The organism is Streptomyces sp. NPDC057099, assembly GCF_042671245.1.
Lineage (GTDB): Bacteria > Actinomycetota > Actinomycetes > Streptomycetales > Streptomycetaceae > Streptomyces > Streptomyces purpurascens.
In genome coordinates, this window is record NZ_JBHUTX010000004.1 from 56152 (window position 1) to 112904 (window position 56753).

Here is a 56753-nt window from a genome sequence, read left to right on the forward strand (position 1 = left end):
CTGGACCGTGGTGAGGTAGACGCCGCCGTTGATGGACGCGGGGGCGGTGGTGGAGTTGGGGTTGGCGGCGATCTCCAGGAACGTCTTGAAGCGCGGGTCGTACTTCAGCTTCGGGGACTTCAGGGCCGCGAGCGTCGAGGGGACGTTGTGGATGGCGTTGGAGAAGTTCACCACCGCGTCCGTGTCCGTGGTCATGTACTTCACCAGCTCCCAGGCGGCGTTCTGCTTCTTGCTGGTCGCCGCGATGCCCGCGATGGTGCCGGTGATGTAGCCCTTGCCGTACTGGTCGGCCTGGTCGTCGGGGACGGGCAGCGGGGCCACGCCGATGTCGAACTTCGGCTTGGTGTCCAGGGCCATGCCGAGGCGCCACTCGCCGTCGAGCTGCATGGCGACCTGGCCGGTGTGGAAGGGGTGCTTGGGGCCCCACTCGTCGCCGAGCTTGGAGCGGTAGGTCTCCAGCTTGCGGTAGCCGCCGAGTTCGTCGACCAGCTTCTTCTGGACCGTGAACGCGGCCTCGAACGCCGGGTCCTTGCCGACGTTCGACTTGCCGTTCTTGTCGAAGTACGTGGGGGAGAACTGGCCGAGGTAGTGCTCGGTGGTGGTCTCCCAGCCGTGGTAGTTCGGCATGAAACCGAGCTGCTCGTAGGTGTCGCCCTGGGTGATCGTCAGCTTCTTGGCGACCCGCTCGAATTCCGACCAGGTCTTCGGCGGGCTGGTGATGCCGGCCTTCTCGAACGCCGTCTTGTTGTAGTAGAGGCCGTACGCGTCGCCGAGGAGGGGGACGGCGCAGCGGTCTCCGTCGAACTGGGTGTACTCGTTCATCGCCTTCGGGAAGGTCTTCTCCGGGTCGACGCCGGACTTCTCGAAGAACGGGTTGAGGTCCACCAGGGCGCCGGAGGAACAGAACTTTCCGACGCTGTTCGTGGTGAAGGACGAGATCACGTCCGGTGCCTTGTCGCCGCCGGTGCGCAGGGCCTGGTTGATCTTGTCGTCGGTCATGTTGCCGACGACGTTGACGTGGATGTTGGGGTGCGCCTTCTCGAAGCCGTCGACCAGGGACTGGACGGCCTTCACCTCGCCCGGCGCGCTCCAGGCGTGCCAGAAGTTGATGGTCGTCTCCTTCGAGGCGTCGTCGCTCGCGGCGGAATCCGACTGGCCGGTGCACGCGGTGGCGAGGAGGGCGAGGGAGGCGGAGGCGGCGAGCGCGAGGGCTGTTTTTCTGGATATTCCGGGCATGGCGGAGCTCCCTGAGGCACGGGGGAAGAGAGGGAAGGAGGGAAAAGCGGGGGGGTGGGGTCAGCGGGAGGTGTCGAAGACCTCGTCGCGCGTCGACGCGAGCGCGCTTTCCAGCGCGCCGCGCAGCACGGGATGTTCACGGACGTCGCCCACGACCAGGCGGGGGCGTGACGCGGCCAGCTCTTCCAGCTCGGCTTGGACGAGGGCGCGCAGTGGCTCGCCGCCCGCGGTGAGGGACGCGCCGCTCAGCACGACGAGCTCGGGGTCGAGGACCGAGACGAGGGAGGCCAGACCGGTGGCAAGCCGGGTCGCGTAGGTCCGGAGGAGGTGGCGGTGGGGTTCGTCGTCGGCCTCCGCCGGCCCGGGCGCCAGGCGTGCGGTGGCCTCGGTTCGCGCCGCCGCCCGGGCCACCAGTTCCGCCGCGGCCTCGGCGTACGGCCCCTGCGGGACGTCCTCGATGCCGAGTTCACGGGCCAGCCGGGGGACGGCCTGGGAGCCGGCCAGCTCCTGGTAGCCGCCGCTGTTGGCCTTGGTGACCTGGCGGACCAGAGGGGTGCCCGGCACCGGCAGGAAGCCGACCTCGCCGGCGCCGCCGCTCCAGCCGCGGTGCAGCCGGCCGCCGAGGACCAGGGCGGCGCCCAGGCCCTCCTGGTTCCACAGCAGCACGAAGTCCGCGTGGCCCCGGGCCGCGCCGAGCCGCTGTTCGGCGAGCGCGACCAGGTTGACGTCGTTCTCGTACTCGAACGGCATCGGCAGGGCGGCGGCGAGCTCGTCCAGGAGGGTGGGGGAGTGCCAGCCGGGGAGGTGGGAGGCGTAGCGCAGACGGCCCGTGGTGGGGTCGAAGGCGCCGGGGGTGCCGATCACGAGACGGTGGATGTCGGCCCGGGCGAGGCCCGCCGCCTTCACCGCGCCGTCCAGGGCGTCGGTGACCTGCTGGACGACCGGGGTGCCGGTGCGCCTGCCGGGGGTGGGCAGTTCGTGCCGGCCGACCGTGCGGCCGGTGATGTCGGAGACCGCGGCGAGTATCCGCTGCGGGGTGACGTCGAGTCCGGCGGCGTATCCGGCGGCCGGGTTGACCTCGTAGAGCTGGGCGTTCGGGCCCGGCCGGCCTTCGGTGGTGCCGGTGGCCAGGACGAGGCCCGCCGCCTCCAGACGGGCCAGCAGCTGCGAGGCGGTCGGCTTGGACAGGCCGGTGAGCTTGCCGATCCGCGTACGGGACAGCTGCCCGTGCTCCAGCAGCAGGTCGAGGGCGGCCCGGTCGTTCATGGCGCGCAGGACGCGTGGGGTGCCCGGCGTGCCGGCGGTTCCTGCCATGCGTGTCCACACCTGCCCTTCGGCTGCTCAGCTTTTCAGTGATCACGGGGAGAAGTCCATCGAGACCCGTCGACCACCGCCGCGGCTACTGTTAGGAAAGTTTCCTATCGGTGGAGAGGAAGCTAGACCCGGCACCTTCGGGAGTCAAGAGGGCATGAAGAAAGGGCGGCACCCGGCCGAGCCGGATGCCGCCCCTTCGGGAGGCTGCTACTTCGTGGTGCTCGTCGGCGCCGATGGCGCGAGCGGGGACGCCGCCGCCGACTGCGGGGACGTGGCGTTCGCGTAGACCGACGGGGCCGCCATCCCCGCCGTCGGGTCGGCGAGCTGCTCCTCGGCCGGGGCCGTGGCGCCGCCGACGATCCGGATGCCCGCCGCGTCGAAGGCCCGCTTGATGCGCCAGCGCAGCTCGCGCTCCACGGTCAGGGACTTGCCGGGCATCGTCTTGGCCGAGACGCGCACGACCATGGAGTCCAGCAGGACGCTGTCCAGGCCGAGCACCTCGATCGGGCCCCACAGCAGCTCGTTCCAGGGCTCCTCGGCGCCCATCTTCTCGGCGACCTCGTCGAGCGTGGCCTTGACCTTGTCCAGGTCCTCACCGGAGTGGACCGTGACGTCGACGTTGGCGGTGGCCCAGCCCTGGGAGAGGTTCCCGATGCGCTTGACCTCGCCGTTGCGGACGTACCAGATCTCGCCGCCGTCGCCGCGCAGCTTGGTCACGCGCAGGCCCACCTCGATCACCTCGCCGGAGGCGACGCCCGCGTCGATCGTGTCGCCGACGCCGTACTGGTCCTCCAGGATCATGAAGACGCCGGACAGGAAGTCCGTGACCAGGTTGCGGGCGCCGAAACCGATCGCCACACCGGCGACACCGGCCGAGGCCAGCAGCGGGGCGAGGTTGATCTGGAAGGTGCCCAGGATCATCAGCGCGGCCGTGCCGATGATCAGGAACGACGCCACCGAGCGCAGCACCGAGCCGATGGCCTGCGAACGCTGCCGACGGCGCTCGACGTTGACCAGCAGCCCGCCGATCGCGCCGCCGTCCAGGGACGGGACGTTGCGGTTCATGCGGTCGATCAGCTTGGTGATCGCCCGCCGCACGACGACCCTCAGCACCACCGCTATCACCACGATGAGCAGCACCCGCAGGCCGATCGCGAGCCATGTCGACCAGTTCTGCTCGATCCAGCCGGCGGCGTTCGTCGCGCTCTCGTGGGCGTCCTGCAGCGAGGGCACTCTCGGGCTCTGCGTATCCGAGGGGGTCGGCGACGGCGTAGGGTCGGCGGCCATCAGAACGGCGTCCGCGGGGGACAGGGACACGGCGGGTACCTCCAGGTGCAGCGGTCTGCCCCGGTGGGGTGGTTCGGGGGTCTTCGGGGGGTCAAGGTCACGACTGGGTCACCGAAGGGGCAGAACCACCACACTAACGGGGCATTGTGTGTTCTCCCGCGGAATGTGTGAAGGAGAGACCGTGCTCACCTGGGCTTGAACAGGTCATGCTCGGGGGGATGAATCAGATGTGGTCGAAAACACTCCCAGCCCGTTACCGGGACATGGTGGCGCTTCCACCAGGCATGAGGAGAGACTGACTACGAATCGTCCCGGCGCGAGCCACGCGCCGCCGGCGTCCAAGGAGGCATCCGTGCCGCATGTCCTGGTCCTCAACGCGTCGTACGAGCCGCTAGGTGTCGTACCGCTCCGCCGCGCGCTCGTCCTCGTCCTCGAGAACAAGGCCGTATGCCTCGAGGAGTCCGGCGCCTTTCTGCACAGCGCGACCGTCACAGTCCCCGCACCCAGCGTGGTCCGGCTCAAGCGATTCGTCCGGGTTCCCTATCGGGGGCCCGTTCCACTGACCCGCCGGGCGCTGTTCGCCCGTGACGGGGGCCGGTGCATGTACTGCGGTGGCGTCGCAACCAGCGTCGACCACGTCATCCCGCGCAGCCGCGGGGGCAAACACGTCTGGGACAACGTGGTGGCGTCCTGCCGCCGCTGCAACCACGTGAAGGCCGACCGACATCTGTTCGAGATCGGCTGGCGGCTGCGCCACAAACCCGCCCCGCCCTCCGGCCTCGCCTGGCGCATCATCGGGACCGGTCACAGGGATCCGCGCTGGATGCCCTACTTGCAGCCGTACGGCGCGGAGGACGCCATGGCCCGGATCGACGGCATTCCTGCCTGACGACGATCCGGGCTTTCGTATTGCCGCGTCGTGCGGCACCGGCAGGCCCGGGGAACCCCCGTTCCCCCGGGCCGGCCTGTCATGAGGTGCGCTTACGCGTACCGCAGCTCCCCCGGGCGCACCGTGCGGCGCAGCAGGGGCAGTGAGGTCGCCGCGGCCAGCAGGCAGGCGGCGTAGACGGCGAGGGGCACCAGGGCGGTCGCCCAGGGCAGCGGACGGTCCGAGAGCAGGGCGTACCAGGTGCCGATGGCCAGGCCGCCGAGACCCGCGAGCAGCACCGCGGGGGCCAGCGGCAGCGCGGTCTCCAGCAGCAGGGCCCGGCCCAGCACCGTGCGCGGAACTCCGGCGGCGGACTGTGCGGCGAGGCCCCGGCGGCGGGTGGCCAGGGACTCGGCGGTGCCGACGGCCAGTCCGGACAGGGTGATCGCGAAGGCGACCGCGATGGCGGCGCCGGTGAGGTCGAGGCCGGTGGTGTAGTAGGTCACGGACTCGGCGAGGTCCTTCCTGGTGCGCACCACGTCCCCGAGCACCTGCCGGATGCCCAGGAAGCCGGTACCGACGACCGTCACCAGCAGCACCGCCGCGTGGGTACGGGCGGCCGACCAGGGGTCGTCGCGCAGCCGCTCGGCGGCGATCAGCGTCGCCGCCGACCGGGCCCGGGCCGAGAGGAGCCGTCCGGCCGCCTTCGCGGCCGCCCCGGAGAATCACACGGCGCCCGCGCCGACCGCGAGGACCGCGCACGCCATCATCAGCGGCGGTCCGCCGTTCGGCCGGTTGGCGGCGGGCGTGGCGGTGGTGGTCACGGCCAGCAGCGCCAGCGCCGCGACGAGCAGCATGCCGCCCAGGAACAGCAGCCCCGGCCCTCGTCCGGAGCGCGGTCCGAACCGGCGCACCCAGCCGAGCGGCGAGGCCACCACCCGGCGCAGCGCCAGCGCGCCCGCCGTCGCGCCCAGCAGCGGTACGGCGACGGCGACCAGGGCGATCCCCGCCCAGGCCAGGGCGGTCGGCCGGTCCCACAGGCGCAGCAGGAGCAGCACCGAGAAGACGGTGGCGACGGCCGAGCCCAGCAGACAGGCGAGCCCGGTCTCCAGCGCGGCGATCCGCCGCACCTGCCAGGGCGTCGCCCCGGCCAGCCGCAGCCCTGCCAGCCGCCGGTCGCGGTGCACCGCCCCGATCCGGGCGCACTGCCCGAGGAACCCGAGCACCGGCACGAGCAGGAGCAGCAGGCTGACGATCACACCGGAGCGGGTGCCGGGCTGGTCCAGCAGTCCGGCGGCGTAGCCCACCTTGTGTTGGCCCCGCAGTGAGGCCAGGGCTACGGCGGTGAGGGCGAAGCCCGTCGCGAGCGCCGCGCCCGCCGCCGTCAGGGTCACCCGCCACCACTCGCCGCGGTCGGAGCCGCGGGTGAGTTCCCAGGCGAGGCGCACATCGGCACGCAGGGAGTGAAAGGAGCGCAGGAAGCGCGAGGGGCGCGAAGACTGTGGGGAGTTCACGCCGCCACTCCCGCCGTCGCCACGCTGCCGTCCAGCAGCTGCACTTCCCGGTCCGCGTAGGCCGCCACCTGGGCGTCGTGGGTGATCAGCAGGACCGCCGTGCCCGACTCGCGGGCCGTGTGCGCCAGGGCCGTCATGACCTGCTCGCCCGCCAGTGAGTCCAGCGCGCCCGTCGGTTCGTCGGCGAAGACCACCTTCGGGCCGGTGACCAGGGCCCGGGCCAGTGCGGCCCGCTGGGCCTGGCCGCCGCTCAGCTCGCCGGGCCGCAGGTCCTGCTGACCGCGCACCCCGAACCGCTCCAGCCACTCACCCGCCCGGGCCCGCGCCCGGGCGCGGTCGGTGCCGGCCAGCAGCAGCGGCAGGGCGACGTTGTCCAGGACCGTCAGCTCGGGGATGAGCTGCCCGAACTGGAACACCACGCCGAACTCGGTGCGGCGCAGCTCGCTCAGCCGCTTCTCGGGCAGGTCGTCGAGGCGCTGTCCGTCGTACGTCACCGAGCCCTCGTCCGGGCGGACGATCCCGGCGAGGCAGTGCAGCAGCGTGGACTTCCCGCTGCCGCTCGCGCCGGTCACGGCGAGGATCTCGCCGGGGAGCAGTTCGACCGACGCGCCGCGCAGGGCGGGTGTCCTGCCGTGCGCCTTGGTGAGGCCACGGGCCGTGAGGAGAGGCACGGGTCTGCTCATGATGCGTCGACCTCCGCGGTCAGGGTGGTGAGCCGGGCCGCCGTGGTGGTCATCCAGCGGAGGTCGGCGTCGAGGTGGTTGACGGCGTAGTCCGCCGAGAGCACGGTCGCCAGGTCCGCGCCCTTGGCGGCCTTGAGCGCCGTCAGTTCCCGCATCCGCTCCATGTGGGCGGCGCGCTGCGCGCTCAGATACCCGGCCGGGTCGCCGCCCGAGAGGATCGCGACGACGACCTTGGCGAAGATCTCGTTCGCCACGAAGGGGGCGGGTGGTGCGATCTCCCCGGCCCAGCGGGCCAGTTCGCCGGCCCCCTCGTCCGTCGCGCGGTACATCGTCCGTTCCGGGCCGCCGTCCGAGTCGGTGCCCTCGACCTCGGCGAGGCCGTCCCGGACGAGGCGCTGGAGGGTCGTGTAGACCTGCCCGTAGGCCAGCGGGCGGGCCTGCGGGAAGCGGTCGTCGTGGCGTCGCTTGAGGTCGTAGCCATGGCTCGGACCCGAGGCGAGCAGGCCCAGCAGGATGTGGCGGGTGCTCATGCCGATCATTATGTACTGAGTACATGTACTGAGTGAATAGTGATCGCCGAAAAGGCCGAAATGATCGCGTGCCGCGTGTGCGCGGCCGCTCACTCCGTGATGGCGTACGCCTCGGCCGACCACAGCGAATACCCGAACCGCGTGGCCCGCTTCTCGCCCTGTACCCGTACGAACCGCACGTCCCGCTCGTCCATGCGGACGCTCTCCCGGCCGCCCCGGCTGTCCCGGACCGTCGCCGCGGTGCGCCAGCGGCGGCCGTCCGCCGACACCTGGACGCGGTACGCCGAGGGGTGGGCGTCCTGCCAGCGCAGCGCGACCTGGCCGAGCCGCGCCGGGCGGGGGAGCTCGACCTGCCACCAGGCGCCGTCGTCGGCCGGGGACGACCAGCGTGTGTCCGGGTCGCCGTCGTTCGCCGCCGACGCCGGGAAGTCGGGCGTCTCGTCGGCCGAGGAACGCGCCGTGCCGGTGCGGGCCAGGTCGGGGCCGCCGGTGGGCGGGTAGGCGTGGACGGTGAGCGTGCGGGTCGCTCCCGCGAAGCCCAGCCGGATGTCGTACGACCGGATCGGGGTGCCGCGCTCGACGGTCACCTCGACCGGGACCTCCACGGTCGAGCCGCGCTTCACGGTCTGCTCGCCCTTCGGCACCCGGACCCGCACGCCCTCGGGCGCCTCGACGGTGAGCCTGCCCCGGGCGTCGGCGGGCCGCAGCGAGCCCAGCCCGGCCGTCAGCCGCAAGGCCCGCCCGGTCTCCGCGTCCACCTCGTCGCGCTCCAGCTCCAGCGAGGTGGCGGGGGAGTCCGTGAACCAGGGGACGAGGTGACGCACCCGGGCCGGAGCGGGGCCGACGACGCGGACGGCGTCCACGGGCGAGTCGACGACCCGCGCGTCGCCGGCGCCCGAATCGACCGGCGCCTCGCGTGAACCGGCCCGGCCGTCGGGGTCCTGGCTCTGAGCCCGCGCGTCGCCGGCGTCCGAACCGCTCCGCGCCTCGCCCGAACCGCCTCGCCTGTCGGCGTCCTGGCCTTGAGCCTGCGCGTCGCCCGCGCCAGAGCCGGCCCGCCTGTCGGCGTCCTGGCCTTGAGCCTGCGCGTCGCCCGCGCCAGAGCCGGCCCGCCTGTCGGCGTCCCGGCCCTGAGCCCCTGCCTCGCCCGCGCCCGGAACGTCACCCCCGTCGGCGCCCTGGTCGCCCCGTGCCCGCACCCGTACCTCCGTCGCCCCCGACCCCGACAGTCGGCCGATCGGCTGCCAGCCCTGGCCGGGGACGTGTGCCTCGACCGTGCCTTCCGTGCCGGGGTCGGTGAGGACCGTCACGGTGGTCAGCGGGCGGGGGCGGGAGAAGCGCAGGGTGCGGTCGTCCGACGGGGCGCCGGGGTTGCGGGGCGGCTCGTGGTCGATGCCCGCCCAGGACGCGTACGCCTTCTGCGCCCGCTGCAGGAAGGGGTCAAGGACGTCCGTGCCGACCTCGACCCGGGCCTGCTCGAGCCCGGCCCGCAGGGCGCCCAGCCTGCGGTACGCCGTCCAGGCCGCCGCCGTGTCCCCGGCGCGCTGCGCGTCCAGCATGTCGAGCGCGGCCGTGCCCGCCTCGCCGTAGCCGGCCAACTGCTCGGACCAGGGGGCGACCTCGGAGGCGAGGGCGGTGTCCGAGAGCCGCCGGGGCAGCTCGCGCAGCACGGTGAAGGCCTCGCGCAGCCGCCGCGCGGCGTCACCGCCCGGGGCACGGTCCCGCCAGTACGCCTCGGTCAGCGGGCGCAGATACGCCGACTCCTCGTCGTCCAGCACCGACGACGCGTCGTTCCCGGCGAGCGCCGCCAGGGCCTGTTCGCGGAGCCGGTCCCCGCCCGCCAGGTCGGCGATCGCGGCGCGCCAGGACTCCCCGGGGCTGTAGGAACGCGGGTTCCACGCGTAGTCGGCGGCGGTGAACAGCGGGATGCGGGACGCCTCCGGCTGCTGCATCGCGTTGGCGAGCAGGGCGGCGGAGCCGGTCGCGACGGCCGGCTCCCGGCCCTGGTAGGGGCCGAGGAAGATACGGCCGGGGTCGTAGTCGTTGACCGGGTAGTTGTCCATCGTGACCAGCGGGTGCCCGAGCGCCTCCCGCGCGCCGGCCAGTTCCCTGCCCGTGATGGTGCGGGGCACCACCCCGACGCCCGTCCACGCCACCTCGACGGCCTTGTCCAGCTCGCTCGCCAGGGCCCGCCGGTAGTCGGTCGTGCCGTCCTCGTAGTACTCCGTCGGCATCAGCGACAGACCGGCGGCGCCGGGGTGCCGCTCCGCGAGGTGCCGGGCGACCGCGTTCGCCACCCGGGACTGCGCCTCGGCCGCCGCCCGCGGGCCGGAGCCGAACCGGTCGGCGTCCGCCTCGCAGTGCCACTCGCTGTAGCTGACGTCCTGGAACTGGAGCTGGAAGGCCCGGAAGCCCAGCGCCCACATCGCGTCGAGCTTGCGCGTCAGCGCCCGCACGTCGGCGTCCGAGGCGAAGCACATCGCCTGGCCCGGGGCCACCGCCCAGCCGAGCTTCACGTGGTTGCCGCGGGCCCGCTCGGCCAGCTCCCGGAACGCGGCCCGCTGCTTCGCCGGGTACGGCTCACGCCAGCGGGCCTGCCGGTAGAGATCGTCGCCCGGGGCGTACAGGTAACGGTTCTGCTTGGTGCGCCCCATGAAGCCGACCTGCGCCATCCGCTGCCGGTGCGTCCACGCGGTGCCGTAGAAACCCTCGGTGATGCCGCGTACGGCGGTGCCGGGCCAGTCGCGTACGACGGCCGCCGCGATCGTGCCGTCGGGACGCAGCAGCTGCCGCAGCGTCTGCACGGCGTGGAACAGCCCGTCCTCGCCGACCCCGGTGAGGGAGACGCCGCCTTGGCCGACGGACAGCTCGTAGCCCCCGGAGGGCAGGGCACGGCGGTCGTTCCGGCGGACGGGCTCCGTCCCCGTCCGCACGACCAGGGCGCCGGGCGCGGCGGAGTCCGTGACGCGGCGGGCCCCGGCCTGGCGCAGCAGCGCGCGCAGGGCCTCGACGGCGTAGGGGTCCGCCGACGGGTCCGTGAGCAGCGCGACCTCGTCGGTGACCTCGACCGGGGCGCCGTTCGCGCGCAGCGACTGCGGGCGCGGCCAGACGGAGGGGTCGGCTCCGGCCGTGTCGGGCGTCGGTGTCGCGGCCTTGCCGGGGGCGGGCGGAGCCGCCACCGCGGCGGGCGGGGCGCCGAGGCTTCCGGCGACGACGGCGACCGCGAGGGCGACTGCCCGCTTTCCACGCCGCAGTCCCACAGGCCCCCTCCAGATGTGTCCGACGGATGTCCGACAGATGCGTCGACCGGGACGACGAGCCCACCACCCGCTTGGTGAAGGTGTCAACGAGAGTGGCCGTTGTGGCCGATTTGCCGGGATCTTGACAGAGTGGAGGGGAGTGGAATGTGAGCAGGAGCACGATGTTCGGGCTGGGACGTCTGTCATCGCGTCGACTGGGTAGGGCTGCGATAACCCGTCGAAAGTTGAACACGACAAGCTCGACTAGGAGGCCCCCGTGGCTGCGATGACTTTCCTTCCGCTCCCGGCCCCGTCCAAACCCGTGGCGGACACGTCCGCCGACCTCGACCCCCACTATGACGATCCGCGCTACGAAGACCCCCACTACTGCGTCTTCAGCTCCGAGAACACCTGCGCCGAGCCCCCGCTCACCAGCGAGCCGCCGCTCCCTGACGCCGAGCCCCTCACCAGCGAGCCGCCGCTCGCCGAATCCGCCCCGCTGACCAGCGAGCCCTCCGCCTTCATCCCGGACTTCCCAGGTATCTAGGGCCTGCCGTTCGGATCACGCCGCAGACGCGGGGTCTGGCACGCACATCTGCCACGTTGTCGTCGGTCGCCGACTCCCCCACGCTCGGCTCCGCTCGCGCGGGAGGGACCCCCATCGCGTCGACTCCCTCCTCCGCCTCGCAGCTGCACGCACCAGACCCCGCTCACCGGCGCTGACGAGAAACCGCCAGTTCCCTGCGACCTGATCCAAACGACAGACCCTAGGGGCCCAGATGACCGCACCGCGGCCGGCCGAACCGCCCTCCGTGGACCTGTCCCGCCTCGCCGTGCTGCACGGCGTAGCGACCTCTTACAGCCCGTCCCCGGACCGTACGGTCGCGGCCTCGGCCACCGCGGTCACCCTGACCCTGGCCGCTCTCGGCGTGGACGCGAGCACGCCCGGCGCCGTCCGCGCCGCGCTCGCCGCCCGGGAGCGGGAACAGGGAGCACGACTGCTGCCGCCCACGGTGGTCGGATGGGGCGTGAGCCCCCCGGCCGCCCTGGCCGCGCTCCCCGAGGGCACCCTGCTGCGCATCGAGGCCGAGCAGGGCGAGACGCGCGACTCGGCCGAGCGGCTCCCGCCCGGCGTCCACCGGCTGACCGCCACGGCCCCCGACGGCCGCACCGCGGACGCCCACCTGATCATCGCCCCGGACCGGCTGCCCACGCCGCCCGGACGCTCGTACGGACTGCTCGTCCAGCTCTACTCGCTCCTCTCCCGCCGCTCCTGGGGCATGGGCGACCTCGGTGACCTCGCCGAACTGGCCGGCTGGGCCGGGAGGTCGCTCGGCGCCGGGTTCGTCCAGGTCAACCCGCTGCACGCGGCCGTGCCCGGAGCCCCCACCGACCCCTCCCCGTACCGCCCCTCCTCGCGCCGCTTCCCCGACCCCGTGCACCTGCGGATCGAGGACATCCCCGAGTCCGCGTACGTCGAGGACCCCCAGCGGCTGCGCGCGCTGCTGGAGAGATCCGGACGGCTGCGCGAAGCGGTGCTGGAGAAGGGCGCGCTGATCGACCGGGACGCCGTGTGGGAGCTCAAGCGGGAGGCGCTCGGGCTGGTGTGCGAGGTGCCGCTCGGCCCCGGCCGACGCGCCGCCTACCGCGACTTCCTCGCCGCGCAGGGCCGCGCCCTGGAGGACCACGCCACCTGGTGCGCGCTCGCCGAGGTGCACGGCCCGGACTGGCATCGCTGGCCGACCGGCCTGCGCGACCCCCGCTCGGCCGACACCGACCGTGCCCGGGGCGGCCTCATGGACCGGGTGGAGTTCTGGTCCCGGCTCGCCTGGCTCACCGACACCCAGCTCACCGCGGCACAGCGCGCGGGCCGCGAGGCCGGCATGCCGGTCGGGATCGTGCACGACCTCGCGGTCGGCGTGCACCCCGTCGGCGCCGACGCCTGGGCCCAGCAGGATTACTTCGCCGCCGGCATGTCGGTGGGCGCGCCCCCGGACGCCTTCAACGCGCGCGGCCAGGACTGGAGCCTGCCGCCCTGGCGCCCCGACCGCCTCGCCGAATCGGGCTACGCCCCCTTCCGCGAGCTGCTCCGCGCCCTGTTCCGCTACGCCGGAGCCCTGCGCATCGACCATGTCATGGGCCTGTTCCGCCTGTGGTGGGTCCCCCAGGGCCATCCGCCCACCGAGGGCACCTACGTCCGCTACGACGCCGAGGCCATGCTCGCCGTCCTCGTCCTGGAGGCCTCCCGGGCCGGGGCGCCGGTGATCGGCGAGGACCTGGGCACGGTGGAGCCCGGCGTCCGCGAGGCGCTGCGCGAGCGCGGGGTGCTGGGCACGTCCGTGCTCTGGTTCGAACGCGACTGGGAGGGCGACGGCCTCCCCCTGCCCCCCGATGGCTGGCGCGCCGACTGCCTGGCCACCGCCACCACCCACGACCTGCCCTCCACGGCCGCCCGCCTCACCGGCGAGCACGTCGAACTCCGCGACAGCCTCGGCCTGCTCGCCCGCCCGCTCGACGAGGAGCGCGCCGAGGCCGCCGCCGACACCGGCGAATGGCTGTCCCTGCTCGCCCGCCTCGGCCTGCTGCACGGCACCGGCGGCGGCACCGACACCTCCTCGGAGGAGGCCGAGATCCAGGCCGTCCACCGCTTCCTGCTGCGCACCCCGGCCCGCATGGTCGGCGTCTGGCTCCCGGACGGGGTCGGCGACCGCCGCCCGCAGAACCTCCCGGGCACCTGGGACCAGTACCCGAACTGGCGGCTCCCGATCGCGGACGCGGGGGGACGCCCCGTGACGCTGGAGGAACTGGCGGCGTCGCCCCGACTGCGTGCCCTCATCGACGTGTTGCGGGAACCGTCCGGCCCGTCCGGCGGCTGAGGGCGACTCTTACGGCACCCCGGGCGCGCGGCCCCGAGGGGCGTTGGATACTTTTGACACCGTGGACAAGAAGAACGCCCTGCGCGCCGGCGCCCTGGCAGCCGGTACGACGCTCATGATGCTGCTCATGTCGTCCCCCGCCTCCGCGGTCAGCCGCGACGACGGTGACGACCCCGGCCCGGGCCTGAGCGTCATCGAGACGCTGGGCCTCTTCGTCGTGGCCCCCATCGTGCTGTACCTGGTCATCCACGCGCTGGTGGTGGTCGGGGACAAGTCGCACAAGAAGAAGGACACGACGAGCTCCAACATCGACACCAAGGCGCAGGCCAAGGCCGACGCCAAGGCCTGATCAGGGGCATCGTGGAGGGGCGGTCCTCACCGCCCGGCCGACCCCTCCGTCCCCGCCAGCAGTTCCCTCAGCAGGCCGGCCAGTTGGCCGGCCTGTTTCTCGTCGAGGGCGGACAGGGCCTCCGTCTGGACGGCCAGTCCCGCGACGGCCGCCTCGTCGATGAGGCGCAGCCCCTCCTCCGTGAGCGTCACCTGAAGCCCCCGCCGGTCGTGCGGATCGGGGGAGCGGCGCAGCAGCCCGGCCCGCTCCAGCTTGTCCAGGCGCCCGGTCATCCCGCCCGTGGTGAGCATCAGCGTCTCCGACAGCCGGCGCGGTGAGAGCGTGTAGGGCTCGCCGGAGCGGCGCAGGGTCGCCAGGACGTCGAACTCGCCGCGGGAGACCCCGAACCGTCCGTAGGTGTCGTCCAGGCGGTCGGTCATCGCGCGGGCGAGCCGGTAGACCCGGCCGAAGACCTCCATCGCCCGGGTGTCGAGCTCGGGGCGGACCGTCGCCCACTGGTCGATGATGGCGTCGACGGGGTCCCTGCGCTGCTCGGGGCGTTCGTTCATGGCACGAGTATCGGCCGCCGCTCGGTCACCCGCAAGAAAGTAGCTTGACGGAAAGTAGCTTAAGGCTAAGCTACTTTCTATCGACCTACTTCGAAGGGTGCCTCCCATGGCCTCCTCCCGTCCCGCGCTCATCGTCCTCACCGCCCTCGCCCCCGTCTCCTGGGGCACGACCTACGCCGTCACCACCGAGTTCCTCCCGGCCGACCGCCCCCTGTTCACCGGGCTGATGCGCGCCCTGCCCGCCGGACTGCTGCTGCTCGCCCTCGCCCGGGTGCTGCCGCGCGGCGCCTGGTGGTGGAAGGCGGCGGTGCTCGGCGCGCTGAACATCGGCGCCTTCTTCCCGCTGCTGTTCCTCTCGGCGTACCGGCTGCCCGGCGGCATGGCGGCGGTCGTCGGCTCGGCCGGGCCGCTCTTCGTGGCCGGCCTCGCCGCGCTGCTGCTCGGGCAGCGGCCGACCCCGCGCACGCTGCTGACCGGGGCCGTGGCCGCGTTCGGCGTCAGCCTCGTCGTCCTGCGCGCGGCCGGGGCACTGGACGCGCTCGGCCTGCTCGCGGCCCTCGCCGCCACCGTCTCCATGTCCGCCGGAACCGTCCTCACCCAGCGGTGGGGGCGCCCCTCCGGCGTCGGCCCGCTCGCCCTCACCGCCTGGCAGCTGACCGCGGGAGGCCTCCTCATCGCACCGCTCGCCCTCTTGGCCGAGGGCGCCCCGCCGGCACTGGACGCCCGGGCGGCCGGCGGCTACCTCTACCTCGCCGTCGCCAACACGGCAGTCGCCTACTGGCTGTGGTTCCGCGGCATCGGCCGCCTCACCGCCACCCAGGTCACCTTCCTCGGCCCGCTCTCCCCGCTGACCGCGGCCGTCATCGGCTGGGCGGCACTCGGACAGACGCTGACGCCCGTGCAACTGGTGGGCATGGGGCTGGCGTTCGGGGCGACGGTGGCGGGGCAGATCGGGGCCCGGCCGACGGCGCCGCGGCGGCAAAGGGTCTTGAAGCGAGGGCCGGCGGAGGGCTGGCCGGTGCGACTGAGGGAGACCGCGGCCGGCCGGGCGCCCGCTCCGGGAACAGCGTCCGGTGACGCGGCTGCCCGCTCGTCACGCCGTCTCAGCCGGGGAGCGGTGCGAGCCGACGGGTGACGGCGCCCCATCCGGGCGGACCGTGAACCTTTCTCCGTCTCCCGGGCAAGTACGGGTGAACACCGACCCGCCCGCCCACGACACCCCACGGACCGTCCATGACTGATGCACCGTGTCGCCCCTCACCGCGGGACGGCGCCCCCGGAGGCGATACCGCGGACGGCGACGCCGCTCTGATCGCGGCGTCCATCGAGGAACCCGAGCTCTTCGCCGTGTTCTTCGACCGGCACGCGCCCGCCATCCACCGGTACGTCGCCCGGCGGCTGGGGCAGGACGCGGCCGACGACGTCACAGCGGAGACGTTTCTGACGGCCTTCCGGATACGCGAGCGGTTCGACGCGGAGCGGGCCGGTGTACGTCCCTGGCTGCACGGGATCGCCGCCAAGCAGATCAGCCGGCACCGCCGCGAGGAGGTCAGGGCCCTGAAGATCCTGGCCCGCACTGGCACCGACCCGGTCGCCGAGAGCTGGACCGACTCCGCGGACGACCGCCTCGCCGCACAGGCCGCGTCCCGGCCGCTGGCCGAGGCCCTGGCCAGGCTGTCAGTGGGGGATCGGCACGTCCTGCTGCTGTTCGCCTGGGCCGACTTCACCTACCAGGAGATAGCCCAGGCCCTCGACATCCCCGTGGGAACCGTACGGTCCCGGCTCAACCGGGCCCGCAGGAAGCTGCGCGCCGTGACCGAGGCGCACGGTCCGGTCCTCGAACCCCGTGTACACGAAGGTGACCCCGCATGAACGAGCTGACCGCGCTCCGTGAACTGCGCGCCGACGCCCCGCTGCCCGACAGCGATCGCCTCGCCCCCGCTCGGGTCCGGCTCACCGAGGTGTTCCGGGAGGAAACCCCGGGCGGCGTGTGGCAGGCCCTCCCGCGTCGCCGGATCGTCCTGGTGGGCGTCGCGGCGACCGCGGCCCTCTCCGTGACCGGCGGCATCGTCGCGACCCTCCCCGGTGACGCCCCCGCCGGCCGTCGGCTCCTGTCGGCGCGGGCCTCCGCCGCCGCCCTCGAACTGGCCGCGGCGACCGTGGAGAAGACACCGGTCGTCGAACCCGGGCCGAAGCAGTGGGTGTACGTAAAGACCACGGTCTTCTTCGAGGGCGAACCGCAGAACTCGGAGTCGTGGACCCGCTGGGACGGCACCGGCCACGCCCGACTGCCCGGCATTCCTCCGTCGGGCCCCGTCTCGGACTTCGACCCGAACGAGCTTCAGGTCTGGTACGGGCCCAACCAGGAGGAGAAATGGAAGAAGGAGGGCTACGACGACCGGTCCCAGCGGCAGTTCTGGCGCTTCCTCGTCACCCTGCCAGGCGACGACCCGGACCGCATGATGCGGCGCATCCGTGAGGAGCACGCCATCGGCGACATCGAGGGCGAGACACCCGCGGAACGCGACTGGCGGGAGATCCACGTCCTCTACCGTTCCGTGCTCATCCCGTCCAACGTCCAGGCGGGGCTGTTCCGGGCACTGGCGAAGATCCCGGACGCCCGCGTGACGAAGGGCGTCAAGGATTCCCTCGGCCGTGCGGCGATCAGCGTCAGCGTCCACTACGCCGAGCGCACTGCGTCGGGCGCCCAGGGCACACAGGAGATCCTCTTCGACCCGAAGACCTACGCCTACCTCGGCGAGGCCGAACACGTCGCGCCGATCGAGCCGCCCAAGGGGCAGACGCTGCCCAGCCCCTCCGGACGCGGCTCCGACACGATGGTCATCGCCCGCGCCGCCTGGGGCGTGGTGAACAAGCCCGGCGCACGCCCCTAGCGGGGGCATTGCGGGGAACGGGCGCCCGGCACGGGGGTGCGGGCGTCCGGCGCACGGAAAGGGGCGCCCGGCAGACCGCCGGGCGCCCCTGAGTCGTGACGGCTGCCTACTGGCCGGCCGCCGCGTCCGCCTGCTGGGCCCGCAGGGCGCGCTCCACGCCCGCGCGGGACTCCGAGACCAGGCGTCGCAGGGCCGCGTTCGGGGCGGCGGCGGTCAGCCAGGCGTCGGTCTTGTCCAGGGTCTCCTGGGAGACCTGGACGGTCGGGTAGAGGCCGACGGCGATCTGCTGGGCCATCTCATGGGAGCGGGACTCCCAGATGTCCTTGACCACCTCGAAGTACCGGTCCGCGTACGGGGCGAGCACCTCACGCTGGTCGGTCTGGACGAAACCGCCGATGACCGCCTCCTGCACGGCGTTCGGCAGCTTGTCGGAGTCGATGACCGACGCCCACGCCTCCGCCTTGGCCTCCTCGGTCGGGCGGGAGGCCCGGGCGGTGGCGGCGTGCCGTTCACCGGCGGCCGTACGGTCACGGTCGTACTCGTTCGCGATCTCCGCCTCGTCGAACCGGCCGACCGCCGCGAGCCGCTGCACGAACGACCACCGCAGCTCCGTGTCGACGACCAGGCCCTCGATGGTCTGCGAGCCGTCCAGCAGCGCGTCCAGCACGTCCAGCTGCTCCGGCGTGCGGGCCGTCGCGGCGAACGCGCGCGCCCACGCCAGCTGGTGGTCGCTGCCCGGCGCCGCCGCCCGCAGATGGGCCAGCGTCGCGTCGGTCCAGCGGGCCAGCAGCGCCTCGCGGGCGGCCGGGTCGGCGTACAGGTCGATCGCCAGCTTCACCTGGCGGTGCAGCGACTGCACCACGCCGATGTCCGACTCCTTGCCGATGCCGGACAGCACCAGGGCCAGGTAGTCGCGCGCCGCGAGTTCGGCGTCACGGGTCATGTCCCAGGCCGACGCCCAGCACAGGGCACGCGGCAGGGAGGACTGGAAGTCGCCGAGGTGCTCCGTGACGACGGCCAGGGACTGCTCGTCCAGGCGGACCTTCGCGTACGACAGGTCGTCGTCGTTGAGCAGGATCACGGCCGGGCGGCGCTTGCCCACCAGCTGCGGTACGGCCGTCAGCTCGCCGTCCACGTCCAGCTCGATGCGCTCCTCGCGGACCAGCTTGCCGCTCTCGTCGTCCAGTTCGTACAGGCCGACGGCGATGCGGTGCGGCCGCAGGGTCGGCTCGCCCTTGGCGCCCGTGGGCAGGGCCGGGGCCTCCTGGCGGATGGCGAAGGACGTGACGACGCCGTCGGCATCCGTCTCGATCCGAGGGCGCAGGACGTTGATGCCGGCCGTCTCCAGCCACGCCTTCGACCAGGCCTTCAGGTCACGCCCCGACGTCTCCTCCAGGGCGCCCAGCAGGTCGGACAGGCGCGTGTTGCCGAACGCGTGCGCCTTGAAGTAGGACTGCACGCCCCGGAAGAACTCGTCCTCGCCGACGTACGCGACGAGCTGCTTCAGAACGGAAGCCCCCTTCGCGTACGTGATGCCGTCGAAGTTGACGAGCACGTCGTCCAGGTCGTTGATCTCGGCCATGATCGGGTGCGTCGACGGCAGCTGGTCCTGGCGGTACGCCCACGTCTTCATGGAGTTGGCGAACGTGGTCCAGGAGTGCGGCCAGCGCGACTCGGGGTGGGCCGACTGGCAGGCGATCGACGTGTACGTGGCGAACGACTCGTTCAGCCACAGGTCGTTCCACCACTCCATCGTCACGAGGTCGCCGAACCACATGTGGGCCAGCTCGTGAAGGATGGTCTCCGCGCGCACCTCGTACGCCGCGTCCGTCACCTTCGACCGGAACACGTACTGGTCGCGGATGGTCACCGCGCCCGCGTTCTCCATCGCGCCCGCGTTGAACTCCGGCACGAACAGCTGGTCGTACTTCTCGAACGGGTACGTGTAGTCGAACTTCTCCTGGAACCACTCGAAGCCCTGCCGGGTCACCTCGAAGATGGCGTCCGAGTCGAGGTACTCGGCGAGCGAGGGACGGCAGTAGATGCCGAGCGGGACGGACTGGCCGTCCTTCTCGTACACGCTGTGCACGGAGTGGTACGGGCCGACGATCAGCGCCGTGATGTACGACGAGATGCGCGGGGTCGGCGCGAACGTCCAGACGCTGTCCTGGGGCTCCGGAGTGGGGGAGTTGGAGATGACCGTCCAGCCCTCCGGCGCCCTCACGGTGAACTGGAAGGTCGCCTTGAGGTCCGGCTGCTCGAAGCTCGCGAACACCCGGCGGGCGTCCGGAACCTCGAACTGGGTGTAGAGGTAGGCCTGGTCGTCGACCGGGTCGACGAACCGGTGCAGGCCCTCGCCGGTGTTGGTGTACGCGCAGTCGGCGACCACCCGGAGGATGTTGCGGCCCTGGAGCAGCTCGGGCAGGGCGATCCGGGAGTCCGCGAAGACCTCGGCGGGGTCGAGGGAGTCCCCGTTCAGGGTCACCTCGTGCACGGCCGGGGCGACGAGGTCGATGAACGACCCGGCACCGTTCTCGGCGGTCACATCGAAGCGCACCGTGGTCACGGACCGGTAGGTGCCGCCCTCCTGCGCGCCGGAGAGATCGAGTTCGATCTCGTACGAGTCAACGGCGAGCAGCTGCGCCCGCTGCTGCGCCTCTTCGCGGGTCAGGTTTGTGCCAGGCACGCGGTCATCTCCTCGTTATGGGTGGGTTGCGCCATCTTTCCACGGCAGCTTCGCATCGGGCGACGACCTGGGCGTCTCCTAGGGATACCCCTCGGGATGCTCCTCGGGCGGCGAGGGTGTGGGCGAACTCCCGTACCGCCGCCGTCTCCCCGTCCCGGTGCCGCACCAAACCGTCGGGAGTACCCGCGAGGGGAGGGCGACGTCCGGAATCCGCCGGTGCTAAGGGCCACGCGCGAGCGAGCCTGATGAGCATGACGACGACGAACCACAGCGCACTGCCCATCGCCCCGCGCGCCCTCAAGGACCTCCGCACGACGGACGACGCGGGCCGCCCCACCACCCCGTTCACCGACACCGAGGGCGGAGCACCGCTCCGCTGCTGCCTGCGCCGCGCCGAACCGGGGGAACGCATCGCCCTGGTCTCCTACGCCCCGCTGCGCCGCTGGGCGTCGGAGCGTGACGTCGACCCGGGCGCCTACGACGAACAGGGCCCGGTCTTCATCCACGCCGAGGAGTGCGGAGGGCCGGACACCGACGCCCTGCCCTTCGCCAACAGCCACCGCACGGTCCGCCGCTACTCCGCCGAGGGCCGCATCCAGGGCGGCCGGCTGGTCGAGGACCCCGCCGCCCTCGACGAGGCCCTCACGGAAGCGCTCGACGACCCGGCCGTGGAACTCGTCCACGTCCGGGCCGTCGAGTACGGGTGCTTCCTCTACGAGGTCCGCAGGGAGGGTGCGGTGCGCGGGGACTAGCCCTTCAGCTCCGCCGCCACCAGCTCCGCGATCTGGATCGCGTTCAGGGCCGCGCCCTTGCGGAGGTTGTCGTTGGAGAGGAACAGGGCCAGGCCGTTGTCCACCGTCTCGTCACGGCGGATGCGGCCGACGTAGGACGGGTCCTGGCCGGCGGCCTGGAGGGGGGTGGGGATGTCGGTGACGACGACGCCCGGGGCGTCCGCCAGCAGCTCCGTCGCCCGCTCGGGGGAGATCGGCCGGGCGAAGCGGGCGTTGACCTGGAGGGAGTGGCCCGAGAAGACCGGGACGCGCACGCAGGTGCCGGAGACCTTCAGGTCGGGGATCTCCAGGATCTTGCGGGACTCGTTGCGGAGCTTCTGCTCCTCGTCGGTCTCGTTCAGGCCGTCGTCGACGATGTTGCCCGCGAGGGGCAGCACGTTGAAGGCGATGGGGCGCTTGTAGACGCCCGGCTCGGGGAAGTCGACCGCCGCGCCGTCATGGGTGAGCTGGTCGGCGTCGGCGACGACCTTCTGCGTCTGGCCGTGCAGCTCGGCCACGCCCGCGAGACCGGAGCCGGAGACCGCCTGGTACGTGGCGACGACCAGGGCCTCCAGGCCCGCCTCGTCGTGCAGCGGACGCAGGACCGGCATCGCGGCCATCGTCGTGCAGTTCGGGTTGGCGATGATGCCCTTGGGGCGGTCCTTGATCGCGTGCGGGTTCACCTCGGAGACGACCAGGGGCACCTCGGGGTGCTTGCGCCACGCGGAGGAGTTGTCGATCACGACGGGGCCCTGGGAAGCGACCTTCTCGGCCAGCGCCTTGGAGGTGGCACCGCCCGCGGAGAACAGCACGATGTCCAGGCCGGTGTAGTCGGCGGTCGCCGCGTCCTCCACCGTCACGCCGTCCAGCTCCGAGCCCGCCGAGCGGGCCGAGGCGAAGAGGCGCAGCTCGGTGACGGGGAAGTTCCGCTCCTTGAGGATCCTGCGCATGACCGTGCCGACCTGTCCGGTGGCTCCGACGATTCCGACCCTCACGGTGACTCCCTCTCCTGCGTCTCTTCACATGCTCGTTGCTTGGCCGAGGCTTTTCCATCATGCGGCCGACCACGGCCCATCTGTCCACTTCTTTCCCCGCGCCGTCCGGTGAGTGGGACGAGGTGTCCCGCTCCTCGGTTGCGGACCTGCGGTGTCAACCGCTCTGAGCTGGAGAAATTCGTTCGACAGGGGTCGTGCGCCGCAAGCTCACCTGCCCCTCCCTCACTCCGCCACACGGGAGTGTGACGTATACCTCTGCCGTTACCTCGGCCGTCCTGCCGGAAATCCCTCGGAGACGGCCGAACGTTCCGGGCCGGACCGGCGTCGTAGGAGAAACACGGCGAGGGGGTGGCTTGTGCTGCTGCGTGGAAGGGCCCGGCGCGGCCGGGGGACGCACGCCGGCGACGATCCGCAGAGCGAGGCTGATCCGCTGGACGCGGCGCAGGAACGCCGGGTGCGGGCGGTGCTCGCGCTGGGCGGGGTGCCGCAGGCGGATCTGCCGGACGGGGTGCAGCAGGTCCGGCTACGGCTGCTGGAGCGGGCCGCGAGCGGACGGGAGGCGCCGCGGGACGTCTCGGCGTGGGCGGCGGTCGTCGCTTCCAACCTGGCCATGGACTGGCACCGGGCCAAGCGCCGCCAGGAGCGGCTCGGGGAGCGGCTGGCCGCCCTGCGTCAGCCGACGGCCCACCCCTCCGGCGAGGACACCAGCGTGCTGTCCGCCGCCGTCGCCCAGGGCCTGGACGAGCTGCCCGACGCCCAGCGTCAGGTCGTCGTCCTGCGCTTCTACGCCGATCTGCCCGTGCGGTCCATCGCCGAGCAGCTCGGCGTCCCGGAGGGCACGGTCAAGAGCAGGTTGCACACGGCGGTACGGGCTCTGCGCGCCCGCCTGCACGAGGACGAGGTGGTGTGACGTGACCGCCCGGAACGACAACAACGAGAACGACGCCGTCCGGCGTGACGGCAGTGACGGCTGTGGCGGTGCCGAGTACGACGGCATGGACGCGCTGATGGCCGCGATCCTCGGCGACCCCGTACCGGAGGCCGCCCGCCGGGACACCGACTACCTGGCCGCCCACCGCGCGGCCGCGACCGACGTCGCCCTGCTGCGGGAGCAGCTCACGCTGCTGGGGGACGCGCTGGCGCACGGCGACGAGGCCCGGGTCGAGGATCGGGGGGAAGCGGCAGATCCGGCGGGGCGAACCGTGGCGGCAGGGCCGACAGCAGGCCCGCGGGGTGCCGCGCACGGCGCCGGGCCGGGGGCGCCCGCCGACTCGGCGGTGAGGGTGCTGCCTGTCAGGGCGCGGCGTGGCCGTCCCCGGCCCGTCTCCATCGCCCTGCGCGGTCTCGTCGCCGCTGCCGCCGCCACGGTCGTCGTGGGCATGGGGTGGCTTGTCGTGCAGGGCGGGGCCGGGAGCGGGGGCGACTCGGAGGGGAGTTCGGCCGCCGATACCGCGGCGGGTACGCAGCACGGCAGCGAGGACGCCAAGCTCAGTGCCGCCGGCTATCTCGCCTGCGCCCGGATCGTCGTCGAGGGCACCGTCGCCGAGGTCGAACCCGTCCCCGGCACCGGACAGGACCGCGTCACCCTCGACGTGGAGCGCTCCTACAAGCCCGCCGAGGGCCAGAAGAGGGTCGTGTTCCCGATGAGCGAGGAGGTCGACCCCCGGCTGCGGCCGGGCGATCACGTCCTCATCGGGATCACGGGCGGGCAGGCCGAACCGGACCACTGGAGCGTCGGAGAGAAGGAGATCGCCCACGACCGGGCCTGGATCACCGCCGCCCTGCCCGATTCGCGCACGACCCCCTGCCCGTAGAGGCACATGAAGAAGGGCGGGCGCCCATCCGGACGCCCGCCCACAGAGACTGTCGGCCTGAGTTACGGCACGACCTTCTCGATCTTCACGCTGCCCAGGCCCGCGACCGTGCCGCGCGCGTTGACCAGCTGGACCTGCCCGAAGAACTCACGCCCCTCGGGAGCGGCCGCCGCGGCGGTGACGCTGCCCGAGACCGTGGCCGACGCGCCCGTGCCGAGCTTCACCGGCGCCGAGCCGTCGACGCCGACGGTGCCGAGGGACGGGGAGAAGAACACGTCCTGGTAGTCGTAGGCGGTGGTGCCGGCCGGCACCGAGTAGCCGACGACCTCGACCGTGTACTTGCCCGCGGCCGGGGAGGGGACGGAGACCGACTCCTCCGAGTCGCCGTCGGCGGAGCTGCCGACCTGCGTGCCGGCGGCGTTGTAGACCGCGAGGTCCAGGTCCGCGGCCGTGTCCGAGACACCGCCGATGGCGACGTCCAGGGACTTCGCGCCCGCGGGCACCTCGACCGTGGTGGTCTGCGTCTCACCCTGCTTGATCGACGGACGGGTCGTCTTCGCCGAGCCGAGCGGGCCGCCCACCAGCTTGCCGTCGAGCGCGGCGAAGCCGTTCGTCACCTTCCAGGAGGCGGCGGCCGGGGTGCCGACCTTCGCCTCGGGCACGGTCACGGTCTCCGGGTCGAAGGCCGCGCCGAGCACGGCGACATCCAGCTTGTACGGGTTGTCCAGCAGCGGCGACGTACGGCGCGACTCGACCTCGATCTCCCACACGCCCGGCTGCGGGTTCGCGTACGAACGCAGGTCGGGGCGGCAGGTGTTGGCCGGGTTGGCGTAGTTCGGGTAGCAGTTGATCGTCGACGTCGGGTCGGACGGGACGCCGTACGGGTGGATGGAGATGAACCGGGTCTGGCTCTTGTCCTTCAGCCCGCTCATCGCGACCTCGAGCGTCTTCGCGCCCTCGGGCACGGTGACGTAGTAGTGCTGCGAGCTGTTGCGCTGCACCGAACCGGACGCGGAGTACGTGTACTTCAGCGGCTCGGCGGCGACGACCGTGTTCAGGACCTGCTTGTCGATGCCCTCGGTCTTCGGGTCGTCGACCTCGAGGATCGCGCTCTTGATACCGGCGGACTTCGGCGCGGCCTGGACCTTGACGGTCACCGGCTGGTTCAGCGGCAGCTTCACCTCGTCGGAGCCGACGACGCGGAACGTGCCGCCCGCGTTGTTCTCGAAGTGCAGCTCGTGCCGGATCGCCTTGTCGGCGCCGGACGTACGCGTGACGGTGACCTCGTAGGTCTTCTTCTGGCCGGCCTTCAGGCCGCCCTCACGGTCGTAGAGGCCCGTGCCGAAGCCCGGGGTCTTCAGGAACTGGTCGATCGCGGTGTCGACCGGCGCCTTCACCGTGTAGGCGTGCGAGGTGGCGTCGTCGCGGATCGAGTCCCAGGCGTCCTCGATGTTCATGAGGCCCGCGCCCTCCTCGTACGCCTGCACACCCTTGATGTGGTCGGCGGTCGAGGTGAGGGCCGTGCGCAGGGTCGCCGGCGTGAGGTCGATCTTCTTCTGCTTCGCGGCCGACAGCAGCAGCGCGGCGGCGCCGGCGGCCTGCGGGGAGGCCATCGAGGTGCCCTGGAGCATGCCGTAGCCGGCCGGCAGGGTGTAGCCCGCCTCGGCGACCGGGGCGCCCGGCATCCAGGTCTGGATGGTGTTGATCGCGGCACCCGGGGCGATCAGGGTCGGCGTGAAGCCGCCGTCCTCACGCGGGCCGCGCGAGGAGAACGGCATCAGCGCGTACTTCTTCTCCACGACCGAGCCGTAGTTGGCGGCCCAGGTCTCCTTGGAGACGGACGCGCCGACCGAGATGACCTTCTCGGCCAGGGCCGGGTCGCCGATGGTGTTGGTGCCGGGGCCGGAGTTGCCCGCGGAGATCACCAGCTGGACGCCGTACTCGTCGATCAGGCGCGTGTACAGCTCGGCGCGCGCGTTGTTGCCGTCGTTCAGCGCCGGCAGACCGCCGATGGACATGTTGACGATGTCGACGCCGCGCTTGGTGACGAGGTCGATCATGCCCTCGGTGAGCGCGACGTTGGTGCAGCCGCCCGACCAGGTGCAGGCGCGCGAGGAGACCAGCTTGGCGCCCGGAGCCGCGCCGTCCATCGTGCCGCCGAACAGGCCGTTCGCGGCGGTGATGCCGGCGACGTGCGTGCCGTGCTCGGACTCGATGACGCCGATGTTGACGAAGTCGGCCTTCGCGCCGGACGCGGTGACGACGTCCTTGCGGATCTCGACGACGAACGGCTGCCGCTCGGCGATGTCGGTCTTCGGGTCGTCGGTGCCGAAGTACCCGACCTGGAAGCCGTCCTTGTACGGCTTCATCGCGGTGTCGTCACCGAAGTCGTTGTTGTTGTTCAGGTCGACGCGGACCGTGCCGGACGCGGCGTCGTACAGCACGCCCCAGGCGTCGGTGGTGTCCCCGTCCCGGTTGGCGTCGCCCGCCGCGTCGCCGCCGGTCGTGTACGACTCCAGGAAGGTGCTGACCTTGAAGGAGCCCGCCGGGGCCGTCCAGGTCTTCCCGCCGTAGGTGAAGCTGGGCCCGGAGACGGAGGCGGTCATCGGGCGCCAGGTGCGGTCGCCGTCGACGACCGGGTCGGTCGCGGTGACCCAGTCGACGATCTTCCGCTCGCCGGTGGTGGTCTTCTGCAGCGCCGGGTGGCCGAGGTCCACACCGGAGTCCAGGATGCCGATGGTGATGCCGCGGCCGTCGGCCTTCGGGTGGTCCTCGACGAAGTCGACCGCGCCCGTCTCGAAGGACGGGTTGTACGGGTTCTCCGCCGGGGTCTTCTTCCCGGGCGCCGGGTACGTCCCCTTCGCGGCCTTGGCGCCCTTGGCGGCGTCCGCGCTCGGCGTCGGGTCGTCCAGCGGGATCTCCTCGCGCAGGTCGATGCCGTGCACGGAGGAGAGCTTGGCGGCGGCGGCGATGGCCGAGTCCGCCCGGGAGGTCGGGACGGTGGCGCGGACGTAGCCCAGCTTGTCGTCGGCCCGGCCCACCGTGCCGCCCTTGACCGCGTCCAGCTGCCCGGCGACCTGCTCGGTCTTGCCCGGCGCGGTGGCGATCATCATCGTGACGGTCTTGTCGCCGTCGGCCTTGGCCTCCGCGAGGAGGTCCGCGTCGTCCGAACCGAGCTTGTCGGGCGCGGACTTGACGTCCGGGTCGGCGGGGGCGGAGGCGCCCGGGCCGTCGGCGGCGAAGGCCAGGGGGATCGGCCCGGCCGCGGAGAGCGCGGCGACGAGACCGGCGGCCACGGCTATCCGGGCCACACGTCTCGGGCCCGATATCGGGTCTCGCTGGGGGGTGAGGGTCATCGGCATCCCTTGTTGGTAAAGGAACGAGCGGGAACGACCAGGACCGATCGACCCTGGTCGCAACGGTCCGAACGCGAGCCCGGACGATCGCACAGCTTTGCGTAAAGGCACGCTCTTTGGGGACTGTTGACCGAAACGAGATGGATGTATGGGGAAAACCCGCGATGCGTTTTGCGGGCATCAGTCCTGAAGACGGCGAAATCGGTTAACGTCCCTGAGTGCGAGAGAAGTTGAGGGTGGCGGCCTACGCCGTATGCGTCCGTGACGGACAGATCCTGCTCGCCTGCTCACCCGCCCAGGACGGCACCCCCGAGTGGGTCATGCCGGGCGGCGGCATGGAGCACGGCGAGGATCCCTACGACACCGTGCGACGGGAGGTGGAGGAGGAGACCGGGTACCGGATAGAAGTGACCGGACTGCTCGGCGTGGACTCCTCCCACCGCGTGTTCGACGACGGCTCCGGAAGCCCCGTCGACCATCACGGCGTCCGGTTCGTCTACGAGGGCCGCATCACCGGCGGCGAACTCCGCAACGAGGTGGGCGGCTCCACCGACCTCGCCGCCTGGCAGGACCTGGACGCGGTGCCCGGACTGGTCCGCATCGGGCTGGTCGACACGGCCCTGCGACTGTGGCGGGAGCGCCCGGCCGACGGCCGGCTCAACGGCGTCCCGGAATAGGTGCAGTACCGTTCCTAGAGACTGAGTGGGAGTGAGTCCTGTTGCCAGGACTGTTGCTCAGCCGCGTGCTCCGAACGGTGCTGGGCACGCTGGTCGCCCGCTTTCGCTCCGCGTCCGGGCGGCACGATTCGTGATCGTGGTCCGGGAATGCGGGGGCGGGGTTCCTCACGCCGTCGGGTCTCCGGTCGGGCCTGGGCGGTCCGATGCCCCGCACGATCACTCTGGTCGTGTGGGGGCGGTGCCGTCCGTCGCCGGACCGGGTGCCCGAGGGCGCGTCGTCCGATCGCCACGGCTGCCGCGTCGTGGCGAGTGGGTGTGCGGTTGGGTGTGGTCAGGGGCTGCTGCCAGTGCTGGGCACCCCATCGGGAGGTGTAGGCCGGGTCCACCGCGACGATCGCGATGCCCTGTTCGGCGGCCATCGCGACCAAACGGGCCGTCAGCTTGGCGGTGGGGAAGCGGGAGATCAGACGGCGGAAGCGTTTTTTGCGGCCGTGCTTCTCCCGCGTCCTGCCGTCGCTGAAGTCGAGGTCTTCGATCGCGATCGCCGCGGCTCCGCAGCGGTGGGTGTGGTGCAGCAGCCGGGTGAGGGCGTGGCGGATCTGGGCGTCCCGGTGCGATGCGGTGCCGGACAGGTCGTAGATGTAGCGCTGAGGTTCGCCGACGGGGTTGCCGTCGATGTCGAGGTGCCAGGCGGCGAGGTGGTCGTCGTTCATGTCGACCGCCACCACCCCCTGCGCGAGGGCCGCGTCCATCGGCAGGATTGGGGCGGCTGCGCGCTGCCAGGAGGCGGTGACATACCAGCGGCCGCGCGCGACGTCGTGGTGAATGCGGTAGGCCACCCCCCGGTTTGTGCTGACCCGGTCCGCCCATTCCTCGCCGCGATGCCTGAACACCACCGCGGCGTTCAGTGCGTACCGGTTGCGCGGGGCGTTGGCTAGATGGCCAAGGGCGGCCGGGAGTCTGATAGAGACCTGCCCGCTGGCGGTGATGCGGATGGTCTCGTTGCCGAAGCGTTTGCCGGACTCCCCGTCGGCGGCCAGGAACATCCGAGCCGCCTGCCAGCGCTCCCGCCAGGCCGTCTCGTTCAGCCCGGCCTGGTCCAGGTGGTGGCGCAAATGGGCCAGTCTCTTGCCGCCGCGCACCGCACGCACCCGGCCCGCCGCCCAGTCCGTCTCCACGGCGGTCAGGCGGCCCTTCAGCGTGTGCAGCCGGCGGGCCTTGGCATGCCACTCCGCCCGCGAGCCGTAACCGCGCACCAGTCTCGCCCGCTTGTCCGCCCTGGCGTCCAGCGGACGCGCCAGCCGAGCCTCGATCGAGACGATTTGCCCACGCAGCGACACGATCTCGGCTGCCTGGCAGCGCCGGGCCAGTGACCACCGGTCATTGGTGGCCTTGGTGATGCTGCCTGCCCACCGCGCTGAGGTAAGACCGGTCAACTCCCGCTTTCGAGCGGCCCACGCCGCCGAGTCGTGCGCCAACCCCTGCCCGCAGCGCCCAGCCAGGTCGCGAGACGCCAGCGCGCCGAGAAATGCACCGACCTCGGCCAGCACCGCAGCATCAGTCTTCGAGACCCGCAGCCGTGCCCGGATCGCCACCCCTGAGGGGCCGGGCACCACGAAAGACGCCGCTACTTCCCGCAACCCGCCCAAGCCGTCCCCCCGGGCCCCGCATCGAACATCCCCTTACCCACCCAACGAACCCCACCCGTGAAGGTCACGCATTCGATGGGCAAACCACTGTTCATTTCCGCCGAAGCCCGTCGACGCGCTCCGGGTCGACCACACCAGTCACTCACTCGTACATGCCAATGCGCACTCACGCTCACCGGTGTGGAAACAGCTCTGAACCCCGGAAGATGAACACCGAGTGACCGACTCCGGGCCGTTCCCGGAGCGGTCGTCGACGCGCGGGGTAGTCCAAGATCCACGTACGGTGATCGGCGCTGCCCGTTGCCGTCGCGTTTACGCGCAGGTCATTCCCGATGCCAACGATCCAGTGTGAGCGGGGTGTTCGTTCGACGAACGCCCCGCGACCACTGCCGACGCGTTCGTACTCGGGGAGAGAAGCGCATGTCGCGCACACGCTCAGTCGCAGGATCCGGCCAGGGCATCCACCGTCGTTCCGTCCTCGCCGCCGGCGGCGCGGTCGCCCTCTCCGCGGGCGTCGGCTACGCCCTGCGGCCCAGCGACAGCCAGGCCGCCACGGCCAAGGAGGCGACCGAGGCCGTCGCGGCCTCCTCGCGCCAGGCACCGGCCGCGCCGCTGGCCCCCTACACCAAGGGCACCACCCTCGCCTCCGTCGCCACCCCGCGCGGCAGTTCCGGCTACCGGCGCCTCGGCGACGGAGCCGGCTGGCAGCGGGTCGTGCGCTCCGACCTGGCCGCGCCCAAGTCCGGCCGTACCGGGCGGCGTACTCCGCTCGCGGCGTTCGTGCAGCTCACCGACCTGCACATCATCGACGCCCAGCACCCGCTGCGCCTGGAGTACCTCCGCTCGGCCGACATCCACGCCTGGCGGCCGCACGAGGCGCTGACCGTGCAGGGCGCCATCGCGCTGGTGGAGCGGATCAATGCGCTCCGAGGCGCCCCCGTCACCGGCGCCCCGCTGCACTTCGCCATGACCACCGGCGACAACACGGACAACAACGCCAAGTCCGAGCTGGACTGGTTCCTGAAGATCATGAGCGGTGGGCGCATCACGCCCAACACCGGGAACCCGCGCCAGTACGAGGGCGTCCAGAACAGCGGCCTCAAGCAGTACTGGCAGCCGGACGCCGCGGTCCGCGACAGCGACAAGCAGGTCGGCTTCCCGCAGCTCGACGGCTTCCTGAAGGCCGCCGTCCGCGAGGTCCGCAGCCCCGGCCTCAACCTGCCCTGGTACTCCACGGTCGGCAACCACGACTCCCTGCCGATGGGCTGCTACGCCTCGCACGGCGACTCCTACCTCACCGAACTCGCCGTCGGCGGCAAGAAGCTGATGGACGTGTCCGCGGCCGAGGCGCAGCAGCTCCAGGCGCAGATCAAGAAGGCCCGGGACCCCGAGGGCGTCCGCTACCACGACTTCCTCAAGTCCCACGCCCGCTCCATGCGCTCGGTCACCCCGGACGAGAGCCGCGCCCCCTTCACCTCCGCCGAGTACCTCCAGGCACACCTGGACCCGGCCCACCGCGGTGTCGGCCCGGCCGGCCACGGCTACTCCTCCGCCAATCTGGACGCCGGTACCCAGTACTACGCCTTCCGCATCTCCGACGACGTCATCGGCATCAGCCTGGACACCACCGACGCGGGCGGCCACTACGAGGGCTCCCTCGGCACGACCCAGATGAAGTGGCTCGAGAAGACCCTGCGGGAGAACAAGGACTCCCACGCGGTGATCTTCAGCCATCACACCAGCAAGACGATGACGAACCTCCGCAGCGACCCGGCCAGGCCCGACGAGCGCCGCCACGACGGCCAGGAGGTCCTCGCCCTCCTCGGCGGCCACCGCAACGTGCTCGCCTGGGTGAACGGCCACATCCACAAGAACGTCATCACCCCGCACTCGATGTCCGGCGGCGGCTCCTTCTGGGAGATCTCCACCGCCTCCCACGTCGACTTCCCCCAGCTGGCCCGGGTCATCGAGCTGACCGACAACAAGGACGGCACGATCTCGCTGTTCACCACGCTGGTGGAGTCCTCGGCCCCGCACCGCACGGACTTCTCCGACCTCTCCCAGACCGGCCTGGCGGCCCTCTACCGCGAGTTGTCCCTGAACGCCCCCGGCGCGAACGCGACCCTCGGCGGCGACCCGGAGGACCGCAACACCGAACTGGTGCTGAAGAAGGGCTGATTGCCGCTCAACCGTCCGGGCCCGGTCAACCCGGGCCCCCGGCGGCCCAGTCCCACCCCCTGACACAGCTCGATGTGACAGGGGGAAACGGGGACATGAAGAGACATCTGCGTACGGCCCTGACGGCGGCGACGGCCGTGGCGCTGACGGCGGCGCTGGCCGCCCCGGCGCTCGCCGCTCCGTCCGACGGGGGGCATGACGCGACGCGGCAGGCGGTACGGGCCGCGGTCGCCGACGGCGTGCCGGGCGTGACCATGACCGTGCGGCGGGGGCACGGCACCTGGGCGGCCACGGCCGGCGTCGGCAACCTCAAGACGGGCAAGCCGCGTTCGACGGCGGACCACTACCGCGTCGGCAGCATCACGAAGACGTTCGTCGCGACCGTCCTCCTGCAACTGGAGGCGGAGGGGAAGCTCTCGCTCGACGACACGGTGGAGAAGTGGCTGCCGGGCCTGGTCCGCGGCAACGGCCACGACGGCCGGAAGGTCACCCTGCGGCGGCTCCTGAACCACACCAGCCGCATCTACGACTACCTGGACGACACGGGTTTCCAGCAGAAGTACATGACCGCGGACGGCTTCATGAAGCACCGTTTCGACGAGGCGACCCCCGAGGAACTGCTCGCCTTCGCCATGGCGAACGAGCCGTATCCCGAGTCGGACGAGCCGTTCAACTACTCCAACACCAACTACGTCCTGGCCGCCCGGGTGATCGAGAAGGCCACCGGCGGCGACGACTACGGCGACGAGATCGAGCGCCGGATCATCGCCCCGCTGCACCTGACCTCGACCTCGGTCCCCACCACCCGGGTCACCCTGCCACGGCCCAGCAGCCGCACCTACTCCAAGCTGGTCAAGCCGGACGTGGGCGGCCCGACGTACGACGTCACGGAACTGAACCCGCGCCTGGCCTACGGCTCCGGCCAGATGGTCTCCAGCTCGGCCGACCTGACCCGCTTCTACTCGGCCCTGCTCCGGGGCAGGCTGCTCCCGCCCGAGCAGCTGAAGGAGATGAAGACCACGGTCCCCTCCAGCCGGGACACCAGCCGCTACGGCCTGGGGCTCGTCGACCGCGAGCTGAGCTGCGGCGTCCACGTCTGGGGCAACGACGGCGGCATCTTCGGTTCGAACTCGGACGCGGTGACGACCGACGACGGCCGGCACTCCCTGGCCGTCAACTTCAACGGCGACTGGTCGGGCAGCACTGACGCGATCATCGAGGCGGAGTTCTGCGCCGGCCGCGGCGCGCTGCCGGTTGCGCAGCAGGCGACCCGGATGGTGCCCGGGCCGGTGGGGTCGTAGATGCGGCGTCGCGCCTCCGCTCGCGGGCCGTCAGCCCCTGGCGCCATGCTCAGTCGGGTGGGGCGCCTGTGTCGATGATCCGATACCCCACGCCGGGTGTGGTGGCGATGACCGGGGGGTCGCCGAGTTTGCGTCGCAGGCGGCTGATGGTCACCGTGACGGTGTTGGTGAACGGGTCGGCGTGTTCGTCCCATACCTGTTCGAGGAGGTCCTCCGCGCTGAGAAAGGCGGGGCTCGCGTTGAGGAGGGCTTCGAGTACCGCGAATTCCTTGACGGAGAGGTCGAGTTGGTGACCGTCGCGGCTGGCGGTGCGGCGCATCGGGTCGAGTTCGATGCCCGCAGTGCGCAGGGTGCGGGACCGGGCGGCGGGGCGGCGGCGGGCCAGGGCGCGGATGCGCAGGACGAGTTCGGGAAAGTGGAAGGGCTTGGCGAGGTAGTCGTCGGCGCCCAGGGTCAGGCCGCTGACACGGTCCCCGGGTGAAACGGCGGCGGTCAGCATGAGGACCATCACGCGGTCGTCCCGCTCGGTGATCATCTGGCAGAGGGTGTCGCCGTGGATGCCTGGCAGGTCGCGGTCGAGCACGACGACGTCGTACGCGTTGACGTCCAGCTTGGCCGCGGCGTCGAGCCCGTCGTGGGCCACGTCCACGGCCATGCCCTGGTCGCGCAGTCCCTCGACGATGACTTCGGCGAGGGGGCGGGCGTCCTCGACCACCAGGACTCTCAACGCGCCACGCCCGTCTCTGTGTCGGGGGCTTCCGCCGTAGCCCTGCCATCCGTGCGGGGGAGGGCGACGGTGACGCGCAGGCCGCCGTCGGGGCGGGCGCGCAGCTCCAGGGTGCCGTGGTGGGCCCGAGTGATGGCCGCGACGATGGAGAGGCCGAGGCCGCCGCCCTGGCCGGTGCCGGTCCGGTCGGCGCCAAAGCGGCGGAAGGGCCGCGCGAGGTCCGCCACCCGACGCTGGTCGAGGACCGGTCCGCTGGACTCGACGACGAGGGACACCGCGCCTGCGTCGTCTCCTTCGGCCCGTACCGCGACACCGATCCAGCCTCCGGTGCCGTTGTGCGCGATCGCGTTGTCGACCAGGTTGTCGGCCACGCGGCGCAGCAGCGTCTGGCTGCCCCACACCCACGCGGAGTCGTCGATCCGGTTCTCACGCACGGTCAGGCCCTTGGCCGCGATGTCCTTTGCCCGTCCGGTGAGGGCGGTCAGCGCGAGTTGGCCGAGGGCGAGGCGCGCCGAGTCGGTGAACTCGCCGTGCTGGGTGCGAGCCAGGACCAGGAAACTCTCCAGCAGCCGGTCCATCTGGTCGAGTTCGGTGCGCATCCGGGCGCCCAGCGTGGCCGTGGTCTCGGGTACGGGGCCCGGCTTGGCGAGGGCCACGTCCAGGGAGGCCCGCATCGTGGTGAGCGGGGTGCGCAGTTCGTGGGAGGCGTTGGCGACGAAGAGGCGCTGGGCGTCGAAGGAGTGCTCCAGGCGGCCGAGGAGGTCGTCGATGGTGTCGGCGAGGTCCTTCACCTCGTCGCCGGGGCCGTCGATGGCCAGGCGTTCGTGCAGGCTGTCGGCGGTGATCCGGCGGGTGGCCGCTGTCATCACGCGCAGCGGGCGTAGCACCCGGCCGGCGACGAACCAGCCGAGGCCGACCGAGATCACCGCCATGACGCCGAGAGCGCTGGCGGAGCCGATCAGGATCTGCCGGGACTGGGTGTCGTGCTCCTGGGCCAGCTGCTGCTTCAGCTCGCCGATGCGGCCCTGGGCCTGTGCCGCCGTGGCGGGCTGATCGGTGCCGCCATCGGGGGCGGCCTGGCTGGAGCGCGATCCGCCGGATGCCACCACGGCCGCGATGGCCAGCAGCGCCGTTCCCGACAGCAGGAACAGAGTCACGTACAAGGCGGTGAAGCGGGTGCGGGCAGTGCCACGGCGCAGGCCGAGCCGGGCGGTCAGGCCCGCGAGCCGTCGGGGCCGACCCCATTTCGTCCGCATGCTCCCCTCCCGTCGGCGCATCAGGACATGTACCAGGCCAGCCTAGGTCGCGGCGCCTAACAGCGAGATGACAGTGGCCGTTCGGCCCCTGTAACTCGCTCCGTCACAGGGTGGGGCCCATGAGCGATGAGAGTACGAAGGCGACGATCGAGGTCATCGGTCTGCGTAAACGCTTCGGGCCACAGCTGGCGCTAAACGGGATGACGTTCACCGTGCGGCCCGGACGGGTGACCGGCTTCGTCGGCCCGAACGGCGCGGGCAAGTCCACCACCATGCGCGTGATCCTTGGCCTTGACGCGGCTGAGGAGGGAAAGGCCCTGGTCGACGGGGTGCCGTACCGCACCCTGCGTCGCCCGCTTCGGCATCTGGGGGCACTGCTCGACGCCTCCGCGCTGCAGCCGAGCCGCACCGCCCGTAACCACCTGCTGTGGCTGGCCCACTCACAGGGCGTGCCGGCCCGGCGCGTGGACGAGGTCATCGAACAGGCCGGCCTGGGCACGGCGGCCCGGCGCAAGGCCGGCGGCTTCTCGCTGGGCATGCGCCAGCGCCTGGGGATCGCGGCGGCGCTGCTCGGTGACCCGCCGGTCGTCATGCTGGACGAGCCGTTCAACGGCCTCGACCCCGACGGCATCCTGTGGATGCGCGGCTTCCTGTCGTCGCTGGCCCGGCAGGGCCGCGCCGTTCTGGTCTCCAGTCACCTGATGAGCGAACTCCAAGACACCGCGGACCATCTCGTGGTGATCGGCCGCGGTCGGGTCGTCGCGGACACCGGCGTGTCCGAGCTGCTCGCCGAGGCATCCGGCGGCCGGGTCACCCTGCGTACCTCCGCGCCTGCCCGCGCCGCCCAGGCCCTGCACGGCGCGGGCGCCACCGTTCTCGCCACCGGCCCCGACACCCTCGGCGTCACGGGCCTGCCCGACGAGGAGATCGTGGCCCTGCTCGCCCGGAACGGGGTGCCGTTCTCCCAGGTGTCCACGCACCGGGCGACGCTCGAAGAGGCGTACATGGAGCTCACCCGGGACGCGGTGGAGTACCGGGGCATCCCGGCGAGGGAGGCCACGCGATGACCGTCACCCTCACCCCTCGCCCCCCGGCCACGAGGCGCGCTGAGCGGAGTGGGTTCCTCAGGACGCTGCACGCCGAGTGGACGAAGTTCCGTACGGTACGCGGCTGGGTCCTCGCCATGGCGGGGGCGCTCCTGGTGACGATCGTGGTCGGCCTGCTCGGCACGGCCGCCCCCGCCCCCGGCGGTCGCGGCGCCGACTCCGCCTCGTATCCGAAGGGCCCCGGCGGCGAGGCCGTCAACGACAGCTTCTACTTCATCCACAAGACACTCACCGGCGACGGCGCCCTCACTGTTCCCCTGCTGTCGCTGACTGGTGTGGCCGACACCGGGACCGGCAAGACGGCCCAGGGCGCCCAGCCTTGGGCGAAGGCCGGGATCATCGTGAAGGAAAGCCTCACCCAGGGATCCCCGTACGCGGCGGTCATGGCCACCGGCGGCCACGGCGTACGCATGCAGTACGACTACACGCACGACACGGCGGGCCCTTCCGGCAAGGTCTCCCAGGAGTCCCCGCGCTGGCTGCGCCTGGTCCGCTCCGGTGACAGTCTCACCGGTTCCACCTCCACCGACGGCTCCCACTGGACCAAGGCCGGCCATGCGAAGCTGCCGGGGCTTGCGCGCACCGTGCAGGCCGGGCTCTTCGCGACGTCACCGCAGGCGAAGCAGGACACGGCGGCGGGCACGGGCTTCAGTCCCGCCGTGGCCACCGGCGCCTTCGGCCGCCCCGCCCTCACGGGCGACTGGTCCCAGGGGGCGTGGAGCGGCACACAGGTGGGCGGCGACGCGGGCACCTCCGGCAGCTACACGAACACCACCGAGGGCGGCTTCACCCGGACCGACGGCGGCGGGTTCACCGTGACCGGGGCCGGTGACATCGCACCGGTCGTCGGCGGGCCCGTCATGGGCGTCGGCTTCTCCGTCGAGAACTTCCTCGTCGGCACCTTCGCCGGACTGATCGTGGTGATCACCGTGGGCACGGTGTTCATCACCGGCGAGTACCGGCGCGGTCTGCTGCGTACGACCATGGCGGCAACTCCCCTGCGGGGCCGGGTGCTTGGCGCCAAGGCGCTGGTGGCCGGGGGCGTCGCGTTCGCCATGAGCCTGGTGGCCGCCGCGATCACCGTTCCCATCGGGGAACACAGCGCGCGTGGCAGGGGCTTCCATGTCTTCCCCGCCACGTCGGCGACCGAAGTGCGCGTCATGGCCGGCACCGGCCTGCTCTGCGCGGCCGCCGCCGTGCTCGCCCTCGGCGTCGGTGCCCTGCTGCGGCGCAGCGGCACGGCAGTCGCCCTGGTCACCGCGTCGATCGTGCTGCCCTTCCTGCTTGCCACCTCCGGCGTACTGCCCCCGGCCGTCTCGGAGTGGCTGCTGCGGGTGACCCCGGCTGCGGGCTTCGCCATCCAGCAGACCCTGCCGCGGTACGCGCAGGTGCTCAGCGTGTACGAGCCGTCGACCGGCTACTACCCGCTGGCGCCATGGGCCGGCCTCGCCGTGCTGTGCGGATACGCCGCGCTCGTCTTCGGTCTGGCCGTGGTGCGGCTGCGCGGGAGGGACGTATGAGTCTCCTGAGCGGTGCACGACTCACGAGTACTGCGGACGGCGCGTGGCGAGGGGACTTCGGCCGCGCCCTGCACGCGGAGTGGACGAAGCTGCGCACCACAGGGGACATGGGCAGGTTGCTCCTGCTCGCCGTCGCACTGACCGTGGCCATCGGCTGCGGCACTGCCAAGGCCGTGAAGTGCCCGGACGCGGGGTGCGGCCAGGACGCCGTCAAGCTCGCCCTGACCGGCGTCACCGTCGGGCAGGCGGTCATCGCCGTCCTCGCGGTGCTGGCCGTCAGCGGCGAGTACGGCACCGGCATGATCCGCACCACGTTCACGGCGGTGCCGAACCGGCTCACCGTCCTCACCGCCAAGGCGACGGTTCTCACCACGGTCGTCATGGCCTCCGGGACGGTCGCCGTCCTGGCCTCCCTCCTCGTCGGCCGCTACATCCTGCCCGGCAACGGATTCACCGAGGCGCACGGCTATGCCCCGCTGTCCCTGGGCGACGGCCCGACCCTGCGCGCGGCCGTGGGCTCGGTCCTCTACCTCGTCCTGATCGCCCTGATCGGCCTCGGCGTGGCGACGGCGGTACGGGAGGCGGCGACCGCCATCGGGATCGTGCTCGGGCTGCTCTACCTCTTCCCGGTCGTCACCCAGGTGGTCAACGACCCGGAGTGGCAGCGCCACCTCCAGCAGATCTCGCCCATGACCGCCGGACTCGCGGTCCAAGCCACCGTCCATCTGCACGAGCTGCCCATCGGCCCATGGGCCGGCCTGAGCGTGCTCGCCACGTGGGCCGCAGCCGCGCTGCTGGTCGGCAGCCTGCTGCTGCACAGGCGCGACGCGTAGCCGCATCGGGCCGGGCACCATGGTTCTGCGCCAAGTAGCCGCCGCTACGGCTTCTCCTCCCGGCCGACGTGGGTGAGGAATGCCGTCCACGCGGCCGGGGCGAGGAGCAGGGCGGGGCCGGTGGGGGATTTGGAGTCGCGGATGGCTATGGAGGGGGTGGGGGAGGGGGAGAGGTGGGCGGCTTCCAGGCAGTTCTGGCCGGGGTCGCTGTATGAAGACTTGAACCAGGCATCGGCGGGGGCGAGTTCGGTTGCGATGGGGTGAGTGGTCATGGGCCTACAGCTCTCGTTCTAGTCGGTGCAGGAAGTCCGGCGTGTCCTCGGGCGGCAGCGCCGATGCTGTCATGGCGTCGAACCTTCGGTGGAAACGGTCGACTTCACGTGGCTTGTCCGCGGTGGACACGGAACCCCACGCGCTGTCGGTCTGCACACGTGGCGGCAGCTCGTCCCCGAAGTCGAGGATGGCGAAGTCATTGGTCGAGCGATAGCTCCGGCGGAACGGCAGGACCTGAATCGTGACGTGATCCCAGCCGGCCAGCTTCTCGATCTTCGCGTACTGCTCATGCATCACCTCCGCGCCTCCCACCGGATACCGCAGCGCGGCCTCTCCGAGGATGACGTGCAGCTTGACCGGGTTCTCGCGGGTGAGCACCTGCTGTCGCTTCATCCGCAGCTCCACACTGCTGCGGATGAACTCCGACGTGTACTCCTCGACCGGCTTGTGCAACTCGTGGGTGGCGAGGGCGTACGCCTCGGTCTGCAGCAGGCCGTAGACCACGGTCGGGTGATAGGCCTTCATGGCACGAGCCTCGGGCTCCAGCCCGACGAACCCCGGCATGCCCGCAGGCATGAGCCCTCGGTACTGCGTGAGCCAGTCCTGCTGGTTGGACTCCTTGTTGAGGCTGATCAGCGACTCGACGACCTCCTCATCGGTGACGCCGTACTTGTCCAGCAGCTTGCGCAGATCGCCGACGTTGCGGAAGTTCAGTGAGCCCGACTCGATCCGTTGCAACGAGGCCTCGGAGATCCGCAGTCCGACGACCGCCTGCCTGCGGGTGAACCCGCCGCCCCGGTCGCCCAGACCACAGTTCTCCCGTAACTGACGCAGCTGCAAGCCGAGTTCCAGCCGCTGCGCTGTGCGCCCGCGTTTGGCCGCCATGTGCACCGCCCCTACGATCCAACACGTTGTGCTCGTATCCGTGTGCAGAGTGTGACACCCCCTGTTGGTCCCGCGCAGCCGGTTGTGCAGAACTGGGCATAGTCCAATTTTCTGCCGCCTGATTAATCAGCTGCGTTTCGATTGAAGTCGAAAGGCGAGGCCCGCCACCGTAAAGGGGCAGCTCAAGCGAAAGGGACTCCCATGCCCCACCCCCACACCCCTGCCCTCCTCACCCACGACTGGTCCATGGGCTACCCCATGACCCTCCGCAGCGTCCGACTGGCCCGGCTGCACAACGCGGTACTGCACGGCAGGGTCGTGGGACACGAACTGTGGTTGCGACAAGCCGTGCTGGAGGACGGCCGGCTGTCCATCGAGGTCTCGGACCCGGTACGGGCGTTTCCGGAGGTCAGGGAGTGGGCGGGAGGAGAGACCGGCCGGGGTCTGCTGGTGGTGTCCCGGATCGCCGAGGAACTGGACTGGTTCCTGCGCGAGGAGGTCGGCAAGACGGTACGGGCACGCCTCGCGGCCGGTACGTGACACAACTGTCGGGGCCGCCCGCTTCTTTGCCAGTGTCGTGCTGCGGCGAGCCGAGTAAAGGGCGCTGCGCGTCGCCTGCGGCGATCGGCCTCCGGCCGCCCCTTGACTCACCTCGCCGCAGCACGGGAGAGAAGCGAGCGAACGGCCCGGAAAGGCGGGTGGCCGAGCCCTGTGTGCGGTCATCGGCCCGTTGGCTTGCCGGACGGCGTGGGCGTACGCGCCCGCGTCTCGCAAGCACGCCGGGTGGGCTCGGCGGCGATCGGAGCGTCTGGGCGCTTACGGAGGGTGTTGGCCCAGGCAGGCCGAGGTGCTGGTGGCCGAAGGGCTCCGATCGGCCATCTATGAGGCATCCGGTTGGTGAGATACCCGCTCACGTTTCGAGAAGTAGGCAGGAGCTTCATACCTCGGCTGCCCGGCTCCGAACCCCTAGTGAGGCAGAGGAGAAGTCGGCACCCGAGGGGGTTTTCTCATGGCGGGACAGCAGCTCCAGGAGGTGGTCAGGGGCTCCGTTGTCGCCGAGCGGTTCGCCGCGTTGCTGGCGGAGGTCGCTCACCTGGACGAGGTGCGGATCGACAGCGACTTCTTCGATGATCTCGGTGCCGACTCCCTGGTGATGGCGCACTTCTGCGCACGGGTGAGGAACCGGCCGGAGCTGCCGGCGGTGTCGATGCGCGATGTCTACCGGCATCCGACCGCCGGCGGACTGGCGGCCGCCCTGGTCGACAGCACCCCGCCGCCACGACCCGAATCCGAGGCGCGCAGCCCATCGGGACTGCCCGCGGCGCCGGTACCGGCACCGGCGCCGCCGACCGGCCGCCCGCACCGGGTGCTTTGCGGGGCACTCCAGCTGCTGGCCTTCCTCGGCTATGCCTTCCTCCTCGCGGCCGTCACCGCACAGGGCTACGAATGGATCGCCGCGCAGGAGCACCTGCTCGACGCCTATCTACGGAGCGTCGTCTTCGGCGCCGCGCTGTTCGTCGTGCTGTGTGCCCTGCCCGTGGTCGCCAAGTGGGTGCTGATCGGCCGGTTCACGCCACGGCGGTTCCGCGTCTGGAGCCTCACCTACTTCCGGTTCTGGCTGGTCAAGACGCTGATCAGGTCGAGCCCCCTGGTCCTGTTCGCCGGTTCGCCGCTCTACCCGCTCTATCTGAGGGTCCTGGGTGCGCGGATCGGCAAGGGGGTGACGATCCTGTCGCGCAGCGCCCCCGTCTGCACCGATCTGCTGTCTGTCGGTGACGGCACGCTCGTCCGCAAGGACGCGCTGCTCAGTTGCTACCGCGCGGTCGACGGTGTGATCGAGACGGGGCCGGTCACCCTGGGCCGGGGTGCGGTCGTGAGTGAGGTGACGGTGCTGGACATCGGGTCCCGGCTGGGGGAGGGGTCCCGGCTCGCGCACGCGTCCTCCTTGCACACCGGGCAGACGGTCCCCGACGGTGAGCACTGGCACGGCTCTCCGGCCCAGCCCGCGGACGGGGCCTTCCCGGAGGTGGAGCCCGCCCGGTGCGGCACCCCGCGGCGAGCGACGCACGGCGTTCTGATACTGCTCACGGCGCTGCTGGTGTATCTGCCGCTGGCCGTGGGCTGCCTGGACGTGCTGCTCTCCCGGATGCTGGAGGGATCCGCCGTACTGAAGGGCGGGGCGACGGTGCTCTATGTCGACCTGCTGATCGTCACGGTCGTCGTCTTCTTCGGCGGGGTGCTCGCCGCGCTGGTGGTCCTGGCCACCGTTCCCCGGCTGCTGGGTAGCTTCGTCCGGCCCGGCCGGACGTACCCGCTCTTCGGCTTCCGCCACACCGTGCACCGCACGATCGTCCTGATGACGAACAGGAAGTCCCTGACCCGGCTGTTCGGCGACAGCACCTGCATCGTCCACTACCTGCGCTGGATCGGCTATCGCCTCTCCCCGGTCGAGCAGACCGGCTCCAACTTCGGCACCCAGGTCAAGCACGAGAGCCCCTTCTTGAGCGCGGTGGGCACCGGGACCATGGTCGCCGACGGGTTGTCCTTGATGAACGCCGAGTACTCCAGTACGTCGTTCCGGCTGTCGCGGACCGCGATCGGGGCGCACAACTTCCTCGGGAACCGGATCGCCTATCCGGTGGGCGGTCGGACCGGCGACAACTGCCTGCTGGGTACGAAGGTGGCGATTCCCGTCAGCGGGCCGCTCCGGCACGATGTCGGACTGCTCGGCTCGCCCTGCTTCGAGATCCCGCGGTCGGTGGCGCGGGACAGCACCTTCGACGCACTCAAGGAGGGCAACGGTCTCGGCCGCCGTCTTGCCGCCAAGAACCGGCACAACGCCGTCACCATGGCCTGGCACCTGCTGACGGGATGGCTGTTCTTCTTCTGTGTGGTTCTGTTGTTCGCGCTCGCCGCGAGCCAGTACCCGGTGTGGGGCACGGCGGTCCTCGCGCTCGCCAACGCCGTCATGCTGCCGTTCACCCTGCTGTACTTCGTCCTCCTGGAGCGGGCCGTCACGGTGGTGCACCGGCCGGAGCCGCTGTTCTGCTCGATCTACGACCGCCGGTTCTGGCGTCGCGAGCGGTACTGGAAGGTTCCCTCCGAGACGTATCTGCACGTCCTCGACGGCACGCCGTTCAAGAGCCTCGTATGGCGCCTGCTCGGCGTGCGGATCGGGGCCCGGGTCTTCGACGACGGTTGCGCCGTGACCGAGCGGCCGATGGTCCGGATCGGGGACGACTGCACCCTCAACGCGGGCAGCGTCCTGCAGTGCCATTCGCAGGAGGACGGCACGTTCAAGTCGGACCGCAGCGCGCTCGGTGCCCGCTGCACCCTCGGCGTCGGAGCGTTCGTGCACTACGGCGTGACGGTCGGGGACGGTGCCGTGCTGGCGGCGGACTCCTTCCTCATGAAGGGCGAGACGGTCCCCGAACACACCCGCTGGGCGGGCAATCCGGCTCGCCCCCTGGACGACGGAGGTGCGCGGTGATGGCAGCGACAGCGACCGAGGTCCGCGTCCCCGGGAGCGACAGCCATGCCGAGGGCGGTTTCACGGCCGTGCCCCGGTGGGCGAAGGACCCGATGCCCGGCACGGGGGAGCACATCAGCCTCGTTCCCGGCGAGGTGACGGCGTCCCTGCGGGCCCGTGCCCGTGAACTCGGTGTGCCGTTCGCCGCGATCCTCCTCGCGGCCCACGCGAAGGTGCTCGCCCTGCTCTCCGGCGATCCCGAGGTGCGCAGCGGCTGCCTCTCCCCGGCTGGGACGGAGATCTTCGAGGTGACCGTCGGGCCGGGTACCTGGGGTGAGCTGGTGCGGGCGGCGGGGCGGGCCGCGTCGGTGGTGCAGGCGCCCGGGCCCGGGCCAGAGGTGGTCTTCGTTCCCGCAGGGCAGGAGGCCGACGTCCCGTCGGCAGGCCACGGGGGCCCGCTGCTCGGCGTATCGGCAGGTGAGGACAACGGCCGGCTCGCGCTGCGCCTGCGGCACCGGACCGACCTGCTGGACGCCGACTGTGCCGCGCGGATCGGGGGGTACCACCTCGCCGCGCTGGAGGCGATCGCCGCCGACCCCGATGCCCGCCACGACCGGGGCAGCCTGCTGTCCGCGGATGAACTCCGGTTCCAGCTCGATGAGCTGGGGGCTGGGCCGCGTCGTGCGCTGCCGGACCGTCGGTTCCATGAACTGTTCGAGGAGCGGGTGCGTCGGCATCCGGACGCCGTTGCCGTGGTCCAGCAGGGGCGCGGCCTGACGTACGCGGACCTCAATACCCGGGCCAACCGGGTGGCCCGTGCCCTGCTGGCCGAGGGGCTTGTCCCGGAGGGCACGGTCGCCGTGGTGACCGAGCGCGACCTCCACTGGGCGGCCGGTGTGCTCGGTGTCCTCAAGGCCGGCGGTGTGTATCTGCCCGTCGACCCGCATCATCCGCCCGGCCGCATCGGCGCGATGCTGACCCGCGCCGAGTGTGGGTACGTCCTCACCGAACCCGGCAGCACCGGTCAGCTGGACCGGGCGCTCGAGACGCTTCCCGGAACCCGGCGGCTGCTCGTCCCGGACCTCACCGACGGGTACGCCGACGGAACGGACCTCGGCCTGGACATAGCGGCGGACCGGCTCGCGTACGTCTTCTTCACCTCCGGCTCCACCGGAGAGCCCAAGGGCGCGCTGTGCGAGCACGCCGGGCTGCTCAACCATCTGTACGCCAAGATCGACGATCTGGGCATCGGCGAGGGCACCGTGGTGGCGCAGACGGCCTCGCAGTGCTTCGACATCTCGCTGTGGCAGCTGCTCGCCGGGCTGCTGGCGGGCGGGCGGACCCTGCTGGTCGAGCAGGACGCCATCCTCGACGCGGACCGGTTCCTGGACCGGATCGCCGAGGGACGCGTCAACGTCCTGCAAGTCGTGCCGTCGTATCTCGACGTCATCCTGTCCGCGCTGGAACGCTTCCCCCGGGACCTGCCCGATCTGCGGTCTGTATCCGTCACCGGCGAGGCGCTGCGCGGTGAGCTGGTCCAGCGGTGGTTCGCCGGCGGACCCGCCGTACGCCTGGTCAACGCCTACGGGCTGACCGAGACGTCCGACGACACCCACCACGAGGTGATGGACCGGGCGCCCGCCGGCGACCGCATCCCGATCGGGCGGCCCATCGCCAACGTGCACCAGTACGTCGTCGACGAGAACCTGCTTCCGGTGCCGCTCGGCGCGCCCGGTGCCATCGTGTTCTCCGGGGTGTGCGTCGGGCGCGGCTACGTCAACGACGCTGAACGGACCTCGCTCGCCTATCTGGAAGACCCTCACCGGCCCGGCCAACGGCTGTACCGGGGAGGCGACTTCGGCCGCTGGCGGCCCGACGGGAAACTGGAGTTCCTCGGCCGTCGGGACGCGCAGGTCAAGATCCGGGGGTTCCGGGTCGAGATCGGCGAGGTCGAGAACACGCTGCTGCGGGTGCCCGGCGTCACCGACTGCGCGGTCGTGGTGACCGGCGCGGAAGGGCACGGACGACAGCTGGCCGCCTTCTGCGCGGGCGAGGGTGCGAGGAGCGCCGAGGATCTGCGGGAGCGGCTCGCGGATCTGCTCCCCGCGTACATGGTCCCGGCGTCCTTCCACCGGCTGGACCGCCTGCCGCTCACCGCCAACGGCAAGACCGACCGGAAGGCGCTCGCGGCACTCGCCGAGGGCCTCGGCCCGGCCCCGGACTCCGGCGGCGCCCCGCGCACACCGGCCGAACGGCGGCTCGCGGCGGAGTGGGCCACGGAACTCGGCCTGCCGCCCGGACGGATCCGCCGCGACGACAACTTCTTCGACCTGGGCGGCACGTCCCTGTCGGCGGTACGGCTCGCGGTCTCGCTGGACCGGGTGATCTCCCCGCGCGACCTCGCCGGCCGCCCCGTACTGGCCGACCTGGCCCACCTGATCGACACCCGTACGAGATACGAGAGGTGAGATCGACATGCTGTCGGCACTCTTCCGTAAGAACAGGGCCACCACGACAGAGACGACGGACGGTTTTCCGGTACTCGATGCCGAGGACACTCCGGATGCCCGGGCCGCGCTGCGCGAACTCGTCGCCGAGCACGGGGCCGTCACCGTCCGGGGCCTCGGCCTGCGCACTCCGGCCGACGTCGAGTCGGTCCTCCGCCGGGTGGCCGAGCGCCCCCTGGCCGAGCGCGAGGCGTTCGCCGCCCGTGACCGGCACGCGGACGGCGTCTACTCGTCGTCGGCCTGGCCGCCCAACCAGCCCATGTGCATGCACCACGAACTCAGCTACGCCCTCGAGTGTCCCGGCCTGCTGCTGTTCGCGTGCCTGGAGCCGCCCGTCGAAGGCGGTGCCACCGCCCTGGCCGACGCGACCGCCGTGCTGCGCGCGCTGCCCGGCGACCTCCTCGACCGCTTCGCCCGGGAGGGCTGGCTGCTCACCAGGGCCTACAACGAGGGGATCGGCGCGACGCTCGGTCAGTCCTTCGGCACCGACGACCGCGGCGAGGTCGAGGCCTACTGCCGTACCCACGCGATCGACTGGTCCTGGCAGCCGGACGGTTCGCTGCGGACCTGGCAGCACCGGCACGCCGTCGTACGGCACCCGGTCTCCGGCCGGCCCTGCTGGTTCAACCAGATCGCGTTCCTGAACGAGTGGACGATGGCGCCCGAGGTCAGGGAGTTCCTGATCGAGGAGTACGGACCGAACGGCCTGCCCTTCAACACCCTGTACGGCAACGGCGATCCGGTGCCCCCGGACGTCGTCGAGCAGATCAACAAGACCTATGAGGCCCACACCGTACGGCGGCCGTGGCAGCGCGGGGACCTGACGCTCGTGGACAACATCCGCACCGCGCACAGCCGGGAGGCGTACCAGGGGCCGCGGAACGTCGTGGTGGCGATGGCCGACCCCGTGCGTCCCGGCCTTCCCGGACCGCAGAAGGGGAGTGAAGCGGCATGACCACCGTGCACACCGTCCCGCAGACCGCCCGGGCGGACACCCGCATGGTGCCGTCCTTCGCCGTCATCCCCGGAGACCAGGTCAAGGAGGTGCTCCAGGGCCGTGAGAAGACCGTGGTGGAGGTCGTCGAGGCCACGTACCGCCTGCACGGCGCGGGCCGTACGGTCAACCCGCCGTCCTCCTTCCTGCGCTTCCCCGACCGGCCGACGGCACGGATCATCGCCCTGCCCGCCTCGCTCGGCGGCGAGGGCGGCGAGGGTGGGGTGGACGGCCTGAAATGGATCTCCAGCTGCCCCGCCAACGTCGCCTCGGGCATCCCCCGGGCGTCCGCCGTCCTCATCCTCAACGACCCCGTCACGGGCTACCCCTTCGCCTGCATGGAGAGCTCGATCATCAGCGCCGCCAGAACCGCCGCGTCCGCGGCGTCGGCGGCCGACCGGCTCAGCAGGGGGCGGCCGCGTCCGACCCGGCTGGGGTTCGTCGGGGCGGGTCTGATCGCCCGTTACATCCACACCTATCTGGAGGGCACCGGCTGGTCCTTCGACGCCATCGGCGTGCACGACCTGTCGCCCGACAGCGCCGCGGGCTTCCGCACCTACCTGGAGCAGTCCGGGGCCGTCGGACGCGTCACCGTGCACGGCAGCGCCGAGGAACTGATCCGCCTCAGCGACCTGATCGTCTTCGCCACGGTCGCCGACCGGCCGCACATCACCGAGCCGTCGTGGTTCCGGCACAACCCGGTGGTGCTGCACGTGTCGCTGCGCGACCTCGCCCCCGAGGTGCTGCTCGGCGCCACCAACGTCGTCGACGACATCGACCACTGCCTGCGGGCCGCCACCTCGCCGCACCTCACCGAACGCCTCACCGGCAACCGCGACTTCCTGCTCGGCACGCTCGACGATGTGATGGCCGGCCGTGTGACGGTCCCGGCCGACCGCCCGGCGGTCTTCTCACCGTTCGGCCTGGGCGTACTGGACCTCGCGGTCGGCGGCTACGTCTACGACGAGGTGGCCCGGTCCGGCGGACTGCAGGTCATCGACCACTTCTTTCACGAACTGAGCCGGCACGGCTGAGGACGGCTTCCGTCCACCATCCGGCCCTGTACGAGGAGACCATCGTGCCAGTCATAACCGTCCCCCACGCCTTCAACGAGGAGGACCTGTACGTCGACCTCGGGCCGATGACGGGACACCGGCTCTTCCTCAAGTGCGAGGGCTTCAACTTCGCCGGTTCGATCAAACTGAAGGCCGCCACCGAGATGGTGGAGTCCGCCGAGCGCGGTGGAACCCTCAGGCCGGACTCGATCCTGGTCGAGTCCTCCTCCGGCAATCTCGGCGTCGCGCTGAGCATGATCGCCGCGAGCAAGGGCTACCGCTTCGTCTGCGTGACGGACTCCCGGTGCAACCTCGCCACCCGGCTGATGATGGAGGCCCTGGGCAGCCAGGTCCACGTCGTCTCCGACGAGCACGCCGCCGGCGGTCTGCTGGGCGCGCGGCTGGCGCACCTGCGCGCCCTGTGCGCCTCGGACGACCGCTATGTGTGGCTGAGTCAGTACACCAACCCCGACAACTGGAGGGCGCACTACTTCCGGACGGCCCCGGCCATCGCCCGCTGGTTCCCGCGCCTGGACGTCCTGTTCATCGGCGTCGGCACGACCGGCACCCTGATGGGCTGCGCCCGCTGGTTCCGCTCCTGGCACCGGCCGGTGCGGATCGTCGCGGTGGACAGCGTCGGCTCGGCCATCTTCGGCGACCCGCCCGGACGGCGGATGATCCCCGGCCTCGGCATGAGCCTGCGGCCTCCGCTGCTCGACGACAGTTACGTCGACGAGGCGGTCCGCGTCGAGGAGGCCGATGCCATCCGTACCTGCCGGAACATGGCCAGGCGGGGCTTCCTGTTCGGCGGTTCGACCGGCACGGTCGTCAGCGGGGCGACGAACTGGCTCGCCCGGCACGGAACGCCGGGCCTCACGCCCGTCGCGATCGCCCCGGACCTCGGTGAGCGCTATCTCGACACGATCTACCAGAGCAACTGGGTGGAGGCCCTGTACGGCGACGAGGTGATCACGGACCCCCGCGCCGTGCGGACGGCGCCCTCCGACTGACCGAGGACGGCCATGCGTCCCGAGCGGCTGACATCCGCCGCGTGGACCCGGCCTCCGGAGCCGCCCCGCCCCGGCCGGCCCCGTGTGTGGCTGGCCCGGGTGGAAGACCTCCGAGACGTCGTGGCCCCGCTCGCCGGCACGCTGCTGGACGGCGGGGAACGGGCACGGGCCGCGGCACTGCGCCGGGCGTCGGACCGGGACGGCTACCGGGTCGCCCATGTGTGCCTGCGCCTGCTCCTCGGCGCCTACCTCCAAGTCGAGCCGCCGGACGTGACGTTCGTACGCCTGCCCTGCCCGGTGTGCGGGGGCCCGCACGGGCGTCCCGACGTGCCCGGCGTGCCCCTGTGCTTCTCCCTCTCCCGCACCGACGGACTCTTCCTCCTCGCGTTCGCGGACACGGCGGTCGGCGCGGACATCGAGCGGCTGCCCGACCCGGACACCGTCGCCGCCCTCACGGAGACGCTGCACCCCCGGGAGGCCGACGAACTCGCCGTGTGTCCCGCGGACCTGCGCCCCGCCGCCTTCGCCCGGGCGTGGACCCGCAAGGAGGCATATCTGAAAGGGCTCGGCACCGGACTCGCACGCGATCCACGCCTCGATCACCTCGGCACGTGCGCACGCGGTCCGCGCCGGATACCGGGCTGGACGGTCGACGACGTGACGGTGGGAGAGGCGGAAGAAGCGGAAGAGGACGCGGCGGCCGCCGTCGCGGTGGCCGAGCAGCGACCGTGAGGCCGGGGACGGTGACCGCCACGCCGGGGACGATGACCGTCGGGCCGGGAACGGTTCATGGAGGGAAGGTGATCGCGCCGCCGTCGCGGTGGCCGAGCAGTGACCGTCACGCCGGGACGGTCACTGTCACGCCGGGGGCGGCGACCGCCGGGCGGGGAACGGTTCATGCCGGGAACGGTGGCCGCGCCGTCGTCGCGGTGGCCGAGCAGTGGCCGTGCGCCGGATCGTTGACCGTCACGCCGGGACGGAGATGACGCCGACCGGGTCGGTCGTGGGCTGGCGGGAGCCGCCGGACGGTTCCACCGTGACACAGACGGCGGTGGCCCCGTCGAGGCGCCCGTCCAGGACGTCCGCATGCCCCCCGCCCTCGGTGGACAGCAGTCCGGCCGGCCGGAACTGCCCCGATTGGGCGTACCAGAGCTGATAGACCCGGTCGTCGGTGAGCGACGGCAGCCCCGACGCGAACACCGCGGACCGGTTCTCCACCCGGGAGGCGACCACGCTCGCGGTCCCGCCGTCCGCGAACTTCTTGGTGGTGATCGTGGCGTCGGGGGCGGTCACCACGTCGGCGAGTTGCCGGTACTCGGCGCTCTCCTCGGCGGCCTGCTCGCGCGCGGTGTCGGCCTCCGAGCTCTGCCACCAGGCGATGCCGCCGAGCGCCGCGGCCGCCGCCAGGGAGGCCGCCAGCGCCAGCCGGAGCCCCTGTTGCCGACGGCGTCGGCGCCGGGCCTCCGCCGCGACGGACCGGTCCTGAGGCACGGCCGCGATCCGCTCCAGCACCCGGCGGCGCAGGTCCGCCGAGGGCGTGTCCGTCTCGGCCGCCCCCATCTCGACGGCCGCCCCGGACAGCTGATCGACCTCCGCACGACAGGCGGCGCATTCGGCCAGGTGCTCCTCGAAGACGGCTTCCTCCTCGGCCGGCAGCGCGTGCAGCACGTACGCGCCGACATCGAGGTGGGGATCGTCGGTGAGGTTCACGAGCCGGCCTCCAGACAGTCGTGCAGGCGCCGCAGCCCCTGACGCATCCGCGACTTGACGGTGCCCGCCGGCATCGAGAGCGCCTCGGCGACCTCCGCGTACGTCAGCCCCTCGTAGTAGGCCAGTACCAGCGGCAGCCTCAGCTCGCGGGTCAGCTGGGTCAGGCAGCGGAAGACCACCCGCTGCTCCTCCCGCGTCTCGACCTCTTCGGCGACGGTGTCGAAGGACCGCTCCTGTTCCCGGACCGCGGCGCGCAGCTCGCGGGCGCGGCCCGCGGCGACGGACCGTACCCGGTCCACCGCGCGGCGGTGCGCGAGGGTGAGCACCCAGTTCCGGGCGGCTCCGCGCGAGGGCCGGAACCGGTCGGCGGTCCGCCACACCTCCACCATCACGTCCTGGGTCACCTCCTCCGCCTGCGCCTTGTCCCTGACCACGCGGGTGGCCAGTCCCAGCACCGTGTGAGCCAGGGCGTCGTACAGTTCGGCGAAGGCCCCTTCGTCGCCGTCGGCGGCGCGGACGAGCAGCCGGTCCAGGCCGGGGTCGTCCGCGGCCCCCGCTCGTCCCCCTTGTGTGTCACCTTCCCTCTGGGCTCCGGCTCCTCGGTCCATCGCGCCTCCTCGGCTCAGCTCGACACTGGCCCTCTTCCACGGGCGGCGCATCCGGTCCGAACCCGTACGTCTGACAGATTCACCTGTCTGCCGCAGCAGACGTCCGGCCGGTCTCACGCGCGGCGAGGCGGCGCGTTTCCACTGCTAGTTCGTAGCCGTCGGCCCGACAGATCAAGATCAGGGGCCGCCGGAACACGAGGAGGGACCGCCGGTGACTCCGGCGGCCCCTCCTCCCCCCTCCTGGTCCCGCCCCCGGGTCCCTCCCTACCGGGGCAGCACCACGACATACGCGGCCGGTTCGCGGTCGGTCGCGGCCATCAGGGCCGTGCGGACCACCGTCGCCTGCTGCTCCACCGAGTCGCGGAGCTTCCTGGGCGTGATGTGGACGACCGTGATGCCGAGCCGCTCCAGGTGCTCGCGCTTGCGGGCGTACTCCGACCACTGCGCCTCGTCGTTCTGCCGGGGCGCCCGGGTGTCCAGCTCCAGGGCCACCGCCTGGTCCGGCCAGTACGCGTCCAGGCCGCCGAGGTAGGGGCCGCCGGGCAGGCGCAGGTCCACGTTCCACACCGGGTCGGGCAGGCCGTGCTCGCGCACCATCCGGTACAGGCGGTCCTCCGCGATCGCCCGGCCCTCGGCCAGCAGGGAATCCACCGCGTCCACCACGTGCGGGCGGCTCAGCAGCCGGGCCTGGTTCAGCTCCCGCACCACCGCGGCCGGCTCGCAGTACGCGCCCCGCACCGCCTCCGTCATCAGCCGGCGCACGACGGCGGCGTCCGTGAGGCCCGCCACCGCGTCGGCCAGCGCACGGGCGACCGGCGCGACGGGCAGCCCGGTGACCTGCTCGGGGACCGGCAGCGCCACACCCCGGACGATGCGCGCACAGCCCGCCGAGCGCAGCCGGCGCATCCGCGGGACCAGGACGTCGATCGCGTCCAGGGCCGGCAGCGAGGGAGTGGAGGAGAAGCCGTGCAGCGTCAGCGCGGCCAGACCCGTGATCATCGCCTCGGGCTGGGCGGGGGCGCCGGAGCCGTCCGCGCCGGGCTGTGCGGGAACACCCGTGGCGCGCTCCCGCACCGCGTACCTCAGCACCGCGTGCAGCCGCTCCTCGCTGGTCGGCGGACCCGGGTGGAGCAGGACCACGCCGGGGAGGAGCTGCTGCCAGGGGCCGCCGGGGGTGCACTGCTCGTTGACCTGGGCCGTCGAGACACCGTGCGCGCGGAGCTGCGCGACCGTCATCACCCGGAGCCGGCCGCGGCCGGACAGGTCGTGCAGGGGGCGGGGGGAGAGCGGGGTGTTGTGCGTCATGACCGGCAATTTCCCGCGTCCGACCCGCCTTTTAACCCCTGTTACAGGCTCGTCGACACATACGGACAATCCGGCACTAAAGGACGGATGTTCGGATGCCGAAACCCCCTGGTCCGTTCGGGTGCGGACCAGGGTTACGGCTGTGATTGCCTGCATTCCGTAACGGTGACGGAACCCGAAATCTCAGGCCAAAGGTGTCAGGGCCCTGCCTCACCGGCAGCCGCGTCGCACGCCTGCCCCCGCAGGGCCCGCGCCAGATCGTCCCGGGCCTCCAGGACCAGCCGGCGCAGGGCCGGGGCCGCCTCAGGGTGGGACTCCAGCCAGGCGTCCGTGGCGTCGAGGGTCTCCTGGGACTGCTGGAGCGACGGGAACAGTCCCGACACCACATGCATCCCGATCTGGATCGACCGCTCGGCCCACACCCGCTCGATCGCCGCGAAGTACTTCTCCGTGTACGGCGCGAGCAACTCCCGCTGCGAGCCCTGCTCGAAGCCCGAGATGGTCGCCTCGACCATGGCGTTGGACAGCGCGTCCGACTCCACGACCTGCGCCCACGCCTGGGCCTTGACCGCCTCCGAGGGGCGGGCGGCCAGACAGCGCACCTGGTGACGCTTGCCGGAGGCGGTGTCGTCCCGGGCCAGCTCCTCGGCCAGCACCTTCTCGTCCACCACCCCGTGCGCGGCCAGCGGCTCCAGGAACACCCAGCGCAGCTCCTGGTCGAGGTCGAGGCCCTCGACCGCCACCGCGCCCGCCAGCAGGTCCCGCAGCAGCTCGAAATCGGCGTCGGCGGCGGCCACCCGGGCGAAGAACCGCGCCCACGCGAGCTGGTGCTCGCTGCCCGGCCCGGCCGCGTACAGCTCGCGCCGCGCGCCCTCGGAGAGCAGCCGCCCGGCCGCCTCTCGTCGGCCGGGCGCCGTGTAGTGCGCGACCGCGGACTCGGCCCACGCGTGCAGCATCTGGAGCACGCCGATCTCGGACTCGCGCCCCGCGAACCGCAGCACCAGATCCACGAAGTCCCGCGCCGGGAGCAGCGCGTCCCGCGTCATGTTCCACAGCGCCGACCAGCACAGGGCGCGCGCCAGCGGATCGGTCACCGACCCCAGGTGCTCGCGCAGCGTGGCCAGCGAGGTCGCGTCGAAGCGGATCTTGCAGTACGTGAGGTCGTCGTCGTTGACCAGCACCAGGTCGGGGGCGTCGGCACCGGCCAGGTCCGCCACCACCGTCCGGGCGCCGTCGACGTCGGTCTCGGTGCGCGCGTACCGCTCCAGCGTGCCGCCGTCCGTCACCCGGTACAGGCCCACCGCCACCCGGTGCGGCCGCAGTTCCGGATACGACTCGGCGGCCTCCTGCACCACCGCCAGCTCCTCGACGCGGCCCTCCGGGCCGAGCAGCACCTGCGGGGTCAGCGAGTTCACCCCGGCCGTCTGCAGCCAGGACCGCGCCCAGGTGCTCATGTCCCGGCCGCTGGTCTCCTCCAGCACCGACAGCAGATCGCCCAGGCGCGTGTTGCCGTACGCGTGCCGCTTGAAGTAGCGCCGGGCGCCCTCCAGGAACGCGTCCTGCCCGACGTAGGCCACGAGCTGCTTCAGCACCGACGCGCCCTTGGCGTACGTGATGCCGTCGAAGTTCAGCTTGGCGTCCTGCAGATCGCGGATGTCCGCCGTGATCGGGTGCGTCGAGGGCAGCTGGTCGGCGCGGTAGGCCCAGGCCTTGCGGCGGTTGGCGAAGGTGATCCAGCCGCCCGCGAAGCGGGTCGCGCCGACCAGCGAGAACGCGCCCATGAAGTCCGCGAAGGACTCCTTCAGCCACAGGTCGTCCCACCACTCCATGGTGACCAGGTCGCCGAACCACATGTGCGCCATCTCGTGCAGGATGACGTTGGCCCGGCCCTCGTAGGACGCCTGCGTCACCCTCCCGCGGAAGATGAACTCCTCCCGGAACGTCACCAGGCCCGGGTTCTCCATCGCGCCCAGGTTGTACTCGGGCACGAACGCCTGGTCGTACTTCCCGAACGGATACGGGCAGTCGAAGTGGTCGTGGAAGAAGTCCAGGCCCTGCTTGGTGACCAGGAAGACGTCGTCGGAGTCGAAGTGGGGCGCGAGTCCCTTGCGGCACAGCGCGCCGAGGGGGATCTCCAGCGTCGTGCCGTCCGCGAACGTACGCGAGTAGGAGTCCGTCACGTAGTGGTACGGGCCCGCCACCACACATGTGATGTACGTCGAGATCGGCTTGGTCTCGGCGAACCGCCAGACCCCGTCGGCGAGTTCGCCGACGCCGTTGCTCCACACCGTCCAGCCCTCCGGCGCCCGCACCTCGAAGCGGAACGGGGCCTTGAGGTCGGGCTGCTCGAAGTTCGCGAAGACCCTGCGGGAGTCGGCCGGCTCGTACTGCGTGTACAGGTACACCTCGCCGTCCTCGGGGTCGACGAAGCGGTGCAGGCCCTCGCCGGTGCGGGAGTAGGCGCACCGGGCGTCGACGACCAGCTCGTTGTCGGCGGCCAGGTCCTCCAGCGTGATCCGGGAGCCGTCGAAGACCTCGCCGGGGTCCAGATCACGGCCGTTGAGTGAGACGGCCGTCACACTCGGCGCGATCAGGTCGGCGAAGCTGCTCGCGCCCGGCTCGTTGCAGCGGAAGCGCAGCGTCGTCACCGAGCGGAAGGTGCGGGGCCCGGCGCCGTCGTCCTCACCGACCGCGGACCGCAGGTCGAGGGACACCTCGTACCCGTCGACGCTCAGCAGGGCGGCCCGCTCCCGGGCCTCGTCGCGGGACAGATTCTCACCGGGCACGGGCGGCACTCCTCGGATGTCGTGGGGGTACTGCTGAACAGCACCGATCCTGCCATGTGCCCCTGACGGCAGGGGCCGGGAATGACCGGAGCGAGCACCGGCGTTCCCGGAGGAAACGGTTTCCTCTTGAGGAGAGACATGTCGGACAAGACCCCCGTCGACTTCTGGTTCGACCCGCTGTGCCCCTGGGCATGGATGACCTCCCGTTGGGTGCTGGAGGTGGAGAAGGTCAGGGACATCGAGGTCCGCTGGCACGTCATGAGCCTCGCCGTCCTCAACGAGGACAAGCTCGACGACCTGCCCCAGGAGTACCGCGAGCTGCTGGAGACCAAGGCGTGGGGCCCGGTCCGGGTCGTCATAGCCGCCCAGCAGGAGCACGGCGCCGAGGTCCTCGGCGACTTCTACACCGCCCTCGGCACCCGCATCCACAACCAGGGCGGGGGCCCCGGCAAGGAGATCGTCGCCGCCGCACTGAAGGACGCCGGCCTGCCCGAGTCCCTCATCGAGCACTGGGACTCCACCCCCTACGAGGCCGAGCTGCGCGCCTCCCACAAGGAGGGCATCGACAAGGTCGGCCAGGAGGTCGGCACCCCGGTCATCGCCGTGCCCGGCTCCGACGGCGAGCAGATCGCCTTCTTCGGCCCGGTCGTCACGCCCACTCCGCTGGGCGACGAGGCCGGCCGCCTCTGGGACGGCACCCTCGCGGTGGCCTCGGTCCCCGGCTTCTACGAGATCAAGCGCACCCGCACCAAGGGCCCTGACTTCTCCAACCTGTAGGGCTCACTCGACGGCGTCGGCTCCCGGGTTCTGCAGTTCCTCCGGGAGCCGGCCCCCGCCGCCCGTATGCCCCCAGGGCTGATACCACCGGCACCCCGGAGCGGTGCAGCGCCACAGGTCCGTGCGGTGCGTCCCGAGCGCCTTCCTCTCCTCGGGCTTGAGCGGGGTGAACACCTGCGTGCCGCTGCCGACACAGGTCGGGCAATGCTTGTCCTTGAAGAACATCAGCCCCTCCTAGCCATCACCGCCAGGTCAGGGAAGTCGGTCACGACCGCGTCGACTCCCATGCGGTAGTACAGCGCGTACTCGGTGAACGCGTCCCCGAAATCGTTCGCTCCGCTCCCGCGCCGGAACTGTGCCGGCAGGAACTGGTTCTCCGCGCGGAAGGTGTACGGCCCGATCCGCAGCCCCGCCGCGTGCGCGTCCGCGACGAGTGAAGTGGCGGCGACCGACGACTTGTCCGGCCCGATCCAGTCCGCGTACTCCGCGATCTCCGCCAGGCCCGCGGGCGTCATCATCTCCTTGTAGGTCCTCCCGGGCAGGTCGTACGGCCCGCCCGTCGTCCCCAGGGCCTGCCACAGCGGCACACCCAGGCCCGTCATGCGCTTGAGGCTCGTCGGCTCGAAGGACTGCACGACGCACTCGCGCCGGCCGAGCCGCTCGCGGCGGATCACGGCAGTGAGCTTCGGCTCCAACGGCAGCCCGATGGACCGGAAGTACGTCGGATGCTTGGTCTCCGGGAAGACGGCGATCGTCCGGCCGTGGCTCCGCGACAGCCGCCGCGCCAGCTCCACGACCTCCTGGAAGGTCATCACCTCCTCGCGGCCGTCGAAGACCGTGTTGCGGTTGCGGACCTGCGGCAGCCGCTCCACCGCCCGCAGCGTCTTCAGCTCGGCGAGCGTGAAGTCCTCCGTGAACCACCCCGTCACGGCCCGGCCGTCGACCGTCTTCGTCGTACGGCGGTCCGCGAACTCGGGGTGGCCGGCCACGTCGGTCGTCTGGGAGATCTCGTTCTCGTGCCGGACGACGAGCACATGGTCCTTCGTCGGCACCAGGTCCGGTTCGATCCAGTCCGCGCCCGTCTGCACGGCGTAGGTGTACGAGGCGGCCGTGTGCTCGGCGCGCCAGCCGGCCGCGCCGCGGTGGCCGATGACCACCGGGCCCTTGC

45 protein-coding genes and 1 pseudogene (2 of these 46 only partly in view) are annotated in these 56753 nt (G+C 71.8%); 24 read left to right on the forward strand and 22 right to left on the reverse strand.

Translation table 11 applies throughout. From position 1 onward, the window contains the following. From ACFT4A_RS07120 to ACFT4A_RS07130, 3 genes are all read right to left on the reverse strand, one after another. Window positions 1–1236: the 5' portion of an ABC transporter substrate-binding protein gene (locus tag ACFT4A_RS07120; protein ID WP_382826710.1), read on the reverse strand. 102 nt of this gene lie to the left of the window's left edge; the window shows 1236 of its 1338 coding nt (coding positions 1–1236); it begins with the start codon at window positions 1234–1236; the stop codon falls past the left edge of the window. 60 nt (window positions 1237–1296) lie between these two features. After that, complete coding sequence (locus ACFT4A_RS07125) at window positions 1297–2550, reverse strand: ROK family protein (protein WP_382826712.1); 1254 nt, start codon at window positions 2548–2550, stop codon at window positions 1297–1299. A 207-nt stretch (window positions 2551–2757) separates the two neighbouring features. After that, window positions 2758–3837: a mechanosensitive ion channel family protein gene (locus ACFT4A_RS07130; protein ID WP_382827151.1), complete on the reverse strand. Its 1080-nt coding sequence runs from the start codon at window positions 3835–3837 to the stop codon at window positions 2758–2760. 352 nt (window positions 3838–4189) lie between these two features. On the opposite strand from ACFT4A_RS07130, the gene ACFT4A_RS07135 reads away from it, so the two are divergent. Continuing rightward, window positions 4190–4726: an HNH endonuclease gene (locus tag ACFT4A_RS07135; protein WP_215121353.1), complete on the forward strand. Its 537-nt coding sequence runs from the start codon at window positions 4190–4192 to the stop codon at window positions 4724–4726. A 92-nt stretch (window positions 4727–4818) separates the two neighbouring features. On the opposite strand, the pseudogene ACFT4A_RS07140 reads toward ACFT4A_RS07135, so the two are convergent. From ACFT4A_RS07140 to ACFT4A_RS07155, 4 genes and pseudogenes are all read right to left on the reverse strand, one after another. Then, window positions 4819–6165: pseudogene (locus ACFT4A_RS07140) on the reverse strand (FtsX-like permease family protein). Window positions 6166–6215: 50 nt separating this feature from the next. After that, window positions 6216–6902 carry an ABC transporter ATP-binding protein gene (locus ACFT4A_RS07145; protein ID WP_382826714.1) on the reverse strand — a complete coding sequence of 229 codons (687 nt, stop codon included), beginning with the start codon at window positions 6900–6902 and terminating at the stop codon, window positions 6216–6218. Beyond that, window positions 6899–7432 carry a PadR family transcriptional regulator gene (locus tag ACFT4A_RS07150; RefSeq protein ID WP_382826716.1) on the reverse strand — a complete coding sequence of 178 codons (534 nt, stop codon included), beginning with the start codon at window positions 7430–7432 and terminating at the stop codon, window positions 6899–6901. The genes ACFT4A_RS07145 and ACFT4A_RS07150 overlap by 4 nt, the downstream gene beginning before the upstream one ends. A gap of 89 nt (window positions 7433–7521) precedes the next feature. Then, a complete protein-coding gene (locus tag ACFT4A_RS07155) occupies window positions 7522–10692 on the reverse strand; it encodes a beta-N-acetylglucosaminidase domain-containing protein (protein WP_382826718.1) in 3171 nt (1056 codons plus the stop codon). A gap of 256 nt (window positions 10693–10948) precedes the next feature. Here ACFT4A_RS07155 and ACFT4A_RS07160 point away from each other — a divergent pair, with 256 nt between their 5' ends. From ACFT4A_RS07160 to ACFT4A_RS07170, 3 genes are all read left to right on the forward strand, one after another. Further along, window positions 10949–11218, forward strand: coding sequence for a hypothetical protein (locus tag ACFT4A_RS07160; protein WP_311125744.1), 270 nt, complete (start codon window positions 10949–10951; stop codon window positions 11216–11218). Between the two features lie 232 nt (window positions 11219–11450). Continuing rightward, a complete protein-coding gene (gene malQ, locus ACFT4A_RS07165) occupies window positions 11451–13547 on the forward strand; it encodes a 4-alpha-glucanotransferase (protein WP_382826720.1) in 2097 nt (698 codons plus the stop codon). A 61-nt stretch (window positions 13548–13608) separates the two neighbouring features. Beyond that, window positions 13609–13896: a hypothetical protein gene (locus tag ACFT4A_RS07170; protein WP_382826722.1), complete on the forward strand. Its 288-nt coding sequence runs from the start codon at window positions 13609–13611 to the stop codon at window positions 13894–13896. 26 nt (window positions 13897–13922) lie between these two features. On the opposite strand, the gene ACFT4A_RS07175 is transcribed toward ACFT4A_RS07170, so the two are convergent. Continuing rightward, window positions 13923–14444, reverse strand: coding sequence for a MarR family winged helix-turn-helix transcriptional regulator (locus ACFT4A_RS07175; protein ID WP_382826723.1), 522 nt, complete (start codon window positions 14442–14444; stop codon window positions 13923–13925). A gap of 106 nt (window positions 14445–14550) precedes the next feature. Here ACFT4A_RS07175 and ACFT4A_RS07180 point away from each other — a divergent pair, with 106 nt between their 5' ends. From ACFT4A_RS07180 to ACFT4A_RS07190, 3 genes are all read left to right on the forward strand, one after another. Next, entirely contained in the window at window positions 14551–15579 is a 1029-nt protein-coding gene (locus ACFT4A_RS07180; RefSeq protein WP_382826725.1) for an EamA family transporter, read from the forward strand. Between the two features lie 98 nt (window positions 15580–15677). Beyond that, on the forward strand, window positions 15678–16316 hold the full coding sequence (locus tag ACFT4A_RS07185; RefSeq protein ID WP_382826726.1) for an RNA polymerase sigma factor: 639 nt from the start codon (window positions 15678–15680) through the stop codon (window positions 16314–16316). Further along, complete coding sequence (locus ACFT4A_RS07190) at window positions 16313–17338, forward strand: CU044_5270 family protein (RefSeq protein ID WP_382826727.1); 1026 nt, start codon at window positions 16313–16315, stop codon at window positions 17336–17338. The genes ACFT4A_RS07185 and ACFT4A_RS07190 overlap by 4 nt, the downstream gene beginning before the upstream one ends. A 106-nt stretch (window positions 17339–17444) precedes the next feature. On the opposite strand, the gene pepN (ACFT4A_RS07195) is transcribed toward ACFT4A_RS07190, so the two are convergent. Then, window positions 17445–20024: an aminopeptidase N gene (gene pepN, locus ACFT4A_RS07195; RefSeq protein WP_382826729.1), complete on the reverse strand. Its 2580-nt coding sequence runs from the start codon at window positions 20022–20024 to the stop codon at window positions 17445–17447. 251 nt (window positions 20025–20275) lie between these two features. Between pepN (ACFT4A_RS07195) and ACFT4A_RS07200 the strand changes: the two genes are divergently transcribed. Continuing rightward, the gene (locus tag ACFT4A_RS07200; protein ID WP_382826731.1) at window positions 20276–20776 is read left to right on the forward strand and encodes a DUF1203 domain-containing protein; all 501 of its coding nucleotides are present in this window, start codon (window positions 20276–20278) and stop codon (window positions 20774–20776) included. Here ACFT4A_RS07200 and ACFT4A_RS07205 read toward each other — a convergent pair. After that, window positions 20773–21789 (reverse strand): aspartate-semialdehyde dehydrogenase, encoded by a 1017-nt coding sequence (locus ACFT4A_RS07205; RefSeq protein ID WP_382826732.1) that lies wholly within the window; start codon window positions 21787–21789, stop codon window positions 20773–20775. The two genes, ACFT4A_RS07200 and ACFT4A_RS07205, sit on opposite strands and share 4 nt — an antisense overlap. A 358-nt stretch (window positions 21790–22147) precedes the next feature. On the opposite strand from ACFT4A_RS07205, the gene ACFT4A_RS07210 reads away from it, so the two are divergent. Together ACFT4A_RS07210 and ACFT4A_RS07215 are read left to right on the forward strand one after the other, a co-directional pair. Beyond that, window positions 22148–22699, forward strand: a complete 552-nt coding sequence (locus ACFT4A_RS07210) for a sigma-70 family RNA polymerase sigma factor (RefSeq protein ID WP_382827153.1) — start codon at window positions 22148–22150, stop codon at window positions 22697–22699. Between the two features lies 1 nt (window position 22700). After that, window positions 22701–23603 (forward strand): hypothetical protein, encoded by a 903-nt coding sequence (locus ACFT4A_RS07215; RefSeq protein ID WP_382826733.1) that lies wholly within the window; start codon window positions 22701–22703, stop codon window positions 23601–23603. Between the two features lie 62 nt (window positions 23604–23665). Here the strand turns inward: ACFT4A_RS07215 and ACFT4A_RS07220 are convergent, their stop codons facing one another. After that, a complete protein-coding gene (locus ACFT4A_RS07220) occupies window positions 23666–26959 on the reverse strand; it encodes a S8 family serine peptidase (RefSeq protein ID WP_382826735.1) in 3294 nt (1097 codons plus the stop codon). A 236-nt stretch (window positions 26960–27195) separates the two neighbouring features. Here ACFT4A_RS07220 and ACFT4A_RS07225 point away from each other — a divergent pair, with 236 nt between their 5' ends. Next, window positions 27196–27636, forward strand: a complete 441-nt coding sequence (locus tag ACFT4A_RS07225) for an NUDIX hydrolase (RefSeq protein ID WP_382827154.1) — start codon at window positions 27196–27198, stop codon at window positions 27634–27636. Between the two features lie 14 nt (window positions 27637–27650). Here ACFT4A_RS07225 and ACFT4A_RS07230 read toward each other — a convergent pair whose 3' ends face one another. Next, entirely contained in the window at window positions 27651–29186 is a 1536-nt protein-coding gene (locus ACFT4A_RS07230) for an IS200/IS605 family accessory protein TnpB-related protein (RefSeq protein WP_382826737.1), read from the reverse strand. Between the two features lie 519 nt (window positions 29187–29705). On the opposite strand from ACFT4A_RS07230, the gene ACFT4A_RS07235 reads away from it, so the two are divergent. Together ACFT4A_RS07235 and ACFT4A_RS07240 are read left to right on the forward strand one after the other, a co-directional pair. Continuing rightward, window positions 29706–31463 carry a TIGR03767 family metallophosphoesterase gene (locus tag ACFT4A_RS07235; RefSeq protein ID WP_382826738.1) on the forward strand — a complete coding sequence of 586 codons (1758 nt, stop codon included), beginning with the start codon at window positions 29706–29708 and terminating at the stop codon, window positions 31461–31463. Window positions 31464–31558: 95 nt separating this feature from the next. After that, window positions 31559–32764: a serine hydrolase domain-containing protein gene (locus tag ACFT4A_RS07240; RefSeq protein WP_382826740.1), complete on the forward strand. Its 1206-nt coding sequence runs from the start codon at window positions 31559–31561 to the stop codon at window positions 32762–32764. 49 nt (window positions 32765–32813) lie between these two features. Here the strand turns inward: ACFT4A_RS07240 and ACFT4A_RS07245 are convergent, their stop codons facing one another. Next, a complete protein-coding gene (locus ACFT4A_RS07245) occupies window positions 32814–33491 on the reverse strand; it encodes a response regulator transcription factor (protein ID WP_382826742.1) in 678 nt (225 codons plus the stop codon). Beyond that, a complete protein-coding gene (locus tag ACFT4A_RS07250) occupies window positions 33488–34747 on the reverse strand; it encodes an ATP-binding protein (RefSeq protein WP_382826744.1) in 1260 nt (419 codons plus the stop codon). Before ACFT4A_RS07250 ends, ACFT4A_RS07245 begins: the two co-directional genes overlap by 4 nt. 119 nt (window positions 34748–34866) lie before the next feature. On the opposite strand from ACFT4A_RS07250, the gene ACFT4A_RS07255 reads away from it, so the two are divergent. The 3 genes from ACFT4A_RS07255 to ACFT4A_RS07265 are packed head-to-tail and all read left to right on the forward strand — an operon-like array spanning window position 34867 to window position 38206. Then, on the forward strand, window positions 34867–35814 hold the full coding sequence (locus tag ACFT4A_RS07255; RefSeq protein ID WP_382826746.1) for an ATP-binding cassette domain-containing protein: 948 nt from the start codon (window positions 34867–34869) through the stop codon (window positions 35812–35814). Further along, window positions 35811–37373, forward strand: coding sequence for an ABC transporter permease subunit (locus ACFT4A_RS07260; protein WP_382826748.1), 1563 nt, complete (start codon window positions 35811–35813; stop codon window positions 37371–37373). The genes ACFT4A_RS07255 and ACFT4A_RS07260 overlap by 4 nt, the downstream gene beginning before the upstream one ends. Next, window positions 37370–38206 (forward strand): ABC transporter permease subunit, encoded by an 837-nt coding sequence (locus ACFT4A_RS07265; protein WP_382826749.1) that lies wholly within the window; start codon window positions 37370–37372, stop codon window positions 38204–38206. Before ACFT4A_RS07260 ends, ACFT4A_RS07265 begins: the two co-directional genes overlap by 4 nt. Window positions 38207–38250: 44 nt before the next feature. On the opposite strand, the gene ACFT4A_RS07270 is transcribed toward ACFT4A_RS07265, so the two are convergent. Beyond that, window positions 38251–38478: a DUF397 domain-containing protein gene (locus ACFT4A_RS07270; RefSeq protein WP_382826750.1), complete on the reverse strand. Its 228-nt coding sequence runs from the start codon at window positions 38476–38478 to the stop codon at window positions 38251–38253. Window positions 38479–38482: 4 nt separating this feature from the next. Next, window positions 38483–39364, reverse strand: coding sequence for a helix-turn-helix domain-containing protein (locus ACFT4A_RS07275; protein ID WP_382826752.1), 882 nt, complete (start codon window positions 39362–39364; stop codon window positions 38483–38485). A 201-nt stretch (window positions 39365–39565) separates the two neighbouring features. Here ACFT4A_RS07275 and ACFT4A_RS07280 point away from each other — a divergent pair, with 201 nt between their 5' ends. The 7 genes from ACFT4A_RS07280 to ACFT4A_RS07310 all read left to right on the forward strand — a co-directional run bounded on the left by ACFT4A_RS07280 (window position 39566) and on the right by ACFT4A_RS07310 (window position 49131). Further along, on the forward strand, window positions 39566–39904 hold the full coding sequence (locus tag ACFT4A_RS07280) for an ATP-binding protein (RefSeq protein ID WP_382826754.1): 339 nt from the start codon (window positions 39566–39568) through the stop codon (window positions 39902–39904). A gap of 469 nt (window positions 39905–40373) precedes the next feature. Next, a complete protein-coding gene (locus ACFT4A_RS07285; RefSeq protein WP_382826756.1) occupies window positions 40374–42854 on the forward strand; it encodes a Pls/PosA family non-ribosomal peptide synthetase in 2481 nt (826 codons plus the stop codon). Then, window positions 42854–45301, forward strand: coding sequence for an amino acid adenylation domain-containing protein (locus tag ACFT4A_RS07290; protein WP_382826758.1), 2448 nt, complete (start codon window positions 42854–42856; stop codon window positions 45299–45301). The genes ACFT4A_RS07285 and ACFT4A_RS07290 overlap by 1 nt, the downstream gene beginning before the upstream one ends. Before the next feature lie 7 nt (window positions 45302–45308). Continuing rightward, entirely contained in the window at window positions 45309–46295 is a 987-nt protein-coding gene (locus ACFT4A_RS07295) for a TauD/TfdA family dioxygenase (protein WP_382826760.1), read from the forward strand. Further along, the gene (sbnB, locus tag ACFT4A_RS07300; RefSeq protein ID WP_382826762.1) at window positions 46292–47368 is read left to right on the forward strand and encodes a 2,3-diaminopropionate biosynthesis protein SbnB; all 1077 of its coding nucleotides are present in this window, start codon (window positions 46292–46294) and stop codon (window positions 47366–47368) included. The genes ACFT4A_RS07295 and sbnB overlap by 4 nt, the downstream gene beginning before the upstream one ends. A 44-nt stretch (window positions 47369–47412) precedes the next feature. Further along, a complete protein-coding gene (gene sbnA / locus ACFT4A_RS07305) occupies window positions 47413–48399 on the forward strand; it encodes a 2,3-diaminopropionate biosynthesis protein SbnA (protein WP_382826764.1) in 987 nt (328 codons plus the stop codon). Between the two features lie 12 nt (window positions 48400–48411). Continuing rightward, on the forward strand, window positions 48412–49131 hold the full coding sequence (locus ACFT4A_RS07310; protein WP_382826766.1) for a 4'-phosphopantetheinyl transferase family protein: 720 nt from the start codon (window positions 48412–48414) through the stop codon (window positions 49129–49131). Window positions 49132–49365: 234 nt separating this feature from the next. Here ACFT4A_RS07310 and ACFT4A_RS07315 read toward each other — a convergent pair whose 3' ends face one another. The 4 genes from ACFT4A_RS07315 to pepN (ACFT4A_RS07330) all read right to left on the reverse strand — a co-directional run bounded on the left by ACFT4A_RS07315 (window position 49366) and on the right by pepN (ACFT4A_RS07330) (window position 54808). Then, window positions 49366–50109, reverse strand: a complete 744-nt coding sequence (locus ACFT4A_RS07315; RefSeq protein WP_382826767.1) for an anti-sigma factor domain-containing protein — start codon at window positions 50107–50109, stop codon at window positions 49366–49368. Then, window positions 50106–50717: an ECF RNA polymerase sigma factor SigK gene (gene sigK / locus ACFT4A_RS07320; protein ID WP_382826769.1), complete on the reverse strand. Its 612-nt coding sequence runs from the start codon at window positions 50715–50717 to the stop codon at window positions 50106–50108. The genes ACFT4A_RS07315 and sigK overlap by 4 nt, the downstream gene beginning before the upstream one ends. 264 nt (window positions 50718–50981) lie before the next feature. Beyond that, a complete protein-coding gene (locus ACFT4A_RS07325; RefSeq protein ID WP_382826770.1) occupies window positions 50982–52022 on the reverse strand; it encodes a hypothetical protein in 1041 nt (346 codons plus the stop codon). A gap of 197 nt (window positions 52023–52219) precedes the next feature. Next, window positions 52220–54808 carry an aminopeptidase N gene (gene pepN / locus ACFT4A_RS07330; protein ID WP_382826772.1) on the reverse strand — a complete coding sequence of 863 codons (2589 nt, stop codon included), beginning with the start codon at window positions 54806–54808 and terminating at the stop codon, window positions 52220–52222. A gap of 138 nt (window positions 54809–54946) precedes the next feature. Between pepN (ACFT4A_RS07330) and ACFT4A_RS07335 the strand changes: the two genes are divergently transcribed. Next, complete coding sequence (locus ACFT4A_RS07335) at window positions 54947–55585, forward strand: DsbA family protein (RefSeq protein WP_382826774.1); 639 nt, start codon at window positions 54947–54949, stop codon at window positions 55583–55585. 3 nt (window positions 55586–55588) lie between these two features. Here the strand turns inward: ACFT4A_RS07335 and ACFT4A_RS07340 are convergent, their stop codons facing one another. Together ACFT4A_RS07340 and ACFT4A_RS07345 are read right to left on the reverse strand one after the other, a co-directional pair. After that, window positions 55589–55810 (reverse strand): hypothetical protein, encoded by a 222-nt coding sequence (locus ACFT4A_RS07340; protein WP_382826776.1) that lies wholly within the window; start codon window positions 55808–55810, stop codon window positions 55589–55591. Continuing rightward, on the reverse strand, window positions 55810–56753 hold the 3' portion of the coding sequence (locus ACFT4A_RS07345; protein WP_382826778.1) for a glycerophosphodiester phosphodiesterase family protein. 88 nt of this gene lie beyond the right edge of the window; 944 of the gene's 1032 nt are visible here — the last part of the coding sequence; its start codon lies beyond the right edge, outside the window — the gene reads right to left on this strand; its stop codon occupies window positions 55810–55812. The genes ACFT4A_RS07340 and ACFT4A_RS07345 overlap by 1 nt, the downstream gene beginning before the upstream one ends.

What these genes read in the sequence shown, in the direction of transcription:
- malQ (WP_382826720.1), top strand. Translation starts at nt 11,451, where the DNA reads ATGACCGCACCGCGGCCGGCCGAACCGCCCTCCGTGGACCTGTCCCGC.
- sbnB (WP_382826762.1), top strand. Translation starts at nt 46,292, where the DNA reads ATGACCACCGTGCACACCGTCCCGCAGACCGCCCGGGCGGACACCCGC.
- ACFT4A_RS07295 (WP_382826760.1), top strand. Translation starts at nt 45,309, where the DNA reads ATGCTGTCGGCACTCTTCCGTAAGAACAGGGCCACCACGACAGAGACG.
- ACFT4A_RS07280 (WP_382826754.1), top strand. Translation starts at nt 39,566, where the DNA reads ATGCCCCACCCCCACACCCCTGCCCTCCTCACCCACGACTGGTCCATG.
- ACFT4A_RS07220 (WP_382826735.1), bottom strand. Translation starts at nt 26,959, where the DNA reads ATGACCCTCACCCCCCAGCGAGACCCGATATCGGGCCCGAGACGTGTG.
- ACFT4A_RS07180 (WP_382826725.1), top strand. Translation starts at nt 14,551, where the DNA reads ATGGCCTCCTCCCGTCCCGCGCTCATCGTCCTCACCGCCCTCGCCCCC.
- ACFT4A_RS07265 (WP_382826749.1), top strand. Translation starts at nt 37,370, where the DNA reads ATGAGTCTCCTGAGCGGTGCACGACTCACGAGTACTGCGGACGGCGCG.
- ACFT4A_RS07200 (WP_382826731.1), top strand. Translation starts at nt 20,276, where the DNA reads ATGACGACGACGAACCACAGCGCACTGCCCATCGCCCCGCGCGCCCTC.
- ACFT4A_RS07125 (WP_382826712.1), bottom strand. Translation starts at nt 2,550, where the DNA reads ATGGCAGGAACCGCCGGCACGCCGGGCACCCCACGCGTCCTGCGCGCC.
- ACFT4A_RS07150 (WP_382826716.1), bottom strand. Translation starts at nt 7,432, where the DNA reads ATGAGCACCCGCCACATCCTGCTGGGCCTGCTCGCCTCGGGTCCGAGC.
- ACFT4A_RS07255 (WP_382826746.1), top strand. Translation starts at nt 34,867, where the DNA reads ATGAGCGATGAGAGTACGAAGGCGACGATCGAGGTCATCGGTCTGCGT.
- ACFT4A_RS07310 (WP_382826766.1), top strand. Translation starts at nt 48,412, where the DNA reads ATGCGTCCCGAGCGGCTGACATCCGCCGCGTGGACCCGGCCTCCGGAG.
- ACFT4A_RS07290 (WP_382826758.1), top strand. Translation starts at nt 42,854, where the DNA reads ATGGCAGCGACAGCGACCGAGGTCCGCGTCCCCGGGAGCGACAGCCAT.
- ACFT4A_RS07145 (WP_382826714.1), bottom strand. Translation starts at nt 6,902, where the DNA reads ATGAGCAGACCCGTGCCTCTCCTCACGGCCCGTGGCCTCACCAAGGCG.
- sigK (WP_382826769.1), bottom strand. Translation starts at nt 50,717, where the DNA reads ATGGACCGAGGAGCCGGAGCCCAGAGGGAAGGTGACACACAAGGGGGA.
- ACFT4A_RS07175 (WP_382826723.1), bottom strand. Translation starts at nt 14,444, where the DNA reads ATGAACGAACGCCCCGAGCAGCGCAGGGACCCCGTCGACGCCATCATC.
- ACFT4A_RS07260 (WP_382826748.1), top strand. Translation starts at nt 35,811, where the DNA reads ATGACCGTCACCCTCACCCCTCGCCCCCCGGCCACGAGGCGCGCTGAG.
- ACFT4A_RS07130 (WP_382827151.1), bottom strand. Translation starts at nt 3,837, where the DNA reads ATGGCCGCCGACCCTACGCCGTCGCCGACCCCCTCGGATACGCAGAGC.
- ACFT4A_RS07240 (WP_382826740.1), top strand. Translation starts at nt 31,559, where the DNA reads ATGAAGAGACATCTGCGTACGGCCCTGACGGCGGCGACGGCCGTGGCG.
- ACFT4A_RS07270 (WP_382826750.1), bottom strand. Translation starts at nt 38,478, where the DNA reads ATGACCACTCACCCCATCGCAACCGAACTCGCCCCCGCCGATGCCTGG.
- ACFT4A_RS07325 (WP_382826770.1), bottom strand. Translation starts at nt 52,022, where the DNA reads ATGACGCACAACACCCCGCTCTCCCCCCGCCCCCTGCACGACCTGTCC.
- ACFT4A_RS07335 (WP_382826774.1), top strand. Translation starts at nt 54,947, where the DNA reads ATGTCGGACAAGACCCCCGTCGACTTCTGGTTCGACCCGCTGTGCCCC.
- ACFT4A_RS07250 (WP_382826744.1), bottom strand. Translation starts at nt 34,747, where the DNA reads ATGCGGACGAAATGGGGTCGGCCCCGACGGCTCGCGGGCCTGACCGCC.
- ACFT4A_RS07190 (WP_382826727.1), top strand. Translation starts at nt 16,313, where the DNA reads ATGAACGAGCTGACCGCGCTCCGTGAACTGCGCGCCGACGCCCCGCTG.
- ACFT4A_RS07235 (WP_382826738.1), top strand. Translation starts at nt 29,706, where the DNA reads ATGTCGCGCACACGCTCAGTCGCAGGATCCGGCCAGGGCATCCACCGT.
- ACFT4A_RS07285 (WP_382826756.1), top strand. Translation starts at nt 40,374, where the DNA reads ATGGCGGGACAGCAGCTCCAGGAGGTGGTCAGGGGCTCCGTTGTCGCC.
- ACFT4A_RS07185 (WP_382826726.1), top strand. Translation starts at nt 15,678, where the DNA reads ATGACTGATGCACCGTGTCGCCCCTCACCGCGGGACGGCGCCCCCGGA.
- ACFT4A_RS07340 (WP_382826776.1), bottom strand. Translation starts at nt 55,810, where the DNA reads ATGTTCTTCAAGGACAAGCATTGCCCGACCTGTGTCGGCAGCGGCACG.
- ACFT4A_RS07275 (WP_382826752.1), bottom strand. Translation starts at nt 39,364, where the DNA reads ATGGCGGCCAAACGCGGGCGCACAGCGCAGCGGCTGGAACTCGGCTTG.